The organism is Megamonas sp. (assembly GCF_986095205.1).
In genome coordinates this window covers 1-52,742 of the sequence record NZ_CFQVBI010000012.1, presented here as the reverse complement: position 1 = coordinate 52,742, position 52,742 = coordinate 1, and the positions used below count along the sequence as shown (strand labels likewise).

The window sequence follows — 52,742 nt, the reverse complement described above, 5'->3', positions numbered from 1 at the left end:
TTTAAATTCATTTGAGTATTTAGTCATAAAAAAACTGCACCTCCAAAAGTTGTTTTGTGTCCAACTTTTGGGGTGCAGTTCAAATTAATTATAAAAAAAGAAAAAATAAAGATTTATTGATACTTTATAAATCTATTTGTTGAAAAAAAATGAAATATCCATTATAATAAAATTTGTTTGATTAGATAAGTTGTATTTTTGTTAAAGAAAGTTGTAATACAACATTAGGAAGTATATAAGTTTATATAAAATATTTAAAAATATATAAAAATATATATAAATCCTAAAATTAAAAAAGGGGTAGTAAAAAATGACAGACATTAATAATTTATCAGTTAATGCCATTCGTGTATTAGCAGCAGATGAAGTACAGAAAGCAAATTCTGGACATCCAGGTCTTCCACTTGGCTGTGCACCAGTTGCTTATGAACTTTGGGGCAAACATATGAACCATAATCCTAAAAATCCTAAATGGGTTAATCGTGACCGTTTCATTTTATCTGGTGGACATGGTTCTTCTATGCTTTATGCTCTTTTACATTTATTTGGTTATGGCTTAACTGTAGAAGATCTTAAAAATTTCCGTCAAGATGGTTCTTTAACTCCAGGTCATCCAGAATATGGTCATACTGTTGGTGTTGAAGCTACTACTGGTCCACTTGGTGCTGGTATGGGTATGGCTGTTGGTATGGCTATGGCTGAAGCTCATTTAGCTGCAACTTTCAATAAACCAGAATTCCCTGTTGTAGACCACTACACTTATGTATTAGGTGGAGATGGCTGCATGATGGAAGGTATTTCTTCTGAAGCATTTTCTTTAGCTGGTACATTAGGTCTTAGCAAATTAATCGTTATTTATGATAGCAACAAAATCTCCATTGAAGGTAGCACAGATATTGCTTTCACTGAAAATGTACAAAAACGTATGGAAGCATTTGGTTTCCAAACTATCACTGTTGAAGATGGTAACGATTTAGAAGCTATCGGCAAAGCTATTGAAGAAGCAAAAGCTGATAAAACTCGTCCTTCTTTCATCACTGTTAGAACTCAAATCGGCTATGGTTGCCCTGCAAAACAAGGTAAAGCTTCCGCTCATGGTGAACCTCTTGGTGTAGACAATGTAAAAGCTATGAGAGAATTCTTAGGCTGGGAAAGTGAAGAAGCTTTCTATGTTCCACAAGAAGTTTATGATAACTACAATAAATTAGCTGAAAATGGTGCTAAAGCTGAAGAAGCTTGGAATACACTTTTTGCTGATTACTGTGCAAAATACCCTGAATTAAAAGCTCTTTGGGATAAATACTTCGGTGAAGTTGATGCTAAAGGTCTTCTTGAAGATGAAGAATTCTGGGCTTATGAAGATAAAGCAGTAGCAACTCGTGCTCTTTCTGGTACAATGATTAACCGCTTAAAAGATAGATTACCAAATCTCTTCGGTGGTAGTGCTGACCTTGCACCTTCTAACAAAACTCATATGAATGATGCTGGTGATTTCAGCAAAGATGATTATCTTGGCAGAAACTTACACTTTGGTGTTCGTGAATTCGCTATGGCAGCTATCGTAAATGGTATTCAATTACATGGTGGCTTAATCTCTTATGGTGCTACATTCTTCGTATTTAGCGATTATACAAAACCAATGCTTCGTTTAGCTTCCTTGATGAACTTACCTGTAACAATGGTATTTACTCATGATAGTATCGGTGTTGGTGAAGATGGTCCTACACATGAACCTATTGAACAATATGCTATGCTTCGTTCTTTACCAAACTTCAACTTATTCCGTCCAGCTGATGCTACAGAAACAGCTGCTGGTTGGTATTTAGCTGTAACAAGCAAAACTACTCCAACAGGTCTTGTATTAACTCGTCAGAACTTACCACAGCTTCCTGGTAGCTCCAAAGAAGCATTAAAAGGTGGTTATGTAATCGCTGATTCCACTAAAGAAACTCCAGATGCAATCATTATCGCAACTGGTTCTGAAGTATCTTTAGCTTTAGATGCTAAAGCAGAATTAGCAAAAGAAGATATTGATGTTCGCGTAGTAAGTATGCCTTGCGTAGACTTATTTGAACAACAATCCGCTGAATACAAAGAAGCAGTTCTTCCAAAAGCTATTCGTGCTCGTGTAGCTGTAGAAGCTGGTACTGATTTTGGTTGGGGTAAATATGTAGGTTTAGATGGTGCTGTAGTAACTATGCATGGTTTCGGTGCTTCTGCTCCTGCTGGTATCTTATTCAAAAAATTCGGCTTCACTACTGAAAATGTAGTAAATACTGTTAAATCTGTTCTTTAATAAACAGTAAATATTTTTATAGAAAAAGACGATTGTCTATGGCAATCGTCTTTTTTGTATTTTTTACATAAAAATAATAAAATTTTATAACAATTTTAGTTAAAAAGTAGTATAATGTTGTAAGTTTATAAAATGCGTTTTATAAACATCATTTGTTAATGCACATCAAAGATACTGTGCGAAGAATAAGGGGAGTGTTATGAAAAGTTTTAAACTGACAAAAGAAGAAGCTACAATGTTAGCACAAAAATATGCTACACCATTAGAGGTGATTTCTTTAGAGCATATTGAGGAAAATTATAATTTATTGTGCAAACATATACCGAGGTTGAAGGTTTTTTATGCAATCAAAGCTAATTCAGCGAAATGTATTTTGGAAAAGCTGATAAAATTAGGCTCTAATTTTGATGTCGCTTCAGCCGGAGAGATAAGGCTATTGTCTAAAATGGGTGTATCAGGGGAGAAAATGATTTATGCTAATCCTGTAAAGACGATAGAAGGGCTGATTGAAGCTAGTAAGGTAGGTATAAAGCGATTTACTTTTGACAGTGAAAATGAAATTGATAAAATAAAAAAATATGTACCAGATGCAGAAGTTTTAGCTCGTGTGAAGATTAAACAATCTGATGCTATTGTGAATTTAAATATAAAATTTGGTGCAGATGAAACTAAAATTTTAGATTTATTAAATTATGCAAAAGCTAATGGTTTAAAAGCAAATGGGATATGTTTTCATGTAGGTAGTCAGGTTTTATCTACAAAATCATATGAAAAGGCATTTTCATTAGCACGAGGTTTAATAGATAGATTAAAAGCTAGTGGATTAGATATAAAATATATGGATATCGGTGGCGGTTTACCTGTAGCATGTTTAGACAAAGATGTTGATGCAGAAAAAATCATGAAAAGTATAAATGATTGTTTAGCTGATTTTGAAGATGTAGAAGTTTGGGCTGAACCTGGTCGATATATTTGCGGTAGTGCAGTAAATGTGATTACTTCTATAATTGGTAAACAAATGCGTGATGAAAAACAATGGTATTATATAGATGATGGTATATATGGTTCTTTTTCGGGAATTTTATTTGACCATTGGGATTATGATATAATATCATTGAAAGATGAAGATAATACTTATGAAAAAGCCACTATAGCAGGTCCAAGCTGTGATTCGTTGGATATAGTAAAAAAAGAAATGTATTGCCCTAAATTAGATGAGGGCGATTTATTAATAGCCTTAAATGCTGGGGCTTATAGTAAAGTATCAGCTACAACTTTTAATGGCTTTTCTTTACCAAAAACAGTGGCATTAGAATAGTATTTTTGAGAGGAGGAAATACCATAAATAAAGCATCTATTGCCAATTTATTAGTGATTGTTTTAGTTTTATGTGGTATATTTTTTACAATGTCTCCTGAAAGCCAAGAAGGATATAGTTCTTTTATGGAAATAATGTTAGGTTTAGTAGGGGTATTTGTAGTTGTAACTGTCGTTAGAATGATAGTGGCAAATAAAAGAAATAAATAAAGTAAAATAGTTAAAATTAATTTATTTAATATTGAGATTAAAATTCCTATATTTTTATATAGGAATTTTTTTTATGATATACTAGATTTAGTTTTAAAAGGAGGTTTTTTGATGGAGCAAAATAATACACCTTTGTATACAGCAATGAAAAAATATATTGAAGATAAAGCAATGGCTTTTCATACACCAGGACATAAACAAGGCAAAGGTGCTGCAAATGAACTTCATGAAATGATAACAGATACAGGTCTTAAGATGGAAGTATCTTTGATGGAAGAATTAGATGATATACATGGAGCTTCTACTTGTATAAAACAGGCACAAGATTTGGCAAGTGATTTATATGGTGCAGATGAAACTAGATTTTTTATCAATGGAACAACAGGTGCTATTCATGCGATGATTTTAACAGCTGTAAATCCTGGAGATAAGATAATAATACCTAGAAATGCACATCGTTCTGTACTTGGCGGTTTAGTGTTGGCTGGGGCAACACCTGTATTTATTCAGCCAGAAATAGATGAAAATTTAGGTATTGCTATGAGCATTACAAAAACTGAATTAGAAAAAGTAATACGTGAAAATAAAGATGCTAAAGCTGTAGTAATGGTTTATCCTACATATTATGGAGTAGCAGGGGATATACAAAGTATAGCTAATTTAGTGCATGAAAATAATATGTTATTATTAGTTGATGAAGCACATGGGCCACATTTAGCCTTTTGTGATAAATTGCCAATACAGGCATTATCAGCAGGAGCAGATATTGTTGCACAAAGTACGCATAAAATAGTTGGTTCAATGACACAAACTTCTTTATTGCATATGAAAAAACAACGTGTAGATGTAGAGCGTTTTAATAAAATGTGCAGTTTAGTGCAATCGACAAGCCCTAATTATTTATTATTAGCTTCACTTGATATAGCACGCAGACAGATGGCAATGGAAGGTAAAGATTTAGTCGGTAGGGCTGTACAATTAGCGGAAGATTTACGTGAGCAAATCAATAAAATTCCAAATCTAAGCTGTTTTGGTCGTGAATATATGAACAGTGAAGGCAAATATGATTTAGATGTAACAAAAATAACTGTTTGTGTGCGTAAATTGGGGATAAGTGGAGCTCAGGCAGAACAGATTTTGCGACATAAATATAAAATTCAATGTGAATTATCTGATATGTATAATTTATTGTTTATTATTTCTTACGCTGATAGTGAGAAAGAATGTGAGTATTTATTAAATGCTTTGCAAGAATTAGCAAAATCTTTTCAGGATAAAGAAACAAATCCTTTAGTACAGATTAATTTGCCAAGCATTCCTCGTTATGTTTTATCACCAAGACAAGCGATGTTTGCTAAGACGAAAAAAGTAAAATTTGCGCAAAGTGTAGGTAAAATAGCAGGGGAATTGATTACATTTTATCCACCGGGAATACCTGTAATTTATCCAGGGGAAGAAATAAGTCAAGAAATTATTGATTATGTATTGTTGCAAAAACAAAACGGGGGCAATATAATAGGCCCAGAAGATATGAATTTAGAAAATATTAATATAGTGGAGGAATAATGGTGAAAGGAAAGCTCATAATCATTGAAGCTGGTGATGGTTGTGGTAAAGCTACACAGACTAAGCTTTTATATGATAGATTAAATCAAGCAGGTTATAAGGTAAAAAAAGTAGAGTATCCAGATTATGAAAGTCCAGCATGTACGCCGGTAAAAATGTATTTGCAAGGTGAGTTTGGCGGTCATGTAGATGATGTAAATGCCTATGCTGCTTCTGTATTATTTGCTGTGGATAGATATGCTTCATATCGTATGAAATGGAAAAAAGATTATGAAGAAGGCACTATTATTTTAGCAGATAGATATACTACTTCTAATATGGTTCATCAAGCTGTAAAAATAGAAGATAGCAAAATGCGTGATGAATTTTTATCATGGCTTTGGGATACAGAATTTACGAAAATGGGGCTTCCTGTGCCAAATAAAGTTATTTTCTTGAATATGCCACCAGATATCAGCAATAAATTGATTGATAATAGAGCTAAAAAAGATAATCGCAAAAAAGATATTCATGAGCAGGATAAAAATTATTTAGAAAAATGCCATGAGGTTTATCAGGAAATGGCAAATCGCTATGATTGGGATATCGTAGAATGTGCAAAGGATAATCAGTTAAGAACTATAGAAGAAATTCATGAAGATGTTTGGCAAAAAATTCAAGGTCTGATTAAATAAAAATAGTAGATAAAAGTCTATAAACTTTATAATTAAATAGCTTTATGATATACTAAGTTTTAGTCATAAAAAATAAATTATGGCTAAAACTTTTTTATTAATGAAAATTTTGCTATCTAAATATATGTAAGAGTAAAGGATGTTCAGTATGAGTCAAGAAAAGAATAGCATATTGAAAGATGATTTCTATTCCATGATACAGATGCAACGCGTAAAAGTAGATGATGAATATAAATTATTATTGCAAAATCCTAATAATGAACAGATGCAAGTATATCAAACACTCATTAAAGATTTTGTAACTATGGCTGTAAAACAATTTTATATTGTAGTGATGAGTTCTGCTAAAGAAGAATTACCACAATATAATTTATACGATTATGCAAATAAAGTAGATGATTTATTATTAAATATCAATCAATGTATTGAAAATGAAGATACAGTATCTTTGACACAATATCATAAACAAATAGATGAACTTTTAGATAAGTTTATCTACATAAATTAAGATGATTAGTTGGCAAAATATTTATGGGCATGAGCAAATAAAAGCGGATTTACAATTATTATTGCAAGAAAATAAATTGCCTCATGCCTTATTATTTTCAGGAATTGATGGTATTGGTAAATTATTGACGGCTAAGATGTTAGCTAAATCGCTACTTTGCTGTAATTCGCAACAAGGCAATATGGCTTGTGGTTATTGTAATTCTTGCAAGATGTTTGATGAACAAAATCACCCTGATTTTTATTATTTGGAGCCAGAAGGTAAAACAAGAAAATTGATTAAGATTGAGCAAATTCGTCAAATACAAGCAAAAATAGCTTTATCGCCATATCTGTCAGATAAACAAGTGGTGATTATAAATGATGCTCAATATTTAAATGATACAGCAGGAAACAGTTTGCTTAAGACTCTAGAAGAGCCAATAGGCGAAGTGTTTTTTATTTTAATCACTTCTAATAAAGATATGATACTGCCTACTATATTATCGCGTTGTATGAAGATATATTTTGCGCCTCTTTCTTATCTAGATGTGGCGAAGGTTTTACAACAAAAAATACAGATTGAAGAAGATAAAGCTAAAATCATTGCTAGATTGTCTGGTGGCAGTATATTAAAAGCTATGCAATTTATTGATGATGACGCTCTAGCCTTAAGACAAAAGGCATTATCTTGTCTTCAAGACAATTTTTCCATAAAAGATATATGGTCATTTATTGATGAATTATCAAGTTTTGAGCGAAATAAGATAAATGATATAATGAGTCATTTACAAATGCTATTGAGAGACTTATTACTGATGAAGGTTAATAAAGATAGTGATATTATTTATAATCAGGATATAAAAGATGATTTATTGAATATACAAAACAAGTATGATGAAGTTAATCTATTAACTAAATTGACCTTAGTAGAAGAGATTTTAAAACGGTTAAATTCTAATGCAGATATAAAACTCATCTTGCAGAAATTTATTTTAGATTGGCAAAATAAATAAACGAGAAATAGACAGGAGGGCACTTTGTGCAGACCGTTGTAGGTGTAAGATTTAAAAAAGCTTGTAAAATATATTATTTTGGGTTAGGTGGATTGGAATTAGCCCAAGGTGATGGCGTAGTAGTAAAAACTGCTCGTGGTGTTGAATTTGGAACAGTTGTTATAGGGCCACGTGATGTACCAGATTCAGAAGTTGTACAGCCGTTAAAAGATGTACAAAGAAAAGCAACACAAGAAGATATTGATAAATTGGCAGAAAACAGCGAGAAGGAAAAAGAAGCTTATGCTATTTGTGAAGAAAAAATTCGCTTGCGTGAATTGCCAATGAAACTCATCAGCGTAGAATATACTCTTGATGTGAATAAGATAATTTTTTACTTCACTGCTGAAGGTAGAATTGACTTTAGAGAATTAGTAAAAGATTTAGCAGCAGTATTCCATACTCGTATTGAGCTTCGTCAAATTGGTGTACGCGATGAAGCAAAATTATTAGGCGGAATAGGTTGCTGTGGTAGACCACTTTGCTGTGCTACTTTCTTAGGTGATTTTGAGCCAGTATCCATTCGTATGGCAAAAGACCAAAGTTTATCTTTAAATCCAACAAAAATATCTGGTATTTGCGGTCGTTTGATGTGTTGCTTAAAATATGAAAATGATTTATACCAAGGTTGTTGCAAACAAAATAGTATTATTGCTCCGCCAAAACAAGGTAGTCGTGTAGTATCTATGGAAGGCGAAGGAAAAGCTATTTCTATCAATATGCAAAAACGCACTGTAACTGTATTATTAGACTCTAAAAAAACTATTGTGGCTTCATGGGAAGATGTTGTAGAAAAAGATGACGATGATATCTGATTGGAATTTAAATTTAAAAGAAAATGAACGTATAGATGATTTATTAGCTGGCGGATTGAAAATAATTCAAAATAATAAAGAATTTTGTTTTTCCATTGATGCTGTATTATTAGCACATTTTGTAACTGTACGTAAAAATGCTAAAGGATTAGATTTAGGCACAGGAACAGGTGTTATCCCCTTATTATTATCCAATAGAGCAATGAAAATGGACGCTTTGGAGATAAATCCTGTAACTTGTGAAATTGCCAAACGCAATATGGTCATGAATAAGCTTCAAGACAAGATTTGCGTTCAAGAAGGCGATTTATGCAAGATAAAAGAATATTATAAACCTCAATCTATGGACTTTGTTGTATCCAATCCACCTTATCGTCAAATAAATCAAGGTCATTTAAATATTTTAGATGGAGTGGCAAGAGCTAGACATGAAATAACAGCTACACTTGATGATGTAGTGCGTGCAGGTAGTTTTGTATTGAAGCGAAAAGGTCGTTTTGCCATGGTGCATTTGCCAGAGCGACTAGGTGAGATCATGGTAGCTTTTCACAAATATAATATTGAAGCGAAAAGACTGCAATTAGTACAACCAAAACGAGATAAAGCACCGAATATAGTCTTGATTGAGGGTGTCAAAGAAGGCGCTCCAGGTGGATTGAGTGTAGAGCCAGCGCTTATTGTCCATGAAGATAATGGTGATTATACAAGAAAATTAATGGAATATTATTATCCAGATAGATTGTAAGAGGCGAGGTGAATATATATGGTAGAAAATAAAAATGGCTGTTTATATTTAGTAGCTACTCCTATTGGAAATTTAGAAGATATGACTTATCGTGGAGTTAGGATTTTAAATGAAGTAGATTTAATTGCAGCTGAAGATACAAGAAATACACGAAAATTATTATCACATTATGATATTCATACAGCGCTTACAAGCTATCATGAACATAATAAATTTGAAAAAGGGCCACAGCTTATAACAAAACTTCAAGAAGGGTTAAATGTCGCTGTAGTAAGTGATGCAGGTCTTCCAGGAATTGCTGACCCTGGTACGCATTTAGCACAACTAGCGATACAGGAAGGTATAAAAGTAACGCCTATTCCTGGAGCAAATGCAGCTCTATCGGCACTTATTTGCTCTGGTATAGATACAAGAAAATTCACTTTCATAGGATTTTTGCCCAAGACAAGTAAAAAACGCAAAGAATTATTAGAGTCTATAAAATTTAGAGAAGAAACATTGATTTTTTATGAAACACCATATCATCTAAAAGATATGTTGAAAGAATTAATGAATATTTTAGGCAAAGATAGACAGGCTTCAACTTGTAGAGAGCTTACGAAAAAATTTGAAGAATTTAATCGTGGCACTTTAGAAGAATTAGTAAATTATTTCCATGAAAATGAACCTCGTGGTGAATTTGTAGTTATTGTATCTGGAATTACTGAAGAAATGTTAAATGAACAAGAAGATACAAAAGAAGATATCTCTCCTGTGAAATATGTGCAGGATTTAATGGAAAAGGGCATAAATAAAAAAGAAGCCATGCGTATGGCTGCAAAAGCTTTAAATATGAGTAGACGAGATATTTATCAAGCATTGTTAAAAGATGATTGATATTTTATGTATTTGATATAAAATAAAAACTCTGCTATATCTAAATTGATATTTTGGATATAACAGAGTTTTTTTATTAAAGCTTAGATAATAGAGTTGTTTGTGTTGGTTGAGGTAAATCTGTTTCAGGAAGTGGAAGCGCAGAAGTTTTTACTTCTTGAGGAATTTCATCGACTGTAGTGTTGTTTAGATGAGAAATTCTAATATTTAAATTGAATTTGCTGAGATTTAGATAATTTTTAAATGTATTACGCAATACATAGCCATTCACATCAGAAAATTCTTCATCAGGAATACTATCTAAAACTTCATTACCAAATTCTTGAATATTATTGGAGAAATCTGTTTTTAAATTAGTTATGGATTGAGATTTTTTATCAATGGTCAATTCATAAGAAATCTTTCTAGGTTTAGCAAGACTTTCTACTAATTGAGGATTTTTTGCTAGTAGATTATCTAGTTTTTCTAAATTTTGCTTTTGTTTATCATCTTTAGCATAAAGCGTTTTTAATTCTGCCTTCATGCCTTCATCTAAAATTGGTCTAGTATAAGTTACATAGATTTTAGCAGTATTTTTATTCACATCATACATAAATATATTAGTGATATTTTGAGTGAATTTATCTAAATTAAATTGTTTTTTTTGGGAGAATAATTCATTGGCATTATCAGCAAGTGTTGTACTAGATATATACCATTGGTCAGGATTTATATCATTGATGAGAGGAGTTGTTTTCATCTTTAAATATTGATTTAAATTATTATCAGCAATCTCAGTATAAAATTGAGTTGTAGCTTCAAATTTAATAGTATCTATCCAGCTATTAAAAGAAATATTCATATTACCAGATGTATTCATCAATTCAGAGTATTTACCATCGACAATGATATCACCATCAGCAAGTGGACTTGTCATAGATAAATTGATTTTATAAGTCAAATTTTTAGCATTAGCAGTATTTTCTACAGCTTGTTTGAGGTAATCAATGGCTTCATCTTGTGCTTTATTAGCAAAAACTGTGCTACTAAAACAAAATACAAATAAAGATAATAGTAAAATTAATAAATGCTTCGATTTCATAGTATTCATAGTATCGCCACCTTTATACTTTTTCTTTAATTATACCATAGATTATTAGTAGGTTAATATTTTTATTATGGATTTTTTTGTATTTGTTGTATAATAAATTAGATACAAATTTTTAAAGGAGGAATTATTGTTGGCTAAACAATCTTTTTATATAACTACGCCAATTTATTATCCTAGTGCAAAACTTCATATCGGTCATGCTTATTGTACAACAATTGCAGATAGTATTGCTCGTTATAAACGTTTATCCGATTTTGATGTATTTTTCTTAACTGGTTCTGATGAACACGGTCAAAAAATTGAACAGAAAGCCGAAGAACAAGGTGTTACACCTATTGAATATGTAGATAAAATAGTTGCAGGCTTCCAAAATTTATGGAAAAGATTAAATATCTCCAATGACGATTTCATTCGTACTACACAAAAACGCCATGAAAAAGTAGTACAAGAAGTTTTCAAACGCATTTATGAAAAAGGCGATATTTATAAAGGTGCATATAAAGGCTTATATTGCACACCTTGCGAAAGCTTCTGGCTCGAACGTCAATTAGTTGATGGTAAATGCCCAGATTGCGGTCGTGAAGTAAAAGAAGTAGCAGAAGAAGCATATTTCTTCAAGATTTCTAAATATGCTGATCGCTTACTTGAATACATTGAAGCAAATCCAGATTTCATTCAGCCAGTATCCCGCAGAAATGAAATGATTAACTTCATTAAACAAGGCTTAGAAGATTTATGTATTTCTCGTACATCTTTTGACTGGGGTATTCCTGTACCAATTGATGAAAAACATGTAATTTATGTATGGTTTGATGCACTTACAAACTATTTAACACCAATTGGATACTTAGATGACCCAGAAAAATTCAACAAATTCTGGCCAGCAGACCTTCACCTTGTAGGTAAAGAAATTGTTCGCTTCCATACAATTATTTGGCCAATAATCTTGATGGCACTTGATTTACCACTTCCTAAAAAAGTATATGGTCATGGTTGGCTTGTAGTTGATGGCGATAAAATGAGTAAATCTAAAGGAAATGTAATCGATCCAATCGGCTTAATTGATGAATTTGGTGCAGATGCTATCCGTTATTTCTTACTTCGTGAAATCAATTTAGGTCAAGACGGTAACTTCTCTCGTGAGGCTTTGATTTCTCGCATTAACTCTGACCTTGCAAATGACCTTGGAAACTTATTACATCGTACACTCAGTATGATTAATAAATATAATAAAGGCATTATCGAACAGCCTGGCGATATTCGTGAAGTAGACCAAGCATTAATCGATGATGCTACAAAAACTATTGCTGAATATAAAAACTACATGGATAATATGAAACTCAGCGATAGCATTAAACTTGTATGGTCATTTATCAGTCGTACAAATAAATATATTGATGAAACTACTCCATGGGTTTTAGGTAAAGATGAAGCTAGAAAAGCTGAATTAAATCGTGTACTTTATGATTTAGTAGAAAGCTTACGTGCAATCAGTGTAATGATTGAGCCATTCATTCCTACTACAGCTCGTCGTATTTGGGCTCAATTGAATTTACCACAAAACTTTGATGAAATTCGCATCAGCGATATCGAAGGTTGGGGCAAAACTCCTGTAGGTATTCAAATTAATAAACCAGAACAGCTCTTCCCTCGTATTGAAATCGAAGAAGAAAAACCAGAAGCTAAAAAAGAAGTAAAAGAAAATAAAAAAGCTAAAAAAGAAGAACCAAAAGCTCCAGAAAAAGCTAAAGAAAATGAAGATGGTATGATTGGCATAGAAGATTTTAGTAAAATTGATTTACGTGTAGTAGAAATTTTAGCTGCCGAACCTGTGCCAAAAACAGATAAACTCATGAAAATACAAGTTTCTTTAGGCGATGAAGAAAGAACAGTAGTATCTGGTATTGCTAAATTCTATAAACCAGAAGATTTAATTGGCAAACATGTAGTTTTAGTTGCTAATTTAAAACCTGCAAAACTTCGTGGAGTAATGAGCCATGGTATGCTTTTAGCTGCTTCTAAAGGTGATGAACTTCAAATAGTAGAAACTACAATGCCTGTGGGTAGTAAGGTGAAATAATGTTAGTAGATACACATGCACATCTTGATGATTTAAAATACGAAGAAGATAGACAAGAAGTAATAGCTAGAGCAAAAGCTGAAGGTACAACAAGAATTATCACTATGGGTGATACTATGGAGTCTTCATTTAATGCTATTAAAATTGCAGATAATTTTGATGGTGTTTTTGCAGGTGCTGGGGTACATCCACAAGAAGCTTTGAGCATACAAAGCAGTAAAGATTATGATACTTTGGCAGAACTTATGACTTTACCAAAGGTAAAAGTTTTAGGTGAAATTGGCTTAGATTATTATTATGAAAATGCTCCTCGTGAAGTTCAGCGTGAAGTATTTATTCGTCAATTAGATGTAGCAAGACAAATGCATATGCCAGTTAGCATACATGACCGTGATGCTCATGGCGATACTATGGCAATCTTGAAAAAAGAAGGAAAAGGGCTGACAGGCTCAATACATTGTTTTTCTGGTAGCTATGAAATGGCAAAAGAATTATTAAAAATGGGTTGGTTCTTAGGTGTTGATGGACCACTTACTTTTAAAAATTCAGCAAAATTGCCAGAAATAGTGGCAAAAATTCCTTTGGAAAGATTGCTTTTAGAAACAGATTGCCCATATTTGGCACCTGTTCCTAAACGTGGCAGACGTAATGAACCAGCATATGTAAAATATATAGCAGAAAAAGTAGCAGAGATTAGAAATATTTCTTTAGAAGAAGTAGCAAATCAAACAACTAAAAATGCTATAGAAGTATTTAATTTATAAAATAAAAGCTTTTCTTTAAGTGGAAGTAAAATTCCTTTAAAGAAAAGCTTTTTTATCTTGTTTTTATATAAATAATATTAATTTTTATAGAATGAAATTATATATGTAATTAATAATTATACAAAAAACACGATAAATGATATATATGTGAAATAGATTAATTATAAGTAAAATTTCTGTATTTATTTTTATGAGCCGTTTGCATTTAAATGCCTTATTTATTTACATGAAATACATCATATTTTAGGTGTAAACACATAGAAAAATCCTTTATTTATAAGGTTTTTTACTAGATTACAATTTACAATTTTACAAGTACAAATGTTACATATTTATGAAGAAATTTGACACAAGTGTAAATACTTGGTATAATATCTTTTCGTAAAGGAGGAATTCAATGGATTTTAAAAACCTATTAAGCCACAATTTAACAAAATGTAAACTAACTACAGTAGTGGTTTTATGTTTTGCAATGGCTACATTAACTGGATTTGTAACAGCAAATAAAAATGTCACAATTGTAGCAGATGGTAATAAAATGGTAGTCAATACGGTCTATGATAATCCAAAGAATATATTGAAGCAAGCTGGTATAAAGTTAGATAATGGAGATGATTATACAGTATCTACAGGTAATATAACTGATAATGCTGTAATTACAATCAATCGTGCAATGCCAGTAACTGTAGAAATTGATGGAGATACAAAAGTAGTAAAAACCACAAAGAAAACTGTGGGAGAATTGATATCTTCAATGAATTTAGATGAAGATAAGTATTTTGTTGAGGGCGGTAAAGATACTCAACTACATACTGATGCAAAAGTAAAAGTTTTAAATGTTTCTAGTAAATTAGTATTAAGAGATGAAGTACAAAATTATCAGGTGATAAAAGAGCCAGATAGCTCTATGATCCGTGGTAATGAAGAAGTAATTCAAGCTGGAAGAAATGGTTTAAATAGATTATTAGTTAGAGAAAAATATCATAAAGGTATTAAAGTGGGAGAAGAAGTAGTACAAACTTCTCAATTAGTTCGTCCTGTAAATCAGGTTGTTCGTGAAGGCACAGCAGAACCGATGAATACTATTGGTTTGAGATCATATTCTCAAGTATTGTATATGGAAGCTAGTGCATATTTACCTTATGATGGTGGCGGTGCTGGATATACGGCGCTTGGTATTCCTGCTCGTTATGGTGTAGTAGCTGTAGACCCAGATATTATTCCACTTGGAACACGTGTATATATTCCAGGTTATGGTGAAGCTATTGCAGCAGATACTGGCGGTGCGATTAATGGCTATATGATTGATTTATGTATGGAAGATTATACTCAAGCTATAGCTTTTGGTCGTCGTGGTGTAGAAGTTTATATTTTAGATTGATATTTGTATAAATTGATTTAAAATAGTAGGATAGATAGAAAATTATATATAAAGATGAAAAAGAGTCTGTAAGTTTACAGGCTCTTTTTGTCTAGAGTATATGGCTTTTTACTTGCGTTTTTTGATATATTTTTGTTATACTAAAAAAATATGAGTTTATTTGTAATATTTTAGTTTAGTTGAAAAATAAGTGAGAAGGTTTTTAATGATAAAAGAAGTTTTAGTTGTAGAAGGAAAAATGGACGTTGTAGCCATTAATAAAGCAGTTGAAGCCGATTGTATTATCACAGAAGGTTTTAATTTATTGCCTAAGACTATAAAAAATATTAGAGCTGCTTATGAAAAACGTGGCATTATTATTTTAACTGATCCAGATTCAGCTGGAGAGCGAATTCGCACATATTTAACAAGAAGATTTCCTAATGCAAAGCATGCTTTTGTACCTTGTGAAGAAGCTACTGCAAATGATGATATAGGTATAGAGCAAGCAAGTCCTGAAGCTATTCGCAAAGCATTGGCTAAAGTGCGTACAATGAATTGGAAACCTAGTGATGAATTTAGTGCTACTGATTTAATTTTAAATCGCTTAAATGGTTTTGCAAATTCTGGTGTTCGCAGGGCAAAATTAGGTGCTATTTTAGGAATTGGTTTTGCCAATGCTAAAACTTTTTTACGCAGATTAAATAATTATGGAATTACTAGAGATGAATTTAATCAAGCTTTAGCAAAATTAAATTCAGAAAATGATATTAATGAAGTTGAAAATAAATAATAAATTGGAGGAATTTTAATTAATGAAGCAACCTACTATTGCTAATAAGAAGGTTACAAGATATATTTTACAGCGTTTTGGCATTCATATGAGCAAACGCTTAGGTCAAAACTTTTTAATAGATGCTAGTATTGTACAGGGAATTGTAGATGCAGCAAATGTGCAGGAAAATGATAGAGTATTAGAAATCGGCCCTGGTATCGGTACTTTGACTCAAGCTTTAGCTGAAACTGGAGCAGAGGTTACTTGTGTAGAATTAGATAAAAGATTGCCAGAAGTTTTAGCACATACTTTAGACGCTTATGACAATGTGCGTGTTATTCAAGGAGATATTTTAAAAGTAAATATTCCAGAAATCATGGGCGATAAACCATTTAAAGTAGTAGCTAATTTGCCATATTATATTACTACACCAATTATCATGGCTTTGCTCGAAAAACATTTGCCAATAACAGATATCGTAGTAATGGTACAAAAAGAAGTAGCAGAACGTATGGCAGCACAGCCAGGCGGTAAAACATATGGTGCTTTATCTGTAGCAGTGCAGTATTATACAGTTCCTGAAATCGCTTTATATGTACCACCACGTTCTTTCATGCCACCTCCAGAAGTGGACTCTGTAGTAGTGAACTGTAAAGTTAGACAGACTCCTGCCGTAGAGCTTATTGATGAAAAGATGTTCTTTAGAGTGGTAAAAGCAGCTTTTGGTCAACGTCGTAAGACTTTAAATAATGCTTTAAAATCCATGGGCGTAGATAAAAATATCATTGCTGATGTATTAGATAAAGCTGGAATAGAAGCAACTCGTCGCGGAGAAACTTTGACTATGGAAGAGTTTGGAGCTATTGCTAATATTTTGGCACAAATGGCAAAACAGGAGGCATAATTTATGAAATTTGTTTCTTGGAATGTAAATGGTCTTCGTGCTTGTATGAATAAAGGTTTCATGGAGACTTTTCAAACTTTAGATGCAGATATTTTTTGTTTACAAGAAACAAAAATGCAACCTCATCAATTAGAATTAGATTTACCTGGATATAAGCAGTATTGGAATAGTGCAGAAAAAAAGGGTTATTCAGGTACAGCTATTTTTACTAAAGTAGAGCCATTAAATGTAAGTTATGGTTTAGGTATAGAAGAACATGACCATGAAGGTCGTGTAATCACTTTAGAATTTGATAAATTCTTTATGGTTTGCGTATATACACCGAATTCTAAGCGAGAATTAGAGCGCTTGGATTACCGTATGCAATGGGAAGATGCTTTTCGCAATTATTTAATTGAATTAAATAAGCAAAAACCTGTCGTGATATGTGGAGATTTAAATGTTGCTCATAAAGAGATTGATTTAAAAAATCCTAAGACAAATCGCCGTAGTGCAGGTTTTACTGATGAAGAACGCAGTAAAATGACTGAATTATTACAAGCAGGTTTTGTAGATACTTTCCGCTATCTTTATCCGGATAAAACAAGCATTTATTCATGGTGGTCATATATGCGAAAAGCTCGTGAAAATAATGCTGGGTGGAGAATTGATTATTTTATCGTATCTAAAGATATTGAAGCAAATATAAAAGAAGCTGGCATTCACAATGAATTTTTTGGTAGTGACCATTGTCCAGTTAGTTTGGAATTAGATATTTAAATAAAATGGCAATAGACTTTATTTTATAATAAGCCTATTGCCATTTTTTATCCTTCAAAACTGTATTCAATTATGCTACCAGATGGACAAGAAACTTCTTTTCCTTTAAATAGTAAACCTGAAAAAGGAACGATAATATTGCTTGCTATATTGGCATAATTTTTGCCACCTTTTAATTTTAAATCGCAAGGAAATTCTAAAATACTGCCATCAGCTAAAGTGATATTATTTAATTTTATGCGGATAATAGCACTTTCCCCAAGCAATCTACTGCCATGGATTTTAGTAATCATACCTTGAAGTTTTGTATCTTTAGGCAAAATGATTTCGTTATTAACAATTAAATCTTGGTAAAGACGGAAGTTGATTAAATCGTATTTATGATTAGTTTTACTGCCTAAATTATCTATATTTATTATTTGCATAGTAGTTTTTTCTGGTAAATGTAAATAAGTAATAGTATTAGTTGTGGTATTTTGGGGATTTTTATTATTTTGAGCATAAGTTATAGAAGGTAAGTAAATAATACAGGAGAAAATAATTAGTAAAGTAAGAAAAACAGATTTTGGTGACATAAAAAATCCTTTCATATTAAAAAATATATTAATATTATAATAGATATATTTAATTAAGTTAAGATAATTATTTATATTGACAGTATAATTATAGAATGATATAATATTACTGTTGTTTAACACAATATGCCGAAGTGGCGGAATTGGCAGACGCACTTGACTCAAAATCAAGCGTAGTCCCCTACGTGCCGGTTCGAGTCCGGCCTTCGGCACCACTAGTAAATTTAAGGCTTTACGGGTTTTCCGTAAAGCCTTTTTTGTTGTCTAAATTTGAGTATATAAACTTTTAAATAATTCTATTGAATAATAAGAGGTTATGACAGGAAAGATAAAGTCAATTATAAAAAAATTTATATATAGGTTATAATAAAATTTTTAAAGATTTAGAAGTAAAAATTGGTTTGATTTTTCTTTATAAGTAGAAATAAAGAAGCTATAACAATTTGAGTTTTAACTCTTTTTGTTATAGCTTTACGAAGAGTTATTCTTTGATATTATGGTAATATATTGCTTTTGATTTTTTATCAATATACCTAGTTGGAATCAGGAAAAAGTATTTCAATAGCTATAATAAATAGTACAAATCCAACTATAAACATTATAAATCACCTCTTATAATAATCATTATTTATAATATAAGGCTAATTAAAATAATTTTACTTTCAAATATTATTGTTTTCAATATATGAGGTTTTAAAAGTAGTGTTTTGAGAATCGTATCGTTATTAGACTGAAAATAAATTTGAGGGCTTGAATATGGACGCTTCAAAAAGTATCATTAATTTAGTAACGAGGCGATGCGGATACTATTTTTTGCTATTTAGGGTTATTTTTTATGTTAAGTATATATTTATTCTGCCATAACACCAATGAGAATAAGTAAAATAAATAAAATCGCAAAACCAATGAGAGCATATATAATAGTATATTTTAGAATTTGAAGTAATGTATCTAAAAAGGTTTTTTCTGATGGTGATGGATTTATGGTTTGCGGTGTTAAAGCTGTTCCGCATTTTAAACAGAATTTATCGCTAGGAGATATTTCTAAGCCACAATTAGGGCATTTTAAGGAATTATTTATGCTGGAATTAGCATTATTTTTTGCTTTATTTTCATTGAATTTATTATAAAGATAATAGATGATATAACCAATAATTGCTATGATAAATAATGCACAAATAATATCAGCATAAGGTGCTAAAATAGCTTTTAATTCACGTTTAAATAATGATTTTAATACACTTTCCATTGTTTACACCTACAGTATTTATATTTTATTTTGCTCTATATTGGTGTAGAATTTTTTGCATGATATCTAGTCCGTCTAAAACAGTTGTAGGATTGCCATTTATATCTAAATATGCTAGTTCAAAACTATTATCTTTATATAATTTAAATTGAGCAGTTAGTTTTGCAGGTTTATTATTCCAATTACATTCGCCTGTAAATTCTACAATACGATCATTTTTATCAGAAACGAAAGATTTCCATTTGCCATTTTTAAAGAATTGGTCAAAAGCTTTGCCTACAGGTGCATTAGGAGCCATATACATTGTTCCATTTTTTACGGATTGTACATATTTATCATCGCCACAACCTGCAACTAATGCACTCATTAAAGATAATATCATTACTAATATTATTAATCTTGGGGATTTTAATTGTTTATTCATATTAAAACTCCTTTAAAATTTATAATTATTCGCCGAATAAATCATCAAAAAGACTGCCTACACTATCGGAAATACTGGAATCTTCTTCACCACTATCTGAAGAAATATCAGCATCTGCTGAAGGTTCAATTTGTTCTGTTGCAGTAAGTTCTGAATTATTATCCAGATTAGAAATATGGTTTGTACCATCATCACTTGTATTAGCAGGAGTTATTTGTTCGCTAGCTGTACTTAATGGATCAACTACATTGGTAACAAATTCTTCTGGTGTTTGGATATAGTCACTAGCAGAATCTACTGTTTGATTAATTGTATCCGTAGGATTGATTGGTGCATTGAGGTCAGGAAGAGGACTTGTATCAGCATTATGTGGTGCAGCACTAGCTGTAGAAGCGGAATGAAGCATAGAACTAGCTACAGCACCAACAGCAGCAGCTGCTGCATATTTACCTACATTTTTTAAGGTGCTATTGTCATTATTTTGATTGGCTTGATTATTTGGGTTAGAAGCAAATTGTTGATTGACATGATTATTAGGATTTTGAGGGAAAAATGGTGCTTGAGGAGAAAAATTATTAACAGATGGCGAAGGATTATTTTGTAGAGGTGCACTTTGTTTTAATATATCCATAGCCTGATACAAATAAGCCATAGCCATATAAAATTTAGCATTTTGATTGCCGAGTAAAGAAGATTTTTGAAAGTGATTGATTGCTTTAATATAATTATGTTGAGGATTGTTTATATCCATGTATTGTTGACCAATGGCAAATTCTTGTGAAGCCATTTGCATATTATTAGGATTTGGCATATTATTAATTTGTTGAGTTTGTTGATTATGCATATAAGGTGGCATAGTATTAGAATTTGAAGTATTATAATTGATATTTGTTGGAGCCATATTTTGTTGTGGGGTAGGAATTTGTGAAAATTTAGCTCCGCAATTAGTGCAAAAAGCATTTTCATTAGGCATTTTAGCTCCACAATGAGTACAGAATTTATACATATAAAAAACTCCTTTTTATAAAATAGATTTAAATAATGGATAATTTTTTTATAAAAATACTTATTATAGAATTATTATGCTACTAAAAAGAGTAAATTCCCATGAACTAAATAGGTTGATTTTTTCATTATTAGAGAAAATATATAAATGTATTTAATCGTGATATTTGCTAATCTATAATTGTAAATAATGATAATAGATTTATTAAAAGTAATAGCGAAAAAAGAAGGTTTTAAAGTTAGTCTTTAAAGCCTTTTTTTATATTTGGCGATATGATAAAATATAAGCACGAATTTTAAAAATGGAGTGATATAAATGGCAAAAGATAGTTCATTCGACATTGTATCTCAAGTTGATATGCAAGAAATGAGCAATGCTGTTAACCAAACAGAAAAAGAAATTTCTCAGCGTTATGATTTCCGTGGTAGTATTGCAAGTATTGAATTAGAAGATAAAGCAATTAAAATCGCAGCAGAAGATGATTATAAATTAAATGCTATCATTGATATTTTACGTGCACGCATGGCAAAAAGAGGCTTATCTTTACGTTCTTTAGAACTCGGCAAAATCGAAGATGCAGCAAAAGGTTCTGTTCGTCAAATGCTCACTATTAAACAGGGTATTTCTAAGGAAAATGCAAAGAAAATTATCGCTGCGATAAAAGCTACAAAATTAAAAGTTAATACACAAATGCAAGGTGAACAAGTTCGTGTTTTTGGTGCGAAAAAAGATGATTTGCAAGCAGTTATACAGACCTTAAAAGCTGGCGATTTTGGTATTGATTTACAATTCATCAATATGAGATAAAAAATTAACCACCGTTTTATGCGGTGGTTTTTTTATTTATTTCTAATAGTGAAATTTTTCATCTTTAAGGATTATGGAGTTTTAATATTTTTAGTAGCATAATAGTTGATAAAGGAGGAATAAAAATGAACATATTGAAAAAATTTTGTTTAATAGGTTTATGTGCATTTTCAGTAATATTTTGTGAAGCGATAATACCTATGCAATCCGCTTATGCTTATCAAGAAAATATTTCTCGTGGGTATGAATTAATTGAAGGAACATGGCAAGGTAGAGATGGCAGTATAATGAATATAACGGATAGAGATTTTGGCAAAGCTTCATATAGTGTAAGAAGTGTATCTAATGATGGCAGTTATACAGTTGTTACTATTAGTGTAAATGGTGGACGTAGTATAAATACTTTAACTTTTGACAATAACAATCCTAATTATATGATGTTAAATAATGTATCTACAGGATATTCAGCAGATTATGTTAGAGTTGGATAAATGAAAGATAAAACCACTATTTTAATATTTAAATAGTGGTTTTGTTTTGAGAATAAAGCAGGACTAATAATATTTATTTAGTACATAATAGTATAAAAAAATATATAAATTGTCCTTTGAGGATAAGGATTTTTTAGAGATATATAGTATAGTAAAAGCAGAAATTATAAATTATAAGGGAGGCATAATCATGAAATTTATGCGTATTTGTTTATTAGTTTGTGGCTTAATGTTAGCCTTTGTCGGAGTAACATATGCAAGTTCATTTTCTGTTTCCGCAGATAAATATGGAAAAGTAGAAGGCAATGGCATAGAATTTAGTTTTTCAGAAAATAATAAAACCATTCAAATTGCATTCTTAACAAAAGATAATGAAAGATATTTAATTGCAGGTAAAGATGGAGAACCTATTTATGCTGCCAAAATACCAAATGTAAAATATGTAAGAGTAAAGCAAGTATATGATACAGAAACAGGAAAATATGCTTATATTATATCGGGAAGTATAAATAGTATGGGTGATTCAGATTTGTCACTTCTAATGGGCTATGATGAACAAAAACAAGCATGGCAACTATATGTAAATCCAATAAATTATTATAATCCTTTAGGAAAATATGCTGAAGGATATATATATGTAGAAAATGGAGAACTTATTTTAGCATATAGCATAATATCTAAACATCCAAAAGCACAAGAATATCATTTCTTCTGGGATGAAAATAACAATTGGTTCGGCTATAAAGATTATGGAATAGTTCAACATTAATTTTGAAATTAATATATTAAGAAAAAGGCTTGATTTAATAGTTGATAAAATTATTAAGTCAAGCCTTTTATAATGGTTTATTTAATATACATATGGGTTTTTTTCATAAATGATTTAATTTTTTATATTAATAAATATTGGTATAATTAGAGATGATTTGATAATATTTTGTAGGTGAGTATAATGTCAGAAATAAAGTTATTTAGTATAAAGAATGATGTAAAACAATTAATACCGTCAGAAGTTTTATTAGAAAAAGAATTGCAAAATTTAATAGAAGATAATATGGAAAAATTCTTTGGTGTTCGATTTTTAAAAAGCGAATATGTTATAACTAATGGAAGAATGGATAGCATAGGAATTGATGAAAATAATTGTCCTGTAATTGTAGAGTATAAGCGTAGTAGTAATGAAAATATTATAAATCAAGGATTGTTTTATTTAGATTGGCTTTTAGACCATAAAGATGCTTTTCATATGTTAGTTGCTGAAAAATATGGTTATGAATATGTAAAAAATATTGATTGGTCTGCACCATGTGTTATTTGTATTGCGAGTAATTTTACACGATATGATATACATGCTATTAATCAAATGCAAAAAAATATAAAATTAGTAAAGTATAAGAAATATAGTAATGATTTGATTTTATTTGAGCATTTAAATTCACCAAAAGTAGAAAATATTGTTCATCAAAAAGATTTGATTAGTAGGAAAAATAATAATTATAAAACTCATGTAGAAAAATTAAAAACTGTTCCAGAAAAAATAAATATATTATATGATTCTATTTGTAATTATATAGAATCTCTAGGTGATGATATAGAGTCTAACCAATTAAAATATTATTTGGCATATAAAAAAGTTCAAAATATGGCATGTATTGAACTTTATAATAAATATGTTGCCATTTATTTAAAATTAAATCCTGATAAGATTAAATTAGAAGAAGGATTTACTAGAGATATGAGAAATATAGGGCATTATGGAACTGGTGATTTAGAAATAATTATTAAAGATGAACAAAGTTTTGAAAAGGCTAAAAGTTTAATAGAAAAAGCGTATAATGAAATGTAAAAGCAGGTAAATAATACCTGCTTTTTTTATTTGATGATTGTTATACGATTTTGACCATATGGGTTGGCATATTCATTGCCGATAGTGGCATTAAGATAATTTTGAATGTATTCGATAATTACATCTGTTTCGGATAGTTCTTCATTTTGAAGTATAGGGCTGTCTTTGAACATTGTCATACCATTGCCAGCGAATTTCAAGATATAAGAAGTTCCACCAATAGTATATTTTTTATTTAAATCTAAATCCTTACCATTTATTTTTACGTCTTGAACACGATAAGCGCCATCTACTTTTATGAAATTACCTTTTTCATCAGTTATTACAGACGATGGGATTTTACTATTAATCGTATAAGTAGCACCAGAGATTTGCATAAATCCACCAAATTCTTCAGGATAGCGGATAGCTCCCATTTCTAAAGCGTCTAATAGTTGTTGTCCTGTGATTTCTAGGACTACACACATATTGCCAAATGGAAACGTTGTTAAAATATCATTATAGGAAAAATCGCCTATAGGTAATTCATTGCGGATTGCTCCACCATTGCAGATTGCTACATCAGTATTTAAAACTATTCTATAAGCATCAGTTACAAAATCACCGAGATTTGTTTCGCTATTTCTGACTAAGCGTGTATTAGTATTAGGAGCGTTAGTGGTGAGTTTTACTGTATTTGTTCCGATTATTTGATTGAGCAAAGGTGCATATTTATTCTTTTCTTCATTGATTAAGTCGGTAGTTTTTTGATTGGTTTTTGTTAAATCATTGATTAATTCAGTGGAGATTTTACCTTGTGGTGTGATGGTCAATTTACCAATATTTTGAAGTTTAGTGCCTGTTTGAGTGATGAGAACATTTTTTCCTTGTTTATTTTTAGCTATAAAACTAGGAATGACTTCATGAGAATGACCATCAATGATAGCGTCAATACCTTGTGTATTTTGAGCTACAGCAAGGCTACTCCAGCGAGGTGTGATACCATTCATGCCTAGATGAGCTACTAAAAAGACATAATCTACGCCAAGTTTTTTCACTGTATCTACAGTATTTTGGATATTAGTGTATAATTTTTTGCCAGTAGCGTCTTCATTAAAGGAATAAATAAAATTTCCCTTATCGTCCTGAAAATAAGCAGGTGTAGAAGAATTGAGTGTTTCAGGCGTTGTAACACCTATTAAAGCTATTTTTTTATCATCGAATTGGAAAATTTTATAAGCTGGCAATAAATTTTTTCCTGTAATTGTATTTACTAAATTAGAACTATAATAACCGCAAGATAATTTGTCGTTTAAAGCGAGAAATCTATCCATACCATAATCAAATTCATGGTTGCCAGGAATAGCAAAGTCATAGCCTATTTCATTCATGATATTGGTGATAGCTTCGCCAGTGGATAATTTGCCGATAGGAGCCCCTTGAATGGCATCACCTGCGTCAACTAAAGCAATATATGGTGTATCTTGTTGTAAATCTTCTTTGTATTGAGCTAATTTAGTATATCCTAGATTATCTTCGATACCACAGTGAACATCATTAGTGTATAAGATGACGATATCTTTTTGTATAGCCCATGCAGAATTTGGTATAAAAATAAAGCAAAAAGTAAGTAAAGCAAGAAATAATTGACGAATTTTTAATTGATAAATTGGCATAATAGAACCTCCTTTGAATAAAAATATGTATATAGATATTATATATTAGAATGATATTTTTAGATAATAATTTAAATAAATTGGTAAAATAGTAGTAATTTTTAGTAGTTGGAAATAGAGAAAATTTTTAGTAAAATAAATTTTTATGAAGAAGATTGAATGTATTATGAGGATAAATTGAGGTGAGAATATGAGTTTTAAAACATCATTAAAAATTGGACAAGTTTTGACGAATGATAAATTAATGAAAGAATTTAGTGTGGCAAATTCTGGCGGAATGAGAAGAAGTTTAAAAAATAATGTTTTAGTTATTATTTCAGATCATACAAAGGGTTTATATGATGATAAATATTACGGTAATGAATTACATTATACAGGTATGGGTATGAAGGGAGATCAGGAATTATATAAACAACAAAATAAAACTTTAGCTGAGTCTAATAGTAATGGAATAGAAGTACATTTATTTGAAGTATTTAAGGCAAAAGAATATATATATTGTGGTATTGTAAAGCTTTGTAAAGAGCCTTATCAAGAAAAAGAATTGGATGAAGATAACAATGAACGAAAAGTATGGATGTTTCCATTAATTATTCTTGATAGTGAAGAAATGATAGATAGTGATGTGTATAATGTTTATTATCAGGATAAGATTAAAAAAATAAGAAAATTGTCTAAAGATAATTTGGAACAGATTGTAAGAGAAAAAAATAATGTTAAAACATCGTATAGAACAATAAAAACAACTACATATATTAGAGACCCATATATAGCAGAATATGCGAAATTAAGAGCAGATGGGTTTTGTCAATTATGTGGAGAAAAAGCACCTTTTTATACAAAAAATAATAAACCATATTTAGAAGCTCATCATTTGAAATGGTTATCTAAAGGTGGAACAGATACGATAGATAATGTAGTAGCATTATGTCCTAATTGTCATAGAAAAATGCACGAATTAAATGATAAAGATGATATTAAAAAATTGAAAATGGTGTTAGATGAATATAATAAAATAAGAGATTATTAAAATAAAAGGTGGATAGTTATGATTTTTTTATGGACTTTTTTTGAGATTGCAGGAACAATTGCTTTTGCTATTTCAGGTGCCTTGGTAGGAATATCAAGACGTATGGATATTTTTGGTATATTGGTATTGGCTTTAAGCACAGCTATTGGTGGTGGTATTATTCGTGATGTTTTGGTGGGGAACATTCCTCCAAATTCTTTTAAAACTTCGTTATATATAGTGCTTACAACAGTCATTACTTTTATTATCTTTTTTATTTATCGCAACCAAATTTTACGATATATGTCGAGAAGAAAACTTCGTAAAATGTATTTATTAGCAGATACTTTAGGGTTAGCTTCATTTACAGTTACAGGGACTACAATAGGCTTTAATGCTTATCCTGAATATCCATTATTTGCGATTACATTGGGATTGATAACAGCAGTAGGTGGCGGTATTATTCGTGATGTATTAGCGCAAAGAATACCTTCAGTATTACAAGAAGAAATATATGCATTGCCATCTATAATTGGAGGAATAGTATTTTATCTTATAGCGATTATAGGCGATGATTATTGGTATTTAGCATCACCTATATCCTTTTTTGTAGTATTTTTCTTGCGTATGATAGGTATTTACTATCATTTGAGTTTGCCAAAAGTGCGTTAATAATTAAAAAAATAGGAGTAAAGGAAGAATATGACTTTACAACAATTAAAATACATTATAGAAATTGTAAATTGTGGTTCAATGAATTTAGCAGCTCAAAAATTATTTGTTTCTCAACCTAGTTTATCGAATGCAGTTAAAGAATTAGAGAAAGAGTTGGGTATTGAGATTTTCATTCGCACTAATAAAGGTGTAACTTTATCTTCTAGTGGACAGGAATTTTTAGGTTATGCAAGACAGATTATTGAGCAAACTGAATTATTAGAACAGCGTTATCATAAAGATAAGCCAGCACGGAGATTATTAGCTGTATCTACGCAACATTATGCTTTTTCTGTGAATGCTTTTGTAAATTTAATTAAAGAATATGCTCAAGATGAATATGATTTTACGTTGAGAGAAACGAAAACACATGAAATCATTGATGATGTAAAAAATATGCGCAGTGAGATTGGTGTATTGTATTTGAGTAAATTTAATGAACAAGTAATACGCAAAATACTCCAGGAAAATGATTTATGTTTTAAAGAATTATTTACGGCTAATCCACATGTATTTTTATCAGCAAAGCATCCATTGGCCAATAAAGATATTGTAACTTTTGCCGATTTAGAACCATATCCATGTCTTTCTTTTGAGCAGGGAATTTATAATTCTTTTTATTTTGCCGAAGAGATACATTCAACAATATCTCATCGTAAAAATATTTATGTCAGTGATAGAGCGACTTTATTTAACTTAGCTATAGGCTTAAATGGTTATACTATATCTACAGGTGTATTGAGTGAAGATTTAAATGGTACAAATATAATTGCTATTCCACTTGATAGTGATGAAAAAATCTGTGTGGGCTATATTTATAATAAATATAATCATTTAAGTAAATTGGCTCAAAGCTATATAAAAAAATTAGAACATTATATAGCTTTAAGTGCAAAGTTGTAAGACTTTTATTAAACTGCAATAAAAATATTGTAAAATTTATTTAAGAAAATACTTGACTTTAGAAGTCATTTACTTTAAAATATCTTCGTATGACGTTCGATGACGGCTTCCACTAGCCCCGGAACCGTGCAAAGGACATCTATTGAGAAAAAAGATTCAATATTAAATAGTTGAAAATTGTACAGGGAGGGATATACAAGTGAAAACAACATTCATGGCAAACGCTGCTAACGTTGAACGTAAATGGTACGTAGTTGATGCAGAAGGCCAGACAGTAGGTAGATTAGCTGCTGAAGTTGCAAAAGTACTTCGCGGTAAACATAAACCAACATTCACACCACATGTTGACACTGGTGATTTTGTCATCGTAGTTAATGCTGATAAAGTGGTATTCAGCGGTAAAAAATTAACTGATAAAACTTATTTCCGTCATTCTGGATATCCAGGAGGCACAACTTTTACAACTCCTCAGAAAATGCTCGCAACACAGCCTGAGAAAGTTGTAGAAATGGCTGTTCGTGGTATGCTTCCTAAAAATAAATTAGGTGCACAGATGTACAGAAAACTTAATGTTTATGCTGGCCCAGAACATCCACATGCTGCTCAGAAACCAGAAGTTTTGGAATTAAATATTAGATAATACTTGGAAGGAGGAACAATATAATGGCAGTATCCTACTACGGCACAGGCCGCAGAAAGACTTCAGTTGCTAGAGTTCGTCTGGTTCCAGGTGAAGGCAACGTTGTAATCAATGGCCGTCATATTGATGAATATTTCGGCATTAAAACTTTAGATTTAATCGTTAAACAGCCTCTTAACTTAACTGAAACAGCTGATAAATATGATGTTATCGCTAACGTTCAGGGTGGTGGCCCTTCCGGTCAGGCTGGTGCTATTCGTCACGGTATTTCCCGTGCTTTATTAGAACTCGATGCTGAACTTCGTCCTGCTCTTAAAAAAGCTGGATTCTTAACACGTGACCCACGTGAAAAAGAACGTCGTAAATACGGTCTCAAAAAAGCTCGTAAAGCATCTCAGTTCTCCAAACGTTAATCACATACGATTATCAAAGAGAATACAAAGCTCACAATCTTTCTGGTTGTGGGCTTTTTCTTTTATTTTTTATATGTTAAGATATAAATGCTAATTTTGCAGTTTAATATAATATAAAGGGGGTGTAATTAATGGAACAAAATAAGGATAGACTTAGCATTGATGTTGCCAAGCTTTATTATAAATCAGATTATAGCCAACAACAGATAGCCAATAAATTAAATCTATCAAGACCTACAGTATCAAGATTGTTGCAATATGCAAAAGAAAAAGGTTTTGTACAGATAAATATAGCTGACCCTATAGAAGATAATAGTTCTTTAGAAGAAGCCTTATGTGAGAAATATAATTTAGATGTGGTAAAGATTGCTTATGCGCCTTTAAATACGACAAATGAGATTAAAAAATCCATAAGCATAAAAGCAGCTGATTATTTACATGAGATAGCCAAAGATGGCGATATTATTGGTGTATGTTGGGGAACTACTATCTATAATATGGCTTTAAATTTAAAACATAAAGCGTTAAAAGGCGTGCAGATTGTACAATTAAAAGGTGGAATAAGTCATTCACAAAGCAATACATATGCTTACGAAGTAGTAGAATTATTCTCAGAAGCGTTTTCTACAGTAGGACGATATTTACCACTTCCAGTAATGTTTGATACGGTACAGATAAAAGAATTAATTGAAAAAGATAAACATATTAAAAAGATTTTAGATTTAGGACGACAGGCTAATATTGCTGTCTTTACAGTAGGTACTGTAAAAAATGACGCTTTATTATTTAGATTGGGTTATATTGATAAAAAAGATAGAGATATTATACAAAATAGAGCAGTAGGCGATATCTGTTCAAGATTTTTTGATGCTCAAGGAAATATTTGTGATAAAGAATTAGATGAACGTACAGTAGGAATAAAATTAGAAGAATTAAAGGCTAAAGAAAAACGTATATTAGTAGCAGGCAGCCAAAGAAAAATAACAGCAATAAAAGCAGCATTAAAAGGTGAATTTGCAAATATTTTAGTTACAGATCAATATACAGCAGAAGAATTATTAAAGGATTAATTGATTAATAATTTGATATATTAAGTATTTTAATATATATCATCTAAAAATAAAAAAGGGGTTGATTTTCATTTTTAGTTTTTGGTTAGAATTAGCAGTTATTGTTATCTGTTTAGCTATCGGTGGACGCTTTAGTGGTATTGGTCTTGGTGTAGCAGGTGGTTTTGGTCTTGCTATTTTGACTTTAGGTTTTGGTCTTCCAGTAGGAGAAATGCCAACAAGCGTAGTATTCATCATTATGACTGTTATTACATGTGTATCTTTATTACAAGGTGCAGGCGGTCTTGATTATATGATATCCATGGCCGAAAAAATTCTTCGTAAAAAACCTAGTGCTATTACTTTTTTAGGTCCATTAGTATCATATATTTTCACAGTTATTTGTGGCACTTCTTATGTAGCTTTTTCTGTATATCCAGTTATTGCAGAAATTGCGATTAATGCAAAAGTTCGTCCAGAACGTGCTATGTCTATGTCAGTTATTGCATCTAATATGGCAGTTTGTGCTAGTCCTACAAGTGCGATTGCTGCGGCTATGATTGCAATTACAGCACCAATCGGTGTTACTCCACTTAGTTTACTTGCAGTTACAGTGCCGGCATGTTTGATTGGGGTATTAGTAGGTTGTTTATTCGTGTACAAACGTGGAGCAGAACTTGCCGATGATCCAGAATTTAAACGTCGTGTAGCTACAGGTCAATTCCAAGAAGATTATGTTTTGGAAAGAGATACACAAAATGCTACTACATCAGCAAAAGTATCTGTAGTTATTTTCTTATTAGCTATTGCTATTATTGTGGGAATGACTTCTCACCCTGATTTATTGCCAAATATTGGCCCAGGTGGAAAACCTATTTCTGTACCAACTTTATTACAAATCATGATGCTTGCTACTGGTGCTATTATCATGGTAGTTTGTCGTGTACCTAGAGATAAATTAGACTCTGGTTCTGTATTTAAATCTGGTCTTATTGGAGCAGTAGGTATTTTAGGTATTTCTTGGATGACTGATACATTTTTTGCTACACATTTAAAATTTATTACAGATGTATTTGCTCAAACATTGATACAATATCCTATGCTTTTTGGTGCAATGTTATTTGTTACTTCTATGGTATTATACAGTCCAGCAGCAACAGCCGTAGCTTTAATGCCAATTGGTGTATCCTTAGGATTACCAGCAGAAGTATTAATTGGTCTTATTCCAGCAACTTGTGCAGTATTCATCATACCAGGTGGTGCTCAAATTAGTTGTGTTGCTTTTGACCGTACAGGTACAACTAAAATTGGTCGTTTCGGCTTTAACCATAGTTATTTAATCCCAGGATTAGTATCTATGGCAGCTTCTACAGTATTATCCTTAGCGATAGCATATATTATATTTTAATATTAAGACCTCACATTTTTATTTATGTGGGGTCTTTGTTATAATTTAATGTAGAATAAAAATTTTTAGAAAATATTGACTTACTGAAATATACATGTTATTATATGAATGTAAATTTTGGTTTGAGTTTTAGTAAAACGTTTTATTAAAATATATATCATATTTTTAGATATATATTTTATTTTATAATTTTTAGTAAAACGTTTTATTAAAAGTGATTAGGCATAATAAAAAATAAAAATGGCTAGGAGGAAGATTTATAATTTATTTTTTGGGTTAAGTTTTTTTAGATTTATGATTAATTTGAAAGAGAGTTAAAAATGACAGAAAGTAGTAAATTAATTCAGTATGATGATGGTTATTTGAATAAGACCCCAATATTCCAATTTGTGTTATTATCTTGTTTATTTGCACTTTGGGGTGCGGCAGCTAGTTTAAATGATATTTTGATTACGCAATTTAAATCAGTTTTTACTTTGAGCGATTTTGCTAGTGCTTTAGTACAAAGTGCTTTTTATGGTGGGTATTTCTTAATTTCCATACCAGCATCTGTAGTTATTCGTAAAACTACATATAAATTAGCAATTATGATTGGTTTAATTTTCTATATCGGTGGTTGTAGTTTATTTTTCCCAGCTTCTATGATGGCAACTTACACTATGTTTTTAGTAGCTATTTTCTCCATTGCTATTGGTCTTGGTTTCTTGGAAACAGCTTCTAACACTTATAGTACTATGCTTGGCCCTCGTAAATATGCAACACTTCGCTTAAATATTAGCCAAACATTCCAGCCAATTGGTTCAGCATCTGGTATCTTACTTGGTAAATATTTAGTTTTCCAAGAAGGTGAAAGTTTAGCAAGTCAGATGGCTCAAATGACTCCAGATCAAATTCATTTATTCAGATTACAGATGTTACAACATACTTTAGAGCCTTATAAAATTATGATTTGTATTTTAGTAGCTATTTTTATTCTATTTTTAATCACTAAATATCCAAAATGTAAAGTAAAAGAAGTAGCAAATAATCAGAATACGCCAAAAGTAACCTTAGGCGAAACTTTAAAATATCTTTCTGGTAATAGCTTATTCAAAAAAGGTATTGTAGCTCAATTCTTATATGTAGGTATGCAAGTTGCAGTTTGGTCATTTACTATTCGTTTAGCTTTAGATTTAATGCCTCATATTAATGAACGTATGGCAGCAGATTTCATGGTAATTAGCTTTGTTTGTTTCTTCGTTGGTAAATTTATTGCTAATTTCTTGATGACTAAGTTCTCTGTAAATAAAGTTTTATTAGCTTATTCTATTATTGGTTGTATTTTAATTTTATATGTAGCATTTATTCCAAATTTAACAGCTATTTATGCAGCAGTAGCTATCAGTATTTTACTTGGACCTTGCTGGGCAACTATTTATGCTGAAACATTAAAATCTGTAGAGAAAAAATATACAGAAACTGCAGGGGCAATAATTGTAATGTCTATCATTGGTGGTGCTTTTATGCCAGCAGTACAAGGTTTTGTATCCGATATGGTAGGTTCTATGCAATTTTCCTTTATTGTTAATTTCTTCTGTTTTGCTTATATAGGTTGGTATTTCTATTACAAAATGAAACTTGAAAATAAAGAGGGTTAATTTATGAATACAAAAATATATTTACAGCGTGGTTTCTTTGCTGAAAATGCAAAAACTATCATGGAAAATGATGAATTTAAAGCAAATTTATTTAAATATAGTTCAGACGTAGAAGCGATAGAAGTAACAAATTCTCGTGGTAAAATAATTGTTCTTCCTTATATGGGACAGATGATTTGGCGAGTTGAATTTGATGATATTGATTTAACCATGAAAAATATGTTTTCCAGACCAAGAAAAGTGAATAATATTTTAGATACTTATGGTTGTTTTGCTTTTCATTCAGGTCTTTTAGCTAATGGTTGTCCATCAAGTGAAGATACACATCCAATGCATGGTGAATTTTGTTGTGCTGATTTAGATATTACATGGCTTGAATTTAGTGAAGATGAAGTTATTATTGGCGGTGAATATGAATATTGCCAAGGTTTTGGTTTTAAATATTTAGCTAGACCTAGTGTAAGTTTGAAAGCAAATGCTACAAATATAAAAATCAGCATGCAAGTAAAAAATCTTACAAGCGTAGAAATGCCATTACAATATATGTGTCATATAAATCACCATTATGTGGATAAAGGTGAATTCAAAGCTAATATACCAGATGAAGCTTTTAAATTGCGTGAAAGTATTCCTAGTCATATAAAACCTACGAAAGAATGGTTTGCTTATACTGATGAAATAAAAAAAGTACAAGTTGAAGGAAAAACTTTGACTAAATTGGAAAATCCTGATTTATATAATACAGAAGTGGTATTTCTAGCCGATAGACTTGATAAATACACAGATGAAGCTATAGTAGAGATTAATTCTCCAGAAGGATATGGTTTTAAAACTCAGTTTTCAACTAAAGATTTTAAATATGGTACACGTTGGATTATGTATACACCAGAACAGCAAGTATCTTCTTGCATAATTCCAGGAACATGTAGACCAGAAGGATTTTTAGCAGCAAAAAAAGCTGGTAGTCTACTTATGTTACAACCTAATGAAGAAAAAACATTTAGCGTAATTACTGGTTTAAAATAATAAGTAATAATAATATATTTTGCTTAGAGATATTAATAGTTAATTTAATTATTAATATTTCTTTTTTTATTTTATAAAAGATAATGATAATTATTATTGACTAATAGGGAGTAAAATGATATTATATTAACATAAAATAATAATTATTATCAATTAGAAAATATTATTTAAATGGAGGATAGTAAGATGTCATTAATTAATAAAGAAATCGTTGATTTTAAGGTTCAGGCTTTTGTTGATGGTGAATTTCGTGAAATAACAAAGGCTGATGTTTTAGGGAAATGGTCAGTATTTTTCTTTTATCCTGCTGATTTTACTTTTGTTTGTCCGACTGAACTTGAAGATTTAGCTGATAAATATGTTGATTTTAAAAATATAGATTGTGAAATTTACAGTGTATCTTGTGATACTCATTTTGTGCATAAAGCATGGCATGATGCATCTGATACTATCAAGAAAATTAAATATCCAATGCTTGCTGATCCAACAGGATTATTAGCACGAGCTTTTGATGTGATGATTGAAGAAGATGGTATTGCAGAGCGAGGTAGCTTTATTGTAAATCCAGAAGGTAAAATCGTAGCTTATGAAGTAATCATGGGAAGTGTTGGCAGAAATGCTGATGAATTGCTTCGCCGTGTAGAAGCTGCTCAATTCGTAGCGAAACATGGTGGTGAAGTTTGTCCTGCAAGATGGAAACCAGGTGCTAAAACATTAAAACCTAGTATTGAATTAGTTGGAAATATTTAATAAAAAAGACTGCTATTGGGATATATGCCCATAGCAGTCTTTTTTTAGGGGTTATTTATTCAGTGATAACTGTATGAATTAATGTTGGAGCTGTAGCTGTATCTGCGATAAAGATATTGTCGTATAATTTTTGTTTTACGTCTTCAACATTTTCACGATTGCTGTAGATAGTGAGAATAGATTCGCCTTCTTCTACTTTATCGCCAACTTTTTTATGAAGTACAAGACCAACTGCTAAATCGATTACATCTTCTTTTGTAGCACGTCCTGCACCTAAAATCATGGAAGCGACACCGATTTCATCAGCTACCATTCTGGAAATATAGCCAGATTGTTTTGCTGGTAATTCAATTTTATATTTTGCCTGTGGTAATTTTGTTAAATCATCAACGATAGAAGCATCTCCACCTTGGTTTGCTAAGAATTCTTTGAATTTAGCTAAAGCTTTTCCACTGTGAATTGCATCTAAAAGCATTTCTTTTGCTTCTTCACTAGTTTTTGCTTTACCTGCAAGGATTACCATTTGGCTACCTAAAGTTAAAACAAGTTCAGTTAAATCTTTTGGACCTTTGCCTTGAAGTGTTTCGATAGCTTCTTTTACTTCTAAAGCATTACCAATAGCAAAGCCTAAAGGTTGAGACATATCAGAGATGATAGCGATTGTTTTTCTGCCTACATGATTACCGATGCGTACCATAGCATGAGCGAGTTCTTCTGCATCTTCTTGAGTTTTCATGAAAGCGCCATCGCCAGTTTTTACGTCTAAAACGATTGCGTCAGCACCAGCTGCGATTTTTTTACTCATGATAGAGCTTGCGATAAGTGGAATAGAATTTACTGTACCAGTTACATCGCGAAGTGCATATAATTTTTTATCTGCTGGAGTTAAGTTACCGCTTTGTCCGATAACAGCCACTTTATCTCTATTTACTAAATCAATGAATTGTTCACGAGTGAGTTCTACATGGAAGCCTGCGATAGATTCTAATTTATCGATTGTACCACCAGTATGACCTAAGCCACGTCCAGACATTTTAGCTACAGGAACACCAAGGGAAGCAACAAGTGGAGCTAATACGAGTGTAGTAGTATCGCCTACACCACCAGTGGAATGTTTGTCTACTTTTACGCCATCAATAGCAGAAAGGTCGATAGTATCGCCAGATTCTACCATTGCACGAGTTAAATCAGCGCGTTCACGGTCATTCATATCTTGGAAATAAATAGCCATAGCTAAAGCACTTGCTTGATAATCAGGAATTTCACCTTTTGTATATCCTTCAATGAAGAAATTAATTTCAGCAGTTGTTAATTCTTGTCCGTCACGTTTTTTTTCAATAATATCTACCATACGCATAAATAAGCACCGTTCCTTTTCTCAAATTATTGTAAGTCGTTTAAAAATGATTGCCCATATTGTGGCATTTCAATAGAGAAGTTATCCGCAATAGTAGCACCTAAATCAGCAAATGTTTTTCTGATAGGAAGGCTACCATAATTTTTTAATTGTTTACTATAGATTAATAATGGCACATATTCGCGAGTGTGGTCAGTGCCTTTATATGTTGGGTCATTGCCATGGTCAGCAGTGATTAAGAGTAAATCTTCATCATGCATTTTTGTAAAAACTTCATTTAATCTAGCATCAAATTCTTCAAGTGCATCACCATAACCGATAGGGTCACGACGATGACCGAATTTAGCATCGAAATCTACAAGATTTGTGAAGCTGAGACCTGTGAAGTCTTCATCTAAAATATTTATAAATTTATCCATACCGTCCATATTGGAAACTGTGCGGATTGCTTTTGTAACACCTTCACCATCAAAGATATCACTTATTTTGCCGATAGCTATAGAAGCTAAGTTTGCTTCTTGAAGGCTATTCATTACAGTTTTGCCAAAAGGTTTTAAGGCATAATCATGTCTATTAGATGTACGAGTGAAATCTTCTTTGCAAGTACCAACATAAGGACGAGCAATAATTCTGCCTAATTGGTATTTGCCTTCGCGAGTGATATCTCTACAGAATTGACAAATGCGATAAAGTTCTTCAAGCGGTATGATTTCTTCATGAGCTGCAATTTGAAGTACAGAGTCAGCTGAAGTATAAACGATTAAATCACCAGTTTTTAATTGATGTTCTCCGTATTGTTTGATGATTTCTGTACCGCTTGCAGGGCAGTTACCAACGATTTTTCTACCGGAGAATTTTTCAATTTGAGCGATTAAATCATCAGGAAAACCATCAGGGAAGATTTGGAAAGGTTTATCAATATAAAGTCCCATCATTTCCCAATGACCTGTCATTGTATCTTTACCGCAAGAAGCTTCTTGCATTTTTGTATAATATCCAAGAGATGGATGAACAGTATTTACGCCTTTGAGTTTATATATATTAGAAAGACCTAATCTTTCAAGATTTGGTACGTTTAAACCATTTTTAGCTGTGGAAATATGCAAAAGTGTATTTGCACCAATATCGTCAAATTTATCAGCATCAGGAGTTTCGCCAATGCCAACAGAGTCCATAACTATAACATGAATGCGTTTAAATTTTTTAATGTTGTTCATAGTATCACCTAACCTTAAATTATTAAGCCTACAATTGTAGCATTTAAAATGCTAACTAATGTTGCACCATATAACAATCTAAGTCCGAAACAAGCTACTACATTACCTTTTTCTTCATTGAGGGCTTTAACTGCACCTGCAATAATACCAATAGAGGAGAAATTAGCAAAGGATACTAAGAAGATGGATACAATAGCTACGCTTTTTGCAGAGAGAATAACTGTACCACTGGAAAGTTGCATCATAGCTACAAATTCATTAGCGACTATTTTAGTAGCCATCAAGCTAGCAGCATCTACACATTCTGCCATTGGAATTCCCATGAAGAAGGCAAATGGTGAGAATAAATAACCTAGGATTTCTTGGAAAGAAATACCAATAATTCCTAAAAATACATTGTTGATTAATGTGATAATGCCAACGAAACCGATTAGCATAGCACATACAATAACGCCGACTTTAAAACCGTCTAAGATATATTCACCGAGCATTTCAAAGAAAGATTGTCTTTTAGTTTCTGCTACTACTAGAATATCATCTTCAGGTTTAACTTCATAGGGATTTATAATAGAAGCGATTATAAATCCACCAAAGAGATTTAAAACGAGAGCTGTAACTACATATTTTGGTTCAATCATTACCATATATGCTCCAACGATGGACATAGAAACTGTAGACATTGCAGAAGCACATAAAGTATATAAACGATTAGGTGGCAAAGGTCCGAGTAATTTTTTTACGGAGATAAATACTTCTGATTGACCTAAAATAGCGGAAGCTACTGCATTATAGGATTCAAGTTTGCCCATGCCATTTACTTTGCTTAAAGCAAGACCGATATATTTGATGATAAATGGCAATATATGCCAATGTTGTAAGATACCGATTAAAGCAGAGATAAATGTAATAGGCATTAAAACACTCATAAAGAAGATAGGATCATCAGGATTAGCCAATCTACCAAAAACGAAATTTATACCTTCTCTAGCACAATTTAAAAGTGCTGTAAATCCGTTAGCGATTGTACTGATTAAGACATTACCAGCAGATGTATTCAAAAGTAAAAATCCTAGAACGAATTGGAGAACAAGCATGGTGAGAATTGGTTTATATTTTATTTTTTTGCGGTCATTGCTGACAATAAATGCCATACCAAAAACTAAGGCAAGTCCAGCTACACCAATAATATATTGCATGATGATATCCTCCGTGTTTTTATTTTAGAAGTTTAACGCCAGCACTAGCACCGATACGAGTAGCACCAGCTTCTACCATAGCAAGAGCTTCTTCATGAGTATGAACACCACCAGAAGCTTTTACACCCATTTCAGCTCCTACTGTTTTACGCATAAGAGCGATGTCATGAACAGTTGCACCACCAGTGGAAAAACCAGTAGAAGTTTTTACAAAGTCAGCACCTGCTTTTTGGGAAAGTTCGCAAGCTTTGATTTTTTCTTCATCAGTTAATAAGCAAGTTTCGATGATTACTTTTACGATAGCTTTATCTTTAGCAGCTTCTACGATTTGATGAATTTCATTTTCTACATAATCATATTCTTTATCTTTAAGCATTGCGATATTGATTACCATATCAATTTCTTGAGCGCCTTTTTCAATAGCATCTTTAGTTTCAAAAACTTTTACTTCTGTAGTATTAGCACCAAGAGGGAAGCCGATTACAGTACATACTTTAACATCTGTATTTTTTAATTCCTGATGAGCAAGTGCAACCCAGCAAGGATTTACGCAAACGGAAGCAAAATCATAAGTTTTAGCTTCAGCGATTAATTTTAAAATGCTTTCTTTATTTGTATTAGGTTTTAAAGCTGTGTGGTCGATTAATTTATTGATGTTCATTATAAATACTCCTTTAGATGTTTATTTCATATATTTATTATTTATTTATATTAATGAAGGATAATTTTTATTTTTTTAAATCTTCTTTAGTGAAAGCACCAGGTAAGATTTCGTCCATAGTTTTTACAATATATTCTGTAGGACTTTTGCCTAAGATGATTTTTATATCTTTAGTGGCAAATTCTACAATTACTTGACGGCAGATACCGCATGGATAAGTGTAATCATTTTCTACACCAACAATGGCGATAGCTTTAATTTTTTGATGACCTTCAGAAATGGCTTTGAAGATAGCTGTTCTTTCAGCACAATTAGTAGCTCCGTAAGAAGCATTTTCTATATTGCAACCAGTATAGATTGTATCGTCTTCAGTGAGTACAGCAGCGCCTACTTTAAAATTAGAATATGGAGCATAGGCATTAGTACGTCCTTCATAAGCTTTTTTTACTAATAAATCGCAATTTATCATGATGAAATCCTCCCATTAATCTATTTAATATTAAAATTTAAAATAAAAAGAAAATTCAAGTTTCATTTCTTAAGCTTATTATAATTTATTGTTGAACAAATGTAAATATCAAAATGAAAATAATTTCAAAAATTTTTTGTTAGCTTAAAAAGATAATTTATAAACTAAGAATGAGAATTCTTGATTTAAATAATTAAAATTTGCTATAATGTATTTTTAGATTAAAAAAAGAAGGTGATTACAATTATTTTTAATGAATTGACTATAAATGATAAAGATAGATTAGATAGCTTTTTTAAATTAAACTATCATGAAAATTCTCATTTGAATTTTACAAATTTATTTATGTGGCGCAAAGCTTATAACATTATGTGGTGCATTGAAGATGATATTTTATATTTCAAAGCTAAATTCCAGGATAGTGAATTTGCACTTCAGCCACTTTGTAAAAAAGATAGATTATTTGAAGCTATTGATAAATTAAAAGCATATTTTAATGATAAGAATATAGAATTCACACTTTCTGGCTTAGAAGAAAATATCGTTGAAGAATTAAAAAATTATCCTAATGGAGAATTTGAGTTTTCAACTAATCGCGATGATGATGATTATGTCTATAATGCTATAGATTTAATAAATTTATCAGGAAGAAAATTCCATTCTAAGAAAAATCATTTGAATAGTTTCCGAAAAAATTATCCAGAAGCTAAATATTTGCCAATTAATAATGATATAATAACATTATGTAAGATAACGATTAATGGCTGGTATAAAAAACGTTTAGCGCTTACTCCTGATGACCCATTTATCGGAGCTGAACGAGATGCTATCATTGAAGTGCTTAATAATTTTGAGCAGTTAAAATTAAAAGGTGGAGCATTATTTTTAGTTAATAAAGTAATGGCATTTACTTTTGGTGAACAGTTAAATGAAGACACAGCTGTTATTCACGTAGAGAAAGCTGATCCAGATGTCAATGGTGCATATACAGCTATCAATCAAGCTTTTGTAGCTAATACTTGGCAAGATATGACTTATATCAATCGTGAAGAGGATATGGGTATTGAAGGTTTAAGAAAAGCAAAAGAGTCTTATCGCCCTGTGAAGATGATTAAAAAATTTACAGCTATTTTTAAAGGATAATTCTCTAAATACAGTTGGCAAGGTATAAAGATTAAGTTATAATAAAACTTAATGTGTTTATAGGGAGATTATCTATTTAATGAACAAAGTTATTGTTAAAATTAACAGTAAACAAAAAAATGATAAACAAAATACAATAAAAATGAAGGCATTGGCTAATGTTTATACAAAAAATGGTATTTTGTATGTCATTTATAAAGAAAAAGATTTAAATGAAGAAAAAGAAACTTCAACGATGTTGAAAATACAAAAAGATAGCCTGACGCTTATGCGAACTGGTGGCGTACAACAACAGCAAGTTTTTGTCGAAGGAAAAGAAAGTGTAAGCGATTATATAACACCTTATGGTAATTTAAAAATGAAGGTAAAGACACATCGTTTGGAAATAATTACAGGCATGAAATCTACTATAAAAATAGATTATGCTTTATATATAAATAATAGTTGGCAAAGTGATAATGAACTTATGATTAGATTAGAGCCAGTAAATTGAGTTTACTAATGATATATTGCTAATATACAATTAATATAGAGATAAATATAAAACTTAGGAGGATTTTGATTGGATACTAAAGATTTGCTTATACAAGCCATCAAAGATGCAGTTGCAAAAGCTATAGCTGAGCAGGCACTTCCTGAAGGACAGTTACCTACTGTTATTTTAGAAGTACCACCAAAGAAAGAATTAGGTGATTTCGCATCTAATATTGCTATGCAATCAGCTAGAGTTTTTCATGTAGCACCAAGAAAAATTGCTGAAGAAATTGTAAGCCGTTTAGATGCTACTTTTTTGGAAAAAACAGAAATTGCAGGACCTGGATTTATTAATTTTTACTTAAAATCTGATGTTATTTATGATGCTTTAGCTAATTTATTAAAAGCTGGCAGTGAATATGGTAATTTACCAAAACAAGAAACACCAAGAATTCAAGTAGAATATGTAAGTGCTAACCCTACTGGTCCACTTCATGTAGGTCATGGTCGTGGAGCTGCTTTTGGTAGTGCTTTAGTAAATCTTATGCGTGCAGCAGGATATAATGTTTCTAGTGAATATTATATAAATGATGCTGGTAAACAGATTGATAACTTGGCATTATCTGTAAATGCTCGTTATCTTGAATTATTGGGTAAAGAAGTAGAGTTCCCAGAAAATGGTTACCATGGTCAAGATATCATTGAAACAGCAAAACGCATTATCGCTAAAGATGGTGATAAATATTTAAATATGTCTGATGAAGAAAGATTATCCATCTTTAAAGAATTAGCATTAAAAGAAAAATTAGCAGCATTAAAAGAAGATTTAGCTGCATTTAATGTTCATTTTGATGTATGGTTCAGTGAAAGAACACTTCATCCAGATGCTGTTAATGCTGTTTGTGATAAACTTTTAGCTAATGGCAACATGTATAAACAAGATGGTGCTTTATGGCTAAAATCCACTGCTTATGGTGATGATAAAGACCGCGTAGTTATCCGTGATAATGGCGTTCCTACTTATTTAGCAGCAGATATTGCATACCATGATAATAAATTTGAACGTAAATTTGATAAACTCATCAATATTTGGGGTGCTGACCACCATGGTTATGTTTGCCGTGTAAAAGCAGCAATGGCAGCACTTGGTTATAATGCTGATGATTTAGAAGTTTTATTATTACAAATGGTAAGCCTCTATCGTGATGGTGAACTTGTAAAAATGTCTAAACGTACAGGTCAAAGCGTAACTTTATCTGAATTGATCGAAGAAGTAGGTGCTGATGCAGCTCGTTTCTTCTTTATCATGCGTTCTTTAGACAGTCAGCTTGATTTTGATTTAAACTTAGCAAAATCTCAATCTAATGAAAATCCTGTATACTATGTTCAATATGCTTATGCTCGTATTTGTAGTATTTTCCGTCAAATGAAAGAAGCTGGTATTGAAACAACTGAAAATCCACAGCTTTCTTTATTGACAGATGAAGCAGAAATTGCTTTAATTAAAAAGTTATTATCTTATCCAGATGAAATTGCAACAGCAGCTAAAAATAAAGCACCACATCGTATTGCAACATATGTACATGATTTAGCGTCTATGTTCCATAGTTTCTACAATAAATGTCGTATTTTAGGTGTAGATGCAAAATTAGCAGGAGCAAGACTTGCTCTTTGCTTAGCAGTAAAATATGTGTTAGCTCATGCACTTGCAATTTTAGGTGTTAATGCACCAGAAAAAATGTAATAATTTTTAATGTAAATGATAATTGGGAGGAAATACTTGATGGATTTTCTGCATAGTTCAGAAACAGATGTAGCATACTATATCTTAAATTTAGCTAATAAACCTATCTTTTTTAAAGACCTTATTTTAGAAGTAATAGAGAAAAAATGTAAACCAGTGCAGTCCTTATCTGCTTCTATATCTGAAGTATATACACTTATTAATATGGACGCTCGTTTTCAACATACAGGTAATGGTATGTGGGGTCTTGTAGAATGGAATCCACCAGAAACAAAACGTAGTAGTGTTTCTAGTAGTTCTTCTAGTGCTAGTAAGATGAAAGCAATGTCCAACAGACGTCGCACTTCTTTATTAGAAGGAATTCAAGACGATACAGATAAAGCATAATTTTAGATATATAGAGGAGGAGTATTTTTAAATGGCAAAGTATATATTTGTTACTGGCGGTGTAGTTTCTTCTTTAGGTAAAGGTATCACAGCAGCTTCTTTAGGTCGTTTATTAAAAAGCCGTGGTATTAAAGTAACAATTCAAAAATTTGACCCATATATTAACATTGACCCAGGTACTATGAGTCCTTATCAGCATGGTGAAGTTTTCGTAACAGAAGATGGAGCAGAAACTGACCTTGACCTTGGACATTATGAACGTTTTATTGATATCAATCTTACAAAAAATTCTAATGTAACTACTGGTAAAATTTACTGGTCTGTATTAAATAAAGAACGTCGTGGTGATTACCTTGGTAAAACTGTTCAGGTAATTCCACATATCACAAATGAAATTAAACAACGTGTATATGACGTTGCTACTCATGATGATGCAGATGTAGTTATCACTGAAATCGGTGGTACAGTAGGGGATATCGAAAGTCTTCCATTCCTCGAAGCTATTCGTCAGGTTAAAAAAGAAGTAAGTAAACACGATGTATTATACATTCATGTAACTTTAATTCCATTTATCTCTGCTGCTGGCGAATTAAAAACAAAACCAACTCAGCATAGCGTAAAAGAACTTCGCAGCATTGGTATTCAGCCAGATATTCTTGTTTGCCGTACAGAACAGGAACTTTCTAAAGATATGAAAGAAAAATTAGCTCTTTTCTGTGACGTAGATGCAGATGCAGTTATCCAGAATATGACAGCTTCTACAATTTATGAAGTACCTTTAATGATGCAAAAAGAAGGTCTTGATAAAATTGTTCTTGAAAAATTAGAAATGGATTATCGCCCAGCTCATATGGAAGAATGGGAACGTATGGTTCATCGCATTAAAAATCCTGCAAATAAAGTAAAAATTGCTGTTGTAGGTAAATATGTAGAATTACCAGATGCATATATTTCTGTTACAGAAGCATTACATCATGCAGGTATCTACAATTCTACAGATGTAAAAATTAAATGGGTTAACGCTGAAGAAATTGAAAAAGAAGGCACTGATTTAAGCGATGTATTTGCAGGTTGCAAAGGTATCTTAGTACCAGGTGGTTTCGGCGATCGTGGTGTTGAAGGTAAAATTTCCGCAATTAAATACGCTCGTGAAAATAAAATCCCATTCTTAGGTTTATGCCTTGGTATGCAGTGTTCTGTTATTGAATTTGCTCGTCATGTATGTGGTATGGAAGATGCTCATAGCTCTGAATTCAATCCAGAAACAAATCATCCAGTAATCGCTTTAATGTCTTCTCAGATCAATGTTGAAGATAAAGGTGGCACAATGAGACTTGGTTCTTATCCATGTAAAGTAACACCAGGTACAAAAACTTATGAAGCTTATGGCAGTGAATTAATTCATGAACGTCATCGTCATCGTTTTGAATTCAACAATGAATTTAAACAAGAACTCACTGATGCTGGTCTTGTAATTGCTGGTGTTTGCCCAGATAATGGACTTGTAGAAATCGTAGAAGTAAAAGATCATCCTTGGTTTGTAGCTTCTCAGTTCCATCCAGAATTAAAATCTCGTCCAAATAATCCACAACCATTATTCCGTGACTTTGTAAAAGCAGCTTTAGCTGTAGGTAAATAATAAATATGCTATTAAATAGAGTAGAGATAAATTCTCTACTCTATTTTTTTATAAGTTTTCTTCTTATAGTGCTATCAGAAAAATTCCTACAAAAAAATCAGAATTTTGCCGATATAACAAATAAACAGAATATGCGATAATTATTTACGGAATAATTAGTAAATAATTTATATATTAAGGAGAGCTATATTATGAAAGATCTGATTTGGAATTTTTTTAAAACAGCTCCTGACGCAGCAATGATTTCTGACAAGGACAAAGTTAAGAGTAAATTTAATATGTTGCGCTGGCGAGTATTCGTTTCCATCACTATTGGTTATGCTTTTTATTACATTATTAGACAGAGTTATTCTGTAATCAAAAAGCCACTTTTAGGTTCAGGAGTTGTTACTCCAGAGCAGGTGGGTATTATTGGTTCAATTTTCTTTGTAACGTACGGTTTAGGTAAATTTACAAATATTTTCTTAGCAGACCGAGTAAATAATAAGAAATTTTTCTCATTTGGTTTATTTATATCTTCCATAACAATGGTTGGTATGGGTTTAGTAAATTCATTTATTCCACTTGCTATTTTATGGGGTTTAAATGGTTGGTTCCAATCTTACGGTGCAGGTTCTTCTATTGTTTCTTTAAATCAATGGTTTAGTAATAAAGAACGAGGAACTTTATATGGTATTTGGTTCACTAGCCATAATTTAGGTTCTTCATTTGCTTATTTTGCTATCGCTGCTGTAGTTAGTGCATATAGCTGGTCTATGGGCTTTATAGCTGCTGGTATTATTTGTCTTGTAGGTACAATTTTTATTTATCTTGGTATGAGTGATAGACCAGAAACTCAGGGTTTACCAAATGCTGCTGTTTATTATGGTGAAAAAACTCAAGCTGAAGTAGATGCTTTGAAAAAGAAAAAATTAAGCAGTATGCAATGGGACGTTATTAAAAATCCAGCTGTATGGATTTTAGGTTTAGCTTCTTTATGTTGCTATATTGCACGTTATGCTATTGAAAGTTGGGGCGTAGTATATTTAACTTCTCAAAAAGGTTATGACATGATGGGTGCAGCCGGTGTTATGGCTTATATGCAGGTAGCAGGTATTTTCGGTGCATTATTATGTGGTTGGATATCTGATAAATTCTTCAATCATAAGAGAAATGCTCCTGCCTTAATATATGGAATATTATATAGTGCTGCTATTGGTTTATTCTTATGGGCACCACAATCTTTCACAATGGATATGTTATGTATGACTTTCTATGGTTTTACAATGGGTGCTTTAGTTTGTTACCTTGGCGGTTTGATGGCTGTTGATATCGTGCCAAAAAGAGTTACAGGTGCTGCAATGGGTATGATTGGTTTATTGAGTTATGCAGGTGCAGCTATTCAAGAATTCATCACTGGTAAATTGATGATAATAGAAGTTATCGATGGAGAAAAAATATACAATTTCACTTATGCAGGTGATTTTTGGTTTGGTGCTGCTGTTCTTTCCACATTATTGACTTTATTGGTGTGGAATGCAAAAGCTAAAGATTAATTAGCCTTCTAGATAAATTTAAATATAGCTCTCAAGATAAGTAATATATTTATCTTGAGAGCAACTCAAAAAATTTGTTATTTATTGTTATTATAGTGATATTTATATGCGAAGAGAGCTTATAAGGAGTATGTAAAATTATGTTAAAAACTACAGTTGTAATTATTGGGGGAGGCTCAACAGGTGTAGGTATTTTGCGTGACTTATCTATGCGTGGTGTAGATACCATTTTAATAGAGCAAGATGATTTAGGATATTGGACAAGTTCTAGATTTCATGGATTGTTACATAGTGGTGGAAGATATGCTGTTAAGGATAAAGAAGCTGCTATTGAATGTATAAAAGAAAATACTATTTTACGCAGAATAGGTAAACATTGCGTAGAAGCTACAGAAAGTTTGTTTGTAAGAGCTCCTGAAGATAGTGAGGAATTTGAACAAGAATGGGTAAAATCTTGTAAGGAATGTGGTATTTCAGCTATTCCTATAACTATGCAAGAAGCTTTTAAATTAGAGCCAAATTTAAATCGCAGTTTATTATCAGCATATCGTTGCCCAGGTGCTGCTGTAGATGGTTTTCGTTTATTGTGGCAAACAGTAGATTCTGCAAAACGCTATGGTGGTAGAGTGATGACTTATACTAAATTAACAGCTATTGAAACTGTAAATGGTGTTGTTGTCGGTGTAAAAGTAAAAGATAGATGGACAGGTAAAGAAGAAAAAATCGCCTGTGATTATGTGATAAGTGCAGCAGGTTCATTTGCTGGAGAAGTAGCAAACTTAGCTGGTTTATCTGTAAATGTAAAACCAAGTAAAGGTACATTAATCGCTTTTAATCACAGAATTTATAATAGAGTAGTGCATAGATTGCATAAATCTTCTGACGCAGATATTTTCGTACCACATGGTTCAATTACTATTTTGGGTATAAGTTCTATAGATAGTGCGCCAGATGATACTAGTACAGAAACTTCAGAAGTAATTTCTATGTTAGAAATAGGTAAGGTGATTTTTGAAGATATTTATAATTATCGTATTTTAAGAGTTTTTGCAGGAACTCGTCCATTATATAGTGCTGACCCAAATGCTAAAGGTAGAAGTGCTTCTCGTGGGTTTGTTACATTAGACCATCAATATGACGGTATAAAAAACTTCATGAGTGTATGTGGTGGTAAATTCACAACTTATCGTTTAATGGCTGAAAAAGTATGCGATATTGTTTGCAGTCAATTAGGTGTGAATGCAAAATGTCGAACTGCTGAAGAAGATTTAGTAGAAGATATTTCACCAGATTTGATGACTAGAGCAAAAAAGTTTTCCCAAGTTATGGAGCAGAATTGGCAGCTTCTCGTTTGGGCAATGAAAAATTAGAAAAAGTAATAGATAAAATCGAACAAAACCCAGAAACTAAAGAACTTATTTGCGAATGTGAAAATGTAACGAGAGCAGAAGTTGAAGAGATATCCAAGGAAGAAACAAGTCATACAGTAAGTGATATTAGAAGACGAACTCGTTTAGGTATGGGAACTTGCCAAGGAACTTTTTGTGCTTATCGTAGTATAGGAGCTTTAAGTAAGAGTAGTTTACCATAGGCAAAAGATACTACATTTTTATTTAAAGAATTTTTAGAAACACGCTGGAAAGGTATTCGTCCTGTATTGTGGGGAAATATGCTTCGTGATATAGAACTTACGCGTGCGATATATGATGCATCTTTGAATTTGAACGGAGTAGAAAAACAATGAAACATGATCTTTTAATTATTGGAGGAGGTTTATCTGGTCTATTTGCTGCATGTGTAGCTAGTAGACAAGGTAAAAAAGTAAAAATTCTATCATATGGAGAAAGTACCTTAACTATCGGCAGTGGAATTATCGATGTATTGGGATATGACGATGATGGCAATTTTGTAGCAAATCCAATTGAAGGTATAAAAAATGTAGCTAAACATCATCCTTATGCGAAAGTTGAAAATGATGTAGCTAAAAAAGCTTTACAGACATTTATGGAGATAGCAAAAGCAGAAAATTATCCATATATGGGCGATGTAAATAGAAATAGATGGATACCAACAGCTTTGGGAAATTTCAAGCCAACATGTTTAACACCATATAGCATGAATTCAGATGTATTATTTGAGAAAAAACATATATTAGTAGTTGGCTTTGAAGGCATGAAAGATTTTTATGCTGATATGGTAGCTAAAAATTTGAAAAAAGATTTTGAAGAAAAGAAAAGCATTACTTCTTTAGTTATAAAATCTGATTTGGTAAATAGTCGTGATTTAAGGGATATTTCTTCGATAGATATAGCATTTTGGTTAGAACATGAAGAAGGATTTAATTCTTTTAAAAATCAACTAAAACCACATGTAACACCAGATACAGTTATAGTGTTGCCAGCGGTTTTAGGTTTAGACCCAAATTACGATTTATTAGATAGATTACAACAAGATTTAAAAACTACATTTATAGAAGTATTTTCATTACCTCCAGCAATTACAGGCTTGCGTTTAAATAAAATGTTAGTAAGTTATGCAAAAAAATGTGGTGTAGAAATAATTAAAAAAGCAAAAGTTATCGCAGCAGAAGTCGTAGATAATAAATGCAAGTCTGTTATTGTAGAAAGCCATGGAAGACAAAAGAAATTCTATGCAGATGATTTTATCTTGGCAACAGGTGGTATATATGGTGGCGGATTAATAGCGGGAATAGGTAGCTTGAAAGAACCTATTTTTAACATTGATATTGAAGTACCAGAAGTACAAACTGATTGGTCAGATAAAAAATTATTCTCTAAAGGTAAACAGTTATTTGCTCAATTCGGTATAGAAGTAAATAATAATTTAGTACCGATAACAAAAGATGGAAAACAAATCATTGATAATTTAAAAATCGTAGGTAGAAATTTAGCTGGATATGATTTTTGTTATGAAAAATCTGGTAATGGAGTAGCTTTAATAACTGCCTACAAAGCAGCTATGGATTTGTGTAAGGTGGTGCGATAATGTCAGTAAAATTAAATATTAATCCAGACCAATGTATTGCCTGTACAATTTGTGTTACAGCATGTCCTGTAACAGCTGCTACTAGAAAATTCCGTGGTCCTAAAATGACAGGTCCAGCATTGACTCGTTTAAGAAAATTAATATCTGATGATGATAATATGTTGGATTATTGTTCTAACTGTAAAAATTGTGATTTAGCTTGTCCTTCAGGTGTACCTATTTCCACTTTGAATATGATTGCTAAAAATGAGTATTATAAAACTCATCCACGTAAATCAAAAGCAGATTATATGTTAGCGCACAGTGAAAATATGGGAAAAATGATAACATCTATACCATTAGGAGCAACTTTTGCTAATCTCGGTATGAGCATTGGAAAAAATCTCAATATGATGAAAGCAATGGGAATAGCACAAGACGCAAAAATGCCATCATACGCTAATGAATCTTTTTATAGTAAATTTAAGAAATTTAAACAAGTGTCTTATCCTAATAAAGTGGTATTTTTCCCAGGTTGTTTCATAAATTATAATCAGCCAGATATTGGCATGGATTTAGTGAAGGTTTATCAAAAAAATAAAATAGAAGTCATTGTTGATGAAGAATTTGTTTGTTGCGGTTTACCTATGGTAGCAGGTGGATATCTTGATGATGCTAAAGTGAATGCAGAGAAAAATGTAAGTCGTTTTAAATATTGGACTGATAAAGGATATGATATCATTACTGCATGTACTAGTTGTGGATTAATGTTGAAACAAGAGTACAATGAATTATTTGATATTGAAGCATTAGAAACTTGTTCAAAACGCATTTATGATGCTATGGAATATTTAGCAATATTAGCAGATAACAATGAATTAAATACAGATTTTAAATTTGATAATAAAAAATATATGTATCATGCTCCTTGTCATTTGAAGGTGCAAGCAATAGGTTTTCCAAGCTTAGATTTATTAAGACAAATTCCTAAAATTCAAGTAACAGAAGCAGATGCTGGTTGTTGTGGAATTTCAGGAAGTTATGGTTTCAAAGCTGATAAACATGAAATCTCTATGAAAATTGGAGCTAAATTGTTTAAGAAAATAAAATCAGCACATGTTGATTATGTTTTATCAGAGTGTGGTACTTGTCGTTTACAAATTGAAAATGGAAGTGGAAAAAAAGCTATCCACCCAATAAGTATTTTAAAACAGGCATATGATAAATAAAAATCTCTTCTAAATAATTAATATATACCCAATTATGCCCAGTAAAATACTGGGCTTTCTTTTTGTTTAAATGTTAATATAATCATGATATAATTTTAAATGATTATGAATTTATGGAGAAGCGATTTAATATGAAATTATTTAAAAATTTTTATTTAATTTTTATATCAATGACTTTAATTTTTGTGTCTATGTTGTGCGGTGGCTGTGATAAATCAGAGGGAAAGATAGATTTTTCTGAGCTACAAGAAAACTCTACAATCAATAGTATTCCTGAAAAAACTCCTTTGAGAATAGCTTTTGCATCAGTAATTTCTCCAATAGATACAAGGAAATCATATCATGTATTAATAGATGAATTGTCTCGTCAATTAGACCAACCAGTGGTGTTGATACAAAAGAAAACTTATGAAGAATTAAATGTATTATTAGCAAATGGAGAAGCAGATATTGCCTTTTTATCCACAGGGGCATATATATCATATAAAGGGGCTTATCCTATTGAATTACTAGCAATGATAAAAACTAATGATACTATTTTTTATGATACGTATTTAATAACAGCTAAAGATAGTGATATAGAAAGTTTTGATGATTTATATCATAAAACGATTGCTTTTACAGACCCAGCTAGTTTTTCTGGTAAATTAGTTATAGATAATATTTTGTCATCAAAAAATACAACTGTAGAAGAATATTTTTATAGATATTTTTACACATATAATCATGATAAATCCATTTTAGCCGTAGCAAATCATTTAGCAGATGCAGCTAGTGTAGATAGTCAAGTTTATGATTATACACTTAAGAAAAATCCAGATATTATAAAGCAAATAAAGATTATAGATGTACTAGAAAAAGCACCTAGTGGACCTATCGTGATAAGAAAAGATATAGATAAAGAGACGAAAGCAAAGATACAAAATATTTTATTTAATATTCATACTGTGAAAAATGTTAAAGAGGCTTTAAATAAGGTTATGATTGACCAATTTGTTGTGCCAAATCCTGAATTATATGAAAATTTGAAACAAAAATATAAAATAAAATAGGGTATTATAAAATGAATATAAAACGTAATAGCTTATATTTTAAATTTAATATATTGATTATCGGTGCTATCTTTTTATGTGGTATTTTTATGGGAAGTATTTTCATTTATAATACGACAGTTAATTTAAAACAGGATTTAGAAAAAACGGGAAAAGATACAGCTTTAGCTTTAAATGCAATTATCAGCACAGATGTATTACCAAATGCGAGCGTAAAGCCCCTAAATTTATTTATGGGGATATAAGCTCGCTAAAAAACAATGATTCGATATCATTGTTT

The 52,742-nt window shown here is 31.4% G+C and carries 51 protein-coding genes, 1 tRNA gene and 1 pseudogene; 42 read left to right on the top strand and 11 right to left on the bottom strand.

Translation table 11 applies throughout. From position 1 onward, the window contains the following. Window positions 1-310: 310 nt before the first annotated feature. From tkt to rsmI, 10 genes are all read left to right on the top strand, one after another. Window positions 311-2,296 (top strand): transketolase, encoded by a 1,986-nt coding sequence (tkt, locus tag AC5LAX_RS02025; RefSeq protein WP_015562846.1) that lies wholly within the window; start codon window positions 311-313, stop codon window positions 2,294-2,296. A gap of 199 nt (window positions 2,297-2,495) precedes the next feature. Continuing rightward, window positions 2,496-3,614 (top strand): type III PLP-dependent enzyme, encoded by a 1,119-nt coding sequence (locus tag AC5LAX_RS02020; RefSeq protein ID WP_117584999.1) that lies wholly within the window; start codon window positions 2,496-2,498, stop codon window positions 3,612-3,614. 5 nt (window positions 3,615-3,619) lie between these two features. Then, on the top strand, window positions 3,620-3,823 hold the full coding sequence (locus tag AC5LAX_RS02015) for a hypothetical protein (protein WP_018999627.1): 204 nt from the start codon (window positions 3,620-3,622) through the stop codon (window positions 3,821-3,823). A 111-nt stretch (window positions 3,824-3,934) separates the two neighbouring features. Then, the gene (locus tag AC5LAX_RS02010; protein WP_117585000.1) at window positions 3,935-5,389 is read left to right on the top strand and encodes an aminotransferase class I/II-fold pyridoxal phosphate-dependent enzyme; all 1,455 of its coding nucleotides are present in this window, start codon (window positions 3,935-3,937) and stop codon (window positions 5,387-5,389) included. Further along, the gene (locus AC5LAX_RS02005) at window positions 5,389-6,063 is read left to right on the top strand and encodes a dTMP kinase (RefSeq protein WP_117585001.1); all 675 of its coding nucleotides are present in this window, start codon (window positions 5,389-5,391) and stop codon (window positions 6,061-6,063) included. Before AC5LAX_RS02010 ends, AC5LAX_RS02005 begins: the two co-directional genes overlap by 1 nt. A 148-nt stretch (window positions 6,064-6,211) precedes the next feature. After that, a complete protein-coding gene (locus tag AC5LAX_RS02000; RefSeq protein ID WP_018999625.1) occupies window positions 6,212-6,571 on the top strand; it encodes a hypothetical protein in 360 nt (119 codons plus the stop codon). Between the two features lies 1 nt (window position 6,572). After that, on the top strand, window positions 6,573-7,565 hold the full coding sequence (gene holB / locus AC5LAX_RS01995) for a DNA polymerase III subunit delta' (protein ID WP_008538725.1): 993 nt from the start codon (window positions 6,573-6,575) through the stop codon (window positions 7,563-7,565). 26 nt (window positions 7,566-7,591) lie between these two features. Next, a complete protein-coding gene (locus tag AC5LAX_RS01990) occupies window positions 7,592-8,419 on the top strand; it encodes a PSP1 domain-containing protein (protein WP_008538724.1) in 828 nt (275 codons plus the stop codon). Further along, on the top strand, window positions 8,409-9,164 hold the full coding sequence (locus AC5LAX_RS01985) for a tRNA1(Val) (adenine(37)-N6)-methyltransferase (protein ID WP_018999623.1): 756 nt from the start codon (window positions 8,409-8,411) through the stop codon (window positions 9,162-9,164). The genes AC5LAX_RS01990 and AC5LAX_RS01985 overlap by 11 nt, the downstream gene beginning before the upstream one ends. 18 nt (window positions 9,165-9,182) lie before the next feature. Further along, window positions 9,183-10,040: a 16S rRNA (cytidine(1402)-2'-O)-methyltransferase gene (gene rsmI / locus AC5LAX_RS01980; protein ID WP_117585003.1), complete on the top strand. Its 858-nt coding sequence runs from the start codon at window positions 9,183-9,185 to the stop codon at window positions 10,038-10,040. A 76-nt stretch (window positions 10,041-10,116) separates the two neighbouring features. On the opposite strand, the gene AC5LAX_RS01975 is transcribed toward rsmI, so the two are convergent. Then, window positions 10,117-11,130: a hypothetical protein gene (locus AC5LAX_RS01975; protein WP_018999621.1), complete on the bottom strand. Its 1,014-nt coding sequence runs from the start codon at window positions 11,128-11,130 to the stop codon at window positions 10,117-10,119. A gap of 130 nt (window positions 11,131-11,260) precedes the next feature. On the opposite strand from AC5LAX_RS01975, the gene metG reads away from it, so the two are divergent. From metG to AC5LAX_RS01945, 6 genes are all read left to right on the top strand, one after another. Then, window positions 11,261-13,210: a methionine--tRNA ligase gene (gene metG, locus AC5LAX_RS01970; RefSeq protein WP_288908826.1), complete on the top strand. Its 1,950-nt coding sequence runs from the start codon at window positions 11,261-11,263 to the stop codon at window positions 13,208-13,210. Then, complete coding sequence (locus AC5LAX_RS01965; protein ID WP_115151048.1) at window positions 13,210-13,974, top strand: TatD family hydrolase; 765 nt, start codon at window positions 13,210-13,212, stop codon at window positions 13,972-13,974. The genes metG and AC5LAX_RS01965 overlap by 1 nt, the downstream gene beginning before the upstream one ends. 397 nt (window positions 13,975-14,371) lie before the next feature. After that, the gene (locus AC5LAX_RS01960; RefSeq protein ID WP_288908827.1) at window positions 14,372-15,355 is read left to right on the top strand and encodes a resuscitation-promoting factor; all 984 of its coding nucleotides are present in this window, start codon (window positions 14,372-14,374) and stop codon (window positions 15,353-15,355) included. 205 nt (window positions 15,356-15,560) lie between these two features. Next, the gene (gene rnmV, locus AC5LAX_RS01955; protein ID WP_008538715.1) at window positions 15,561-16,127 is read left to right on the top strand and encodes a ribonuclease M5; all 567 of its coding nucleotides are present in this window, start codon (window positions 15,561-15,563) and stop codon (window positions 16,125-16,127) included. Window positions 16,128-16,149: 22 nt separating this feature from the next. After that, on the top strand, window positions 16,150-17,013 hold the full coding sequence (gene rsmA, locus AC5LAX_RS01950; protein WP_278474954.1) for a 16S rRNA (adenine(1518)-N(6)/adenine(1519)-N(6))-dimethyltransferase RsmA: 864 nt from the start codon (window positions 16,150-16,152) through the stop codon (window positions 17,011-17,013). Between the two features lie 3 nt (window positions 17,014-17,016). Then, complete coding sequence (locus AC5LAX_RS01945; RefSeq protein WP_288908829.1) at window positions 17,017-17,772, top strand: exodeoxyribonuclease III; 756 nt, start codon at window positions 17,017-17,019, stop codon at window positions 17,770-17,772. Window positions 17,773-17,819: 47 nt separating this feature from the next. Here AC5LAX_RS01945 and AC5LAX_RS01940 read toward each other — a convergent pair whose 3' ends face one another. Then, a complete protein-coding gene (locus AC5LAX_RS01940) occupies window positions 17,820-18,347 on the bottom strand; it encodes a hypothetical protein (RefSeq protein ID WP_288908830.1) in 528 nt (175 codons plus the stop codon). Between the two features lie 128 nt (window positions 18,348-18,475). Here AC5LAX_RS01940 and AC5LAX_RS01935 point away from each other — a divergent pair. After that, a tRNA-Leu gene (locus AC5LAX_RS01935) sits at window positions 18,476-18,562 on the top strand. Between the two features lie 635 nt (window positions 18,563-19,197). Here the strand turns inward: AC5LAX_RS01935 and AC5LAX_RS01930 are convergent. Genes AC5LAX_RS01930 through AC5LAX_RS01920 form a run of 3 tightly spaced genes read right to left on the bottom strand, consistent with a single transcriptional unit; the run spans window position 19,198 to window position 21,026 of the window. Continuing rightward, entirely contained in the window at window positions 19,198-19,596 is a 399-nt protein-coding gene (locus AC5LAX_RS01930) for a zinc ribbon domain-containing protein (protein ID WP_288908831.1), read from the bottom strand. A gap of 25 nt (window positions 19,597-19,621) precedes the next feature. Further along, window positions 19,622-20,020: a hypothetical protein gene (locus tag AC5LAX_RS01925; protein WP_015562825.1), complete on the bottom strand. Its 399-nt coding sequence runs from the start codon at window positions 20,018-20,020 to the stop codon at window positions 19,622-19,624. A gap of 25 nt (window positions 20,021-20,045) precedes the next feature. Continuing rightward, a complete protein-coding gene (locus AC5LAX_RS01920; RefSeq protein ID WP_288908832.1) occupies window positions 20,046-21,026 on the bottom strand; it encodes a zinc ribbon domain-containing protein in 981 nt (326 codons plus the stop codon). Window positions 21,027-21,341: 315 nt separating this feature from the next. Between AC5LAX_RS01920 and AC5LAX_RS01915 the strand changes: the two genes are divergently transcribed. The 4 genes from AC5LAX_RS01915 (at window position 21,342) to AC5LAX_RS01900 (ending at window position 24,170) form a co-directional block, all read left to right on the top strand. Then, window positions 21,342-21,833 carry a YajQ family cyclic di-GMP-binding protein gene (locus tag AC5LAX_RS01915; protein WP_288908833.1) on the top strand — a complete coding sequence of 164 codons (492 nt, stop codon included), beginning with the start codon at window positions 21,342-21,344 and terminating at the stop codon, window positions 21,831-21,833. A 125-nt stretch (window positions 21,834-21,958) separates the two neighbouring features. Continuing rightward, window positions 21,959-22,324 carry a hypothetical protein gene (locus tag AC5LAX_RS01910; protein WP_204965286.1) on the top strand — a complete coding sequence of 122 codons (366 nt, stop codon included), beginning with the start codon at window positions 21,959-21,961 and terminating at the stop codon, window positions 22,322-22,324. 190 nt (window positions 22,325-22,514) lie between these two features. After that, a complete protein-coding gene (locus AC5LAX_RS01905) occupies window positions 22,515-23,093 on the top strand; it encodes a hypothetical protein (protein WP_204921367.1) in 579 nt (192 codons plus the stop codon). A gap of 183 nt (window positions 23,094-23,276) precedes the next feature. Next, a complete protein-coding gene (locus AC5LAX_RS01900; protein WP_278402344.1) occupies window positions 23,277-24,170 on the top strand; it encodes a DUF5655 domain-containing protein in 894 nt (297 codons plus the stop codon). A gap of 26 nt (window positions 24,171-24,196) precedes the next feature. Here the strand turns inward: AC5LAX_RS01900 and AC5LAX_RS01895 are convergent, their stop codons facing one another. Then, on the bottom strand, window positions 24,197-25,825 hold the full coding sequence (locus tag AC5LAX_RS01895) for a bifunctional metallophosphatase/5'-nucleotidase (RefSeq protein ID WP_288908836.1): 1,629 nt from the start codon (window positions 25,823-25,825) through the stop codon (window positions 24,197-24,199). A gap of 190 nt (window positions 25,826-26,015) precedes the next feature. On the opposite strand from AC5LAX_RS01895, the gene AC5LAX_RS01890 reads away from it, so the two are divergent. From AC5LAX_RS01890 to ahpC, 10 genes are all read left to right on the top strand, one after another. Continuing rightward, on the top strand, window positions 26,016-26,855 hold the full coding sequence (locus AC5LAX_RS01890) for an HNH endonuclease (RefSeq protein ID WP_288908838.1): 840 nt from the start codon (window positions 26,016-26,018) through the stop codon (window positions 26,853-26,855). A gap of 18 nt (window positions 26,856-26,873) precedes the next feature. Continuing rightward, window positions 26,874-27,506 (top strand): trimeric intracellular cation channel family protein, encoded by a 633-nt coding sequence (locus tag AC5LAX_RS01885; protein ID WP_008538700.1) that lies wholly within the window; start codon window positions 26,874-26,876, stop codon window positions 27,504-27,506. A 30-nt stretch (window positions 27,507-27,536) separates the two neighbouring features. Beyond that, window positions 27,537-28,451: a LysR family transcriptional regulator gene (locus AC5LAX_RS01880; RefSeq protein WP_015562814.1), complete on the top strand. Its 915-nt coding sequence runs from the start codon at window positions 27,537-27,539 to the stop codon at window positions 28,449-28,451. 199 nt (window positions 28,452-28,650) lie between these two features. Then, window positions 28,651-29,091, top strand: a complete 441-nt coding sequence (gene rplM / locus AC5LAX_RS01875) for a 50S ribosomal protein L13 (protein WP_019000111.1) — start codon at window positions 28,651-28,653, stop codon at window positions 29,089-29,091. 20 nt (window positions 29,092-29,111) lie between these two features. Next, on the top strand, window positions 29,112-29,504 hold the full coding sequence (rpsI, locus tag AC5LAX_RS01870) for a 30S ribosomal protein S9 (protein WP_091695066.1): 393 nt from the start codon (window positions 29,112-29,114) through the stop codon (window positions 29,502-29,504). Window positions 29,505-29,635: 131 nt separating this feature from the next. After that, entirely contained in the window at window positions 29,636-30,574 is a 939-nt protein-coding gene (deoR, locus tag AC5LAX_RS01865) for a DNA-binding transcriptional repressor DeoR (protein ID WP_008538696.1), read from the top strand. A 61-nt stretch (window positions 30,575-30,635) separates the two neighbouring features. Further along, a complete protein-coding gene (locus tag AC5LAX_RS01860) occupies window positions 30,636-31,961 on the top strand; it encodes an anaerobic C4-dicarboxylate transporter family protein (protein WP_008538695.1) in 1,326 nt (441 codons plus the stop codon). A 320-nt stretch (window positions 31,962-32,281) separates the two neighbouring features. Then, on the top strand, window positions 32,282-33,598 hold the full coding sequence (fucP, locus tag AC5LAX_RS01855; RefSeq protein WP_117463422.1) for an L-fucose:H+ symporter permease: 1,317 nt from the start codon (window positions 32,282-32,284) through the stop codon (window positions 33,596-33,598). Between the two features lie 3 nt (window positions 33,599-33,601). Further along, window positions 33,602-34,624, top strand: a complete 1,023-nt coding sequence (locus AC5LAX_RS01850; RefSeq protein WP_288908839.1) for an aldose 1-epimerase family protein — start codon at window positions 33,602-33,604, stop codon at window positions 34,622-34,624. Window positions 34,625-34,810: 186 nt separating this feature from the next. Then, window positions 34,811-35,374, top strand: a complete 564-nt coding sequence (ahpC, locus tag AC5LAX_RS01845; protein ID WP_288908840.1) for an alkyl hydroperoxide reductase subunit C — start codon at window positions 34,811-34,813, stop codon at window positions 35,372-35,374. A gap of 55 nt (window positions 35,375-35,429) precedes the next feature. On the opposite strand, the gene AC5LAX_RS01840 is transcribed toward ahpC, so the two are convergent. The 5 genes from AC5LAX_RS01840 to AC5LAX_RS01820 form a co-directional block, all read right to left on the bottom strand. Then, window positions 35,430-36,731 carry a pyrimidine-nucleoside phosphorylase gene (locus AC5LAX_RS01840; RefSeq protein WP_117463415.1) on the bottom strand — a complete coding sequence of 434 codons (1,302 nt, stop codon included), beginning with the start codon at window positions 36,729-36,731 and terminating at the stop codon, window positions 35,430-35,432. Window positions 36,732-36,757: 26 nt separating this feature from the next. Beyond that, on the bottom strand, window positions 36,758-37,948 hold the full coding sequence (gene deoB, locus AC5LAX_RS01835; protein WP_288908841.1) for a phosphopentomutase: 1,191 nt from the start codon (window positions 37,946-37,948) through the stop codon (window positions 36,758-36,760). A gap of 14 nt (window positions 37,949-37,962) precedes the next feature. Continuing rightward, window positions 37,963-39,144: a NupC/NupG family nucleoside CNT transporter gene (locus AC5LAX_RS01830; protein WP_288908842.1), complete on the bottom strand. Its 1,182-nt coding sequence runs from the start codon at window positions 39,142-39,144 to the stop codon at window positions 37,963-37,965. A 19-nt stretch (window positions 39,145-39,163) separates the two neighbouring features. Beyond that, entirely contained in the window at window positions 39,164-39,805 is a 642-nt protein-coding gene (gene deoC, locus AC5LAX_RS01825; RefSeq protein ID WP_008538684.1) for a deoxyribose-phosphate aldolase, read from the bottom strand. Between the two features lie 67 nt (window positions 39,806-39,872). Beyond that, the gene (locus tag AC5LAX_RS01820; RefSeq protein WP_018999107.1) at window positions 39,873-40,274 is read right to left on the bottom strand and encodes a cytidine deaminase; all 402 of its coding nucleotides are present in this window, start codon (window positions 40,272-40,274) and stop codon (window positions 39,873-39,875) included. Window positions 40,275-40,508: 234 nt separating this feature from the next. Between AC5LAX_RS01820 and AC5LAX_RS01815 the strand changes: the two genes are divergently transcribed. The 11 genes and pseudogenes from AC5LAX_RS01815 (at window position 40,509) to AC5LAX_RS01765 (ending at window position 52,707) form a co-directional block, all read left to right on the top strand. After that, a complete protein-coding gene (locus AC5LAX_RS01815) occupies window positions 40,509-41,417 on the top strand; it encodes a DUF2156 domain-containing protein (RefSeq protein ID WP_117976668.1) in 909 nt (302 codons plus the stop codon). Window positions 41,418-41,496: 79 nt separating this feature from the next. Beyond that, entirely contained in the window at window positions 41,497-41,910 is a 414-nt protein-coding gene (locus AC5LAX_RS01810; protein ID WP_288908843.1) for a YwiB family protein, read from the top strand. A gap of 69 nt (window positions 41,911-41,979) precedes the next feature. Further along, window positions 41,980-43,635, top strand: coding sequence for an arginine--tRNA ligase (gene argS / locus AC5LAX_RS01805; protein ID WP_008538679.1), 1,656 nt, complete (start codon window positions 41,980-41,982; stop codon window positions 43,633-43,635). A 39-nt stretch (window positions 43,636-43,674) separates the two neighbouring features. After that, a complete protein-coding gene (rpoE, locus tag AC5LAX_RS01800) occupies window positions 43,675-44,022 on the top strand; it encodes a DNA-directed RNA polymerase subunit delta (protein WP_018999104.1) in 348 nt (115 codons plus the stop codon). Between the two features lie 31 nt (window positions 44,023-44,053). Then, window positions 44,054-45,661 carry a CTP synthase gene (gene pyrG / locus AC5LAX_RS01795; RefSeq protein ID WP_117976665.1) on the top strand — a complete coding sequence of 536 codons (1,608 nt, stop codon included), beginning with the start codon at window positions 44,054-44,056 and terminating at the stop codon, window positions 45,659-45,661. A gap of 191 nt (window positions 45,662-45,852) precedes the next feature. Beyond that, complete coding sequence (locus AC5LAX_RS01790; RefSeq protein ID WP_288908845.1) at window positions 45,853-47,196, top strand: MFS transporter; 1,344 nt, start codon at window positions 45,853-45,855, stop codon at window positions 47,194-47,196. 140 nt (window positions 47,197-47,336) lie between these two features. Then, a pseudogene (gene glpA, locus AC5LAX_RS01785) lies at window positions 47,337-48,940 on the top strand (anaerobic glycerol-3-phosphate dehydrogenase subunit GlpA). Beyond that, the gene (gene glpB, locus AC5LAX_RS01780; RefSeq protein ID WP_288908846.1) at window positions 48,937-50,202 is read left to right on the top strand and encodes an anaerobic glycerol-3-phosphate dehydrogenase subunit GlpB; all 1,266 of its coding nucleotides are present in this window, start codon (window positions 48,937-48,939) and stop codon (window positions 50,200-50,202) included. The pseudogene glpA and the gene glpB overlap by 4 nt, the downstream one beginning before the upstream one ends. After that, complete coding sequence (locus AC5LAX_RS01775; RefSeq protein WP_288908847.1) at window positions 50,202-51,410, top strand: anaerobic glycerol-3-phosphate dehydrogenase subunit C; 1,209 nt, start codon at window positions 50,202-50,204, stop codon at window positions 51,408-51,410. Before glpB ends, AC5LAX_RS01775 begins: the two co-directional genes overlap by 1 nt. Window positions 51,411-51,541: 131 nt before the next feature. Beyond that, entirely contained in the window at window positions 51,542-52,462 is a 921-nt protein-coding gene (locus AC5LAX_RS01770) for a substrate-binding domain-containing protein (RefSeq protein ID WP_239476357.1), read from the top strand. A gap of 11 nt (window positions 52,463-52,473) precedes the next feature. Further along, a complete protein-coding gene (locus AC5LAX_RS01765; protein WP_288908848.1) occupies window positions 52,474-52,707 on the top strand; it encodes a hypothetical protein in 234 nt (77 codons plus the stop codon). Window positions 52,708-52,742: the final 35 nt, after the last annotated feature.

Excerpts from the sequence above, each read along its gene's own strand:
- AC5LAX_RS02000 (WP_018999625.1), top strand. The coding sequence starts at position 6,212 with ATGAGTCAAGAAAAGAATAGCATATTGAAAGATGATTTCTATTCCATG.
- fucP (WP_117463422.1), top strand. The coding sequence starts at position 32,282 with ATGACAGAAAGTAGTAAATTAATTCAGTATGATGATGGTTATTTGAAT.
- AC5LAX_RS01820 (WP_018999107.1), bottom strand. The coding sequence starts at position 40,274 with ATGATAAATTGCGATTTATTAGTAAAAAAAGCTTATGAAGGACGTACT.
- AC5LAX_RS01905 (WP_204921367.1), top strand. The coding sequence starts at position 22,515 with ATGAAATTTATGCGTATTTGTTTATTAGTTTGTGGCTTAATGTTAGCC.
- AC5LAX_RS01770 (WP_239476357.1), top strand. The coding sequence starts at position 51,542 with ATGAAATTATTTAAAAATTTTTATTTAATTTTTATATCAATGACTTTA.
- AC5LAX_RS01940 (WP_288908830.1), bottom strand. The coding sequence starts at position 18,347 with ATGTCACCAAAATCTGTTTTTCTTACTTTACTAATTATTTTCTCCTGT.
- pyrG (WP_117976665.1), top strand. The coding sequence starts at position 44,054 with ATGGCAAAGTATATATTTGTTACTGGCGGTGTAGTTTCTTCTTTAGGT.
- AC5LAX_RS01975 (WP_018999621.1), bottom strand. The coding sequence starts at position 11,130 with ATGAATACTATGAAATCGAAGCATTTATTAATTTTACTATTATCTTTA.
- AC5LAX_RS01960 (WP_288908827.1), top strand. The coding sequence starts at position 14,372 with ATGGATTTTAAAAACCTATTAAGCCACAATTTAACAAAATGTAAACTA.
- rnmV (WP_008538715.1), top strand. The coding sequence starts at position 15,561 with ATGATAAAAGAAGTTTTAGTTGTAGAAGGAAAAATGGACGTTGTAGCC.
- tkt (WP_015562846.1), top strand. The coding sequence starts at position 311 with ATGACAGACATTAATAATTTATCAGTTAATGCCATTCGTGTATTAGCA.
- deoB (WP_288908841.1), bottom strand. The coding sequence starts at position 37,948 with ATGAACAACATTAAAAAATTTAAACGCATTCATGTTATAGTTATGGAC.
- deoR (WP_008538696.1), top strand. The coding sequence starts at position 29,636 with ATGGAACAAAATAAGGATAGACTTAGCATTGATGTTGCCAAGCTTTAT.
- AC5LAX_RS01895 (WP_288908836.1), bottom strand. The coding sequence starts at position 25,825 with ATGCCAATTTATCAATTAAAAATTCGTCAATTATTTCTTGCTTTACTT.
- AC5LAX_RS01840 (WP_117463415.1), bottom strand. The coding sequence starts at position 36,731 with ATGCGTATGGTAGATATTATTGAAAAAAAACGTGACGGACAAGAATTA.
- AC5LAX_RS01945 (WP_288908829.1), top strand. The coding sequence starts at position 17,017 with ATGAAATTTGTTTCTTGGAATGTAAATGGTCTTCGTGCTTGTATGAAT.
- AC5LAX_RS01930 (WP_288908831.1), bottom strand. The coding sequence starts at position 19,596 with ATGGAAAGTGTATTAAAATCATTATTTAAACGTGAATTAAAAGCTATT.
- AC5LAX_RS01910 (WP_204965286.1), top strand. The coding sequence starts at position 21,959 with ATGAACATATTGAAAAAATTTTGTTTAATAGGTTTATGTGCATTTTCA.
- AC5LAX_RS02020 (WP_117584999.1), top strand. The coding sequence starts at position 2,496 with ATGAAAAGTTTTAAACTGACAAAAGAAGAAGCTACAATGTTAGCACAA.
- AC5LAX_RS01790 (WP_288908845.1), top strand. The coding sequence starts at position 45,853 with ATGAAAGATCTGATTTGGAATTTTTTTAAAACAGCTCCTGACGCAGCA.
- AC5LAX_RS01850 (WP_288908839.1), top strand. The coding sequence starts at position 33,602 with ATGAATACAAAAATATATTTACAGCGTGGTTTCTTTGCTGAAAATGCA.
- AC5LAX_RS01915 (WP_288908833.1), top strand. The coding sequence starts at position 21,342 with ATGGCAAAAGATAGTTCATTCGACATTGTATCTCAAGTTGATATGCAA.
- glpB (WP_288908846.1), top strand. The coding sequence starts at position 48,937 with ATGAAACATGATCTTTTAATTATTGGAGGAGGTTTATCTGGTCTATTT.
- deoC (WP_008538684.1), bottom strand. The coding sequence starts at position 39,805 with ATGAACATCAATAAATTAATCGACCACACAGCTTTAAAACCTAATACA.
- AC5LAX_RS01900 (WP_278402344.1), top strand. The coding sequence starts at position 23,277 with ATGTCAGAAATAAAGTTATTTAGTATAAAGAATGATGTAAAACAATTA.
- AC5LAX_RS01920 (WP_288908832.1), bottom strand. The coding sequence starts at position 21,026 with ATGTATAAATTCTGTACTCATTGTGGAGCTAAAATGCCTAATGAAAAT.
- rsmI (WP_117585003.1), top strand. The coding sequence starts at position 9,183 with ATGGTAGAAAATAAAAATGGCTGTTTATATTTAGTAGCTACTCCTATT.
- AC5LAX_RS01985 (WP_018999623.1), top strand. The coding sequence starts at position 8,409 with ATGATATCTGATTGGAATTTAAATTTAAAAGAAAATGAACGTATAGAT.
- AC5LAX_RS01890 (WP_288908838.1), top strand. The coding sequence starts at position 26,016 with ATGAGTTTTAAAACATCATTAAAAATTGGACAAGTTTTGACGAATGAT.
- rpoE (WP_018999104.1), top strand. The coding sequence starts at position 43,675 with ATGGATTTTCTGCATAGTTCAGAAACAGATGTAGCATACTATATCTTA.
- AC5LAX_RS02010 (WP_117585000.1), top strand. The coding sequence starts at position 3,935 with ATGGAGCAAAATAATACACCTTTGTATACAGCAATGAAAAAATATATT.
- AC5LAX_RS02005 (WP_117585001.1), top strand. The coding sequence starts at position 5,389 with ATGGTGAAAGGAAAGCTCATAATCATTGAAGCTGGTGATGGTTGTGGT.
- AC5LAX_RS01885 (WP_008538700.1), top strand. The coding sequence starts at position 26,874 with ATGATTTTTTTATGGACTTTTTTTGAGATTGCAGGAACAATTGCTTTT.
- AC5LAX_RS01925 (WP_015562825.1), bottom strand. The coding sequence starts at position 20,020 with ATGAATAAACAATTAAAATCCCCAAGATTAATAATATTAGTAATGATA.
- AC5LAX_RS01880 (WP_015562814.1), top strand. The coding sequence starts at position 27,537 with ATGACTTTACAACAATTAAAATACATTATAGAAATTGTAAATTGTGGT.
- AC5LAX_RS01810 (WP_288908843.1), top strand. The coding sequence starts at position 41,497 with ATGAACAAAGTTATTGTTAAAATTAACAGTAAACAAAAAAATGATAAA.
- rsmA (WP_278474954.1), top strand. The coding sequence starts at position 16,150 with ATGAAGCAACCTACTATTGCTAATAAGAAGGTTACAAGATATATTTTA.
- AC5LAX_RS01965 (WP_115151048.1), top strand. The coding sequence starts at position 13,210 with ATGTTAGTAGATACACATGCACATCTTGATGATTTAAAATACGAAGAA.
- AC5LAX_RS01775 (WP_288908847.1), top strand. The coding sequence starts at position 50,202 with ATGTCAGTAAAATTAAATATTAATCCAGACCAATGTATTGCCTGTACA.
- ahpC (WP_288908840.1), top strand. The coding sequence starts at position 34,811 with ATGTCATTAATTAATAAAGAAATCGTTGATTTTAAGGTTCAGGCTTTT.
- AC5LAX_RS01830 (WP_288908842.1), bottom strand. The coding sequence starts at position 39,144 with ATGCAATATATTATTGGTGTAGCTGGACTTGCCTTAGTTTTTGGTATG.
- AC5LAX_RS01765 (WP_288908848.1), top strand. The coding sequence starts at position 52,474 with ATGAATATAAAACGTAATAGCTTATATTTTAAATTTAATATATTGATT.
- holB (WP_008538725.1), top strand. The coding sequence starts at position 6,573 with ATGATTAGTTGGCAAAATATTTATGGGCATGAGCAAATAAAAGCGGAT.